Source organism: Pseudomonas sp. BF-B-15 (assembly GCF_019946675.1).
GTDB lineage: Bacteria > Pseudomonadota > Gammaproteobacteria > Pseudomonadales > Pseudomonadaceae > Aquipseudomonas > Aquipseudomonas migulae.
Genome location: NZ_JAGYFZ010000048.1, coordinates 1 through 44,836, shown reverse-complemented (window position 1 = coordinate 44,836; position 44,836 = coordinate 1). Strand labels below are relative to the sequence as shown.

Here is a 44,836-nt window from a genome sequence, read left to right as displayed (position 1 = left end):
ACCCGAAACCGCGCGTCGTGACCCTGACCCAGGCCACCGAAGTCGGCAGCGTCTACACCCCGGAAGAAATCCGCGCCATCAGCGCAACCTGCAAAGAACTCGGGCTGAACCTGCACATGGACGGCGCGCGTTTCTCCAACGCCTGCGCGTTCCTCGGCTGCACACCGGCCGACCTGACCTGGAAGGCTGGTGTTGACGTGCTGTGCTTCGGCGGCACGAAAAACGGCATGGCAGTGGGTGAGGCGATTCTGTTCTTCAACCACAAACTGGCCGAAGACTTCGACTACCGCTGCAAGCAGGCCGGGCAACTGGCCTCGAAAATGCGCTTCCTCTCGGCGCCGTGGGTCGGGATCCTGGAAAACGACGCCTGGCTCAAATACGCCCGCCACGCCAACCATTGTGCGCAACTGCTGGCGGAACTGGTCAGCGATATCCAGGGCGTGGAGCTGATGTTCCCGGTGCAGGCCAACGGCGTGTTCCTGCAACTCTCGGAACCGGCCATCGCCGCACTGACCGCCAAGGGCTGGCGCTTCTACACCTTCATCGGCAACGGCGGCGCCCGCTTCATGTGCTCCTGGGACACCGAGGAAGAACGCGTACGTGAATTGGCAGCGGATATTCGCGAAGTGATGTCCCGCTAACAACACAAACCCCGTAGGAGCCAGCTTGCTGGCGATTGCCGCGACGCGGTGCACCTGACACACCGCCATCGCCGGCAAGCCGGCTCCTACAAATCCCCGCCCTACCTCCCATCCCGCGTACGACACAAACCCTGTAGGAGCCGGCTTGCTGGCGATCCAGACGACGCGGTGCACCTGACACACCGCCATCGCCGGCAAGCCGGCTCCTACAAATTCGCGCCCTGCCTCCCATCCTGCGTACGACACAAACCCTGTAGGAGCCAGCCTGCTGGCGATTGCCGCAACGCGGTATGCCTGACACACCGCCCTCGCCAGCAAGATGCACCACGCATGTTGGTCTACATTGAAGCGCTCAGATAACAATAATCAGGAGCGCACGCATGTCCCTTCAAGGCAAAACCCTGTTCATCACCGGCGCCAGCCGCGGGATTGGTCGTGAGATCGCGCTGCGGGCCGCGCGCGATGGGGCCAACATCGTGATTGCAGCCAAAAGTGCCGAGCCGCACGCCAAATTGCCGGGCACGATTTTCAGTGTCGCAAAGGAAGTCGAAGCCGCCGGCGGCAAGGCGCTGGCGCTGCAGGTAGACGTTCGAGATGAAGTCGCGGTGCGTGAGGCACTGGCCCAGGCCAACGAGCATTTCGGCGGCATCGATGCGCTGGTCAACAACGCCGGCGCGATCAAGCTGACCGGGGTTCAGCACATCGAGCTCAAGCGCTTTGACCTGATGCACCAGATCAACACCCGCGCCGTATTGCTGTGCAGCCAGGCAGCCCTGCCTTACCTGAAGAAAAGCAGCGGTCATATCCTCAACTTGTCACCACCACTGAACCTGGCAACCAAGTGGTTCGCCCAATACAGCCCGTACACCGTGACCAAATACGGCATGAGCATGCTCACGTTGGGCATGAGCGAGGAATTCAAGAATTACGGGATCAGTGTCAACTCGCTGTGGCCGCAGACGATGATCGCCACCGCCGCCATCGAATTTCAGCTAGGTTCGCGTGAATCCTTCAAACATGCGCGCACGCCGGAAATCATGGCGGATGCTGCTCACGCCATCCTGGACAGCAGCGGTCGCAGCATCACCGGTCGGCTGCTGATTGATGAGGAAATTCTGCGGGAGCACGGCGTAACCGAATTCGATCATTACCGCTTTGAGCCCGGCACCAACGACAAGCTGATGCCAGACCTATTCGTCGACTGAAAAACACCGCACCTGTGGGAGCGAGACCGGCTTGCCGGCGATAGCGGCAGACCAGCCAACATTGATGTTGAATGTACCGCAGCCATCGCGAGCAGGCTCGCTCCCACAGGTTGCGCGGCGTGTATCAATACTCGATGCGAACGTCGCCCTTCGGCACGCTGCAGCACGACAGGATGAACCCTTCGGCTTCGTCTTCTTCGGTGATCCCGCCGTTGTGGTCCATCTCCACTTCGCCGCCAAGCTTGAGCACCTTGCAGGTGCCGCAAATGCCCATGCCGCAAGCTTTCGGAATCATCAGGCCGACCTTGGCGGCAGCCGCATGCACGGTCTCGCCCGGTGCCACGCGGATGCTCTTGCCCGAGGCGGTGAATTCCACCTCATGCAAATCAGCCGCATCGATTTCCGGCGCGTCAGCGGCCTGCTCGGCATTCTCCACGGCATCGGCGATCGCCTCTGGCGGCGTGGCGCCGAACGATTCCTCGTGGTAGTGCTTCATATTGAAGCCGGCGTTTTCCAGCAGGCGCTTGACCGCGTTCATGTAAGGCGTCGGGCCGCAGCAGAACACTTCGCGTTCAAGGAAGTCCGGGACCATCAGTTCCAGCATCTTGTGGTTCAGATAACCGCGATAACCGGCCCATGGCTCACCGAAACCATGTTTTTCACAGATCAGGTGCAGGCTGAAATTTTCGATCCGCGCCGCCATGTGTTCCAGCTCGCGGTGATAAATGATGTCTTTCGGCGAGCGGGCGCTGTGGATAAACGCCATGTCGACATTGCCGTTGGTATCGAAGAACCAGCGGGCCATGGACATGCACGGCGTGATGCCCACGCCGCCACTGAGGTACAGCACTTTCGGGTTCGGGAAGTCGATCGCGTTAAACAGCCCGACCGGGCCGTGCACCGCCAGCTCATAGCCTTCATGCAGGGTGTCGTGCAGCCAGTTCGAAACCTTGCCGCCCGGCACGCGCTTGATCGTGACCGAAAAGCTGTACGGCACCGAGGGCGAACTGGAAATGGTGTACGAACGCATGATCTGCTGGCCATCGATTTCCAGCTCCAGGGTGACGAATTGCCCCGGCTTGAAGAAGAACATGATCGGCTGGTCGGCCATAAAGCAGAAGGTGCGCACATCCCAGGTTTCCTGGATGACTTTGACGCAACGGACGATGTGTCGGCCATTGGCCCAGGTCTGGGTGGTTACCGGATTCAGGAAGCTGTTGGACATGCTGTTCTCCACCGCCGATGGTCGGCCTTATGTTGACGATTCTGCGTATAGCGCAGACCACCCATTTACCTATCTGCGACATTCACATACTTATCGCGACCAGCCCCCAACTGCCGGGGGTTACGCGTCGGGAACAGATTGGGCCATGTCGCCCATGGATAAGGTTCCGGGCAACGCCGGCCCCACACTCGCCCCATACCAAGACATAACCTTTACACCTTGCGTAGCAACCCTGATCAGCCACTTTCGCGGCCACGCAGATGGCCTTGAGGATATACACGATGGACGTCACCGCAAAAATCAGCCTGGGCGATCCGCTGGAACCCGCACGCAAGGCCACCGCGCAGATGCTGCAAGAGCGCGAGCGCACCTTCTCGCTGCCGCAGCCGTTTTACTCTGACGAGCGGCTGTTTGATATCGACATGCAGGAGATCTTCCAGAAAGAGTGGTTGATCGCCGGCATGACCTGCGAAATCCCGACCAAGGGCAACTACCTGACCCTGCAAGTCGGCAAGAACCCGATCATCGTGATTCGCGGCGCCGAAGGCGTGGTTCACGCCTTCCACAACGTCTGCCGTCACCGCGGCTCACGGCTGTGCACCAGTGAAAAAGGCAAAGTCGCCAAGCTGGTCTGCCACTACCACCAGTGGACCTACGAGCTGGACGGCCGCCTGCTGTTCGCCGGCACCGAGATGGGCGCCGATTTCGACATGAAGCAGTACGGCCTCAAACCGGTGAACGTGAAGACCGCCGGCGGCTATATCTTCATCAGCCTGTCGGAGAATCCGCCGGCCATCGATGACTTCCTGTCGACGCTGAACCATTACATGGAACCGTACGACATGGAAAACACCAAGGTGGCGGTGCAAACCACCTTGATGGAAAAGGCCAACTGGAAACTGGTGCTGGAAAACAACCGCGAGTGCTACCACTGCAACGCGTCGCACCCGGAACTGCTGAAAACCCTGCTGGAATGGGACGACGTTACCGACCCGCGCGCCGACCAGGCGTTCAAGGACCACGTCGCCGCTTCCGCCGCTGCCTGGGAAGCCGAGAAGATCCCTTACGCCCACGCCAGCTTCGGCCTGCGTAACCGCATCGTGCGCATGCCGCTGCTCAAAGGCACCGTGTCGATGACCATGGACGGCAAACAGGGTTGCGCCAAACTCATGGGCCGCATCAAGAACCCGGACCTGGGCTCGATGCGCATCCTGCACCTGCCGCACTCGTGGAACCACTGCATGGGCGACCACATCATCGTCTTCACCGTGTGGCCGATCAGCGCGCAGGAAACCATGGTCACCACCAAGTGGATCGTGCACAAGGATGCCGTCGAAGGCGTCGACTACGACGTGGAGCGCATGCGCCAGGTCTGGGATGCCACCAACGACCAGGACCGTCGCCTGGCTGAAGAAAACCAGCGCGGCATCAACTCCTCGGCTTACCAGCCTGGGCCTTACTCCAAGACCTATGAGTTTGGTGTGGTGAATTTTGTGGATTGGTACAGCGAGCGTCTGCTGAACAACCTCGGCGCTGAGCCTGCGCCTTACCTCAAAGGGGTTCCGGTTCAGGGTTAAAGATCAAAAGCATCGCGAGCAGGCTCGCTCCCACAGGGGATCTTTGGCGCACCGAAGATCAAATGTAGGAGCAAGCTTGCTCGCGATGGCGCCATCCCTCGCAACACATCCCCTTCTGACTCTCCGCGACATTAGAACTGTACGAAATATGATCTATTCCGTTCAGCGCTATGCCGTTCGTGGCTTCCAGCCTTCCGCAAACAAGTTATCCACACCTCCACCCACAGCTAATGGGGACAAGTGTGCGACGCCCCCTAACTTTCTCCACAGAAACCGAAGAAAATCCGTGACTTATCCAGACCAAGGGTTTTGAACAGCGATTGGTTGTTTTTTGATCTGACACCTGAAAGCCACGCAGTACGTGGCCTACAGCGGATGGCGAACACCTTATCCACAGAAGCGCCAACAGACTTTGGGGGCAACTTCGCCGCCTCTGTGGAAAACCGCCGAAAGCCGCGATAAATCAGGGTTTGCGCGAGGCTCGCCCCTCCAAACCGGCAAATTGATCACTTTTTAATCATGCAGCTAACAGGCCCGGTTTACATGGCCTGTAGCGGACAGCGAACATCTTATCCACAGAAGCGCCAACAGAGTTTGGGGGCAAGTATTGGCGAACGAACAGACTTATCCTCTGGAAAAAGCCCGAAAAAACCGCAACTTAGGCTGGTTGTTTTTTGTACGAAGGCTTGCAGGGCTTTATTTGTATGGCGTGTAGCGATGGGCGAACACGTTATCCACAGAAGCGCTAACAGGGATTGTGGGTAACCGTGATCAAACCCTGTTGAAACAGGACAAGCCTGAAGCAATATCCAGATTCAACTCGTAATCATTGAATGCACGCCACCCGAGCAAAATCGACGGCACGTACTGCCCAAGCAGCATCGACGGCGGGATCGTAAAGTCCGGGTAGTACTTGTAGGCGATCAGACGCGTACGCCCGGACAAGCTCAACTCGCCCTTGAAGATTTGGTGGTGCGGCTTATCGATGACATGAACAGGTGAAGTGCCGGGCGAGGCCGATGTCAGGTAATCCACATTGCCGGTGTCGATAATCGCCACGGTCGCACGCCGATCCAGCCGCGCAGCAAGGGTCAATCGTTGATTGATGTCGATACGGACGAAGGTGACCGGCGAATCGCATCGTGTGGGCGCCGCAGCGTTGATCTCCAGCGTCTTTTTCGTAATGTTCAATCGTCCCAGCTTACCGATCAGGTCGAGCCCCAATAAGTTATCCCGATCACTGACAAACACCAGGACGTTCCTGAACTCGCTTGCACCGATCTTCAGGGACTCAAGGATTCCGAGCTTGGCCGCCAGGTCCCGCTCGCCGTAGAAGGTGCTGTAGCCGTAATCAGAGTCGCTCAGCAGCTTGATGCCCATCTGCTTCGCGGTTTCGCTGTTGACCCGGGTTTGCGGGGCGCCCGTATCAAGAATGAACCGCGCCGAAACACCGTTGGCGGCTCTTACATCGAGGTACGGCAGCACCTCATTCGTCTCGTGGCCATCGTTTGGGGAAGGATGAATCGGCAGCACTTCGCGTCGCGGTGATCTTGTCAGCGAGAAATCGGCGATCTGCCGCAAGGTCGCGATTGATTCACGGCCGAACATGGAGAACAACTGTTGGAGTTCAGGGTCATTGGCGATGGCTTGAGCATGGCGCCGCTTGATTGCCAGGTAGTAGTCGGGCAGCTGATTGGCGGCCTTGGTCTCGAACATTCTGGCGAGAACGGTGACTGAACAATTGAGGTTTTTATCAGGCGCCAACACCTGATCGCAGTGTTGCTTCATTTGCGCCAGGGAGGCATGCCGCCCCTGCGCAGAGTCGATCCATTGATAGAAATCCGGATCGCCCTGGCGGGTTTCAGCGGCCGCAGCCATCACAACCAGCATCACGCCACAGATCAGACATGTCTCACGCCGACTGACCGTGTTCATCGGCAACCCATTCCTGAAAACGAGTTTTATGAATCAGCGCTGCTGCCGCCTCGGGCCGCTCATTAAGAAATGTAGCTCACTAGGGCCATTGCATGAGGTAAGCGTCGCCGGTCACCCGAATCATCGGGTGTGGCGTGATCTGGCAGGTATCGACGATGCGGAAACCATGCCGCTCATAGAACCGACGGGCGCCGGTGTTGACGGCGTAGTCGATCAGGCTCAAGCCCTTGAGCCCCAACTGGCGGGCGCGTTCGTGAGCGTGGGCGAGGAACTGTTTGCCAAGACCCTGGTTGCGCCAGCCTTCATGCAGCGCGAGGCTGGAGATGTAGAGCGTGTCGGGGATTTCCATGTCGGCATACGGCGCCAGCACCGGATCGGTGGTGGGCTCGGCCAGTGGATCGTGGCGCATCACATAGCTGTGCATCATGCCGATGACGTGGCCGTCGGCCTCGGCGATGAGGCAGTTCTGGTAGGAGAAATCCACGTCGTCACGGGCGTAACGCAGGGCGCCGACGTCCAACAGGTCCTGGCCGGGTTCGGCGAGTTGGCTCCAGATGTAATCCGAAGCGCCCTCTGAGGAAATCTGGAACAAACGGGCAATTTCCCGCGCGTCGCTGCGCAAGGCCGAACGAAATTTGACGGTCATTAAACTTTCCCCCTGTGGGAGCGAGCCTGCTCGCGATAGCGGTGTATCAGCTGAATAGATGTCAACTGATACACCACCATCGCGAGCAGGCTCACTCCTACATTAGTTCTGTGCAGATTCGCGGTTAGCGGACCACGCCTTCTTCGATCAGCAATTTGAGAATCGCTTCGGCACCCGCTTGCGCCGTGACGCCTTTGAGCACCTGCCCGCCGCCGCCACTGGCTTTGGCTGTCGCCGCTTTCATCCGGTCCGCGCCGCTTTTGGCCTTGATCACCTTCAAGCGTTTAGGCCGAGGCTTGGCCGGTTGCAGCGTCGATACGGCCAGCAACTCATCATCGATCACTTCGACTTCATCCGCCTGCAACACACCACGCCGGGCCGGGCCGTACGCGCTCTGACGAGGCTTCGGCGCCGCGTTATCCACAGTCGCCAGGAACGGCAGCCGCACCTTCAAACGACGGCGCTGACCACGGGGCAACGCTTGAAGGACAAGCGCCGAACTGCCATCGATGGATTCAACCTGAGCCAGCCCGACCACCAGCGGCCAGCCGAGGTTTTCCGCCAGCAGGAACGGCAGCATGCCCGAGCCTTCGCCGGTTTCTGCCTGGCTGCCAGTCAGCACGACTTGTGCTCCGGCATCACGCAAATAGGCGGTCAACGCCGGCAAGGCATCCGCGCCGGATGGTTGTTCCAGCACGTGCAGTTGTTCCAGGCCCATGCCCAGATAGGCGCGCAGTGCAGGCTCCGCGACGTCGCCGGCATGCAGCACTTGCAAGTTATCCCCAGCCAGTTGCAGACCCAGTTCCACCGCCCGCGCATCCTGCTCCGCGCGACGTGGCCGGCCGGAGGTCGGGTGGGCGCCGATGGACACCAGGCTGATGATTTTCGTGCTCATAACCCTTTCCTTCCCTTAAGCCGCATCGCGCTTGGCGTCGTCGCGATAAGCCGCTATCGCATCGATCAAGGCTTGAAGAATCTCGGCACTCTCGCCGATCACCGACAGGTCGGCCCGTTTGATCATGTCGCAACCTGGGTCGAGGTTGATCGCCACCACCTTGTCGCAGGCACCGATGCCTTGCAGGTGCTGGATCGCCCCGGAAATCCCCACCGCCACGTAGACCCTCGCAGTGACCCACGTGCCGGACGCGCCGACCTGACGATCACGGGCCATGAAGCCATCGTCCACCGCCACACGGGATGCGCCTTCGGTGGCGCCGAGCGCTTCGGCAGTCCTGTGGAAAAGTCCCCAGTCCTTGACGCCGTTGCCGCCGGAGAAGATGAACTCTGCTTCGGCCATCGGAATGGCTGCCGGGTCCACGGCCACAGCGCCCAGATCCTCGATCCGCGACAAGCTGCGCGCCACGGTTGTGGATAACTCCACCGGCAAGGCTTCATGACGGGTTTCGCTGACCGGCTCGGCGCATTCAGCGGCGGCCAGAATCAAGCGTGCGACCGGACGCGCAAGGTCTTGCAACCCGGCGCCAGCGCGGCCGATGCATTCCTGATCCTTGACCTGCCAGACCCGCGTGGCCGGGCGTTCGCCCAGTGCAGCGGCAAAGCGCCGACCGAGTTCGCCGCCACCGCTGCGGCTGTCCGGCAGCAGCCAGTGACGGGGGCTGAACTGGTTATCCACAGCCCGCAGGCCCTGGACACGTTGCTCCGGTGCATAACCACTGAATTCGTCGCCTTCAAGTACCAGCAAACGATCGACGCCGGTGGTGGCAAAGGCGTTTTCCTTGTGTTCGCCGAAGACCACGGCCAACACCGCGCCGTCCTTGCCGGCCAGCTGGTGGGCCAGGCCGAGCAAATCCTTGTCGTGGCTGCTCAAGCGGCCACCGACCATGTCCGGCACCACGCTGATGTAAAACGCAGGTGCTGGCACTTGATGCAGCGGCAATTGCACTTCAACAGCGGCCGAGCGTTTGGTCGCCCCGCCCTGCTGCGCGCCGCTGCGGTCGATGCGCTTGATGCCGTTGGGACCGATAAAACCGATGCCATGCGGGTTCTTGCGAATGATGCCGTTCGGCCCCATCCAGCTGTGTTGCGCCGGCTGCATGGCCGCGTGCAGCGGGTGCAGGCGGTTACGGGCAATCCATTCGGCGCGGGGGTCGCGGCGGATAATGTCGCTCATCAGTGGGCCTCCGCAGGTTCACGTTGGGCCGGTGTGGACGGTTTGCTTGGCGCTGCGTCTTCAAGCAATGCGTCCGCCACCAGCTCGGCGATGTCCTTGATCAACGGACGTGGTTCGACCACGCCTTCGAGCATCGCGGTGCATTGTGGACAACCCACGGCCACCAGTTCGGCGCCGGTTTCGCGGATGTCTTCCATGCGCATGTCGGGGATCCGCTGCTTGCCCGGAATGTCGGTGATCGGCGCGCCGCCACCGCCGCCGCAGCAGCGTGAACGGAAACCGGAGCGTTGCATCTCTTTCACTTCAATCCCGAGGGCGCGCAGCACTTCTCGCGGCGCCTCGTATTCGCCGTTGTAGCGACCGAGGTAGCACGGGTCGTGATAGGTCACGCTGCTGCCTTTGTGCTGGCCGAGATTGAGCGCGCCGGCGTCGATGATTTCGGCCATGTAGGTGCTGTGGTGCTGCACCAGGTAGTTGCCGTCGAAGGCGCCGTATTCGTTTTTCAGCACGTGGAAGCTGTGCGGGTCGCAGGTGACGATGCGGTTGAAACTGTACTTGGCCAGGGTCTGGATGTTGCGCTTGGCCAGCAACTGGAAGGTCGCTTCGTCGCCTAGACGTCGGGCTACGTCACCGCTGTCGCGTTCTTCGAGGCCGAGTACCGCGAAGTCGACCTTGGCCGCTTTCAGCACTTTGACGAAGGCACGCAGGGTGCGCTGGTTGCGCATGTCGAAGGCGCCGTCGCCGACCCAGAACAACACGTCGGTGGATTTTTTCTCGCTGAGCAGATTGAGGTTCAAATCCGCCGCCCAGTTCATCCGCCCACCCGGTGCGAAACCGCCAGGGTTGTCGGTGGCAATCAGGTTTTCCAGGACTTCGGCGCCCTTGTTCGGGGTCGCGCCTTTTTCCAGGGTCAGATGGCGACGCATGTCGACGATGGCATCGACGTGCTCGATCATCATCGGGCATTCCTCGACGCAGGCACGGCAGGTGGTGCAGGACCACAGGGTTTCGGCGTCCACCAGACCGTTGACGATCGGTTGATGCGGGTTGCCCGCGTGTTCGCCGATGGCTTTGCCCGGATAGGGGCTGCCGGCGAACTTGGCATCGGTGCCGCCGGCAAGGCCGACGACCATGTCCTGAATCAGCTTTTTCGGGTTCAGCGGCTGGCCGGCGGCGAACGCCGGGCACGCGGCTTCACATTTACCGCACTGCACACAGGCATCGAAACCGAGCAGTTGGTTCCAGGTGAAATCCTTGGGTTTTTCCACGCCCAGCGGTGCGCTTGGATCGTTCAGGTCGAGCGGTTTCAAACCGGTGGAACGACCACCGCCAAAACGCTCGGCGCGACGGTGCCAGGCCAGGTGCAGGGCACCGGCGAAGGCGTGCTTCATCGGCCCGCCCCAGGTCATGCCGAAGAACAACTCGCTGACGCCCCACAGCACGCCGATCCCGAGGATCGCTGCCACCACCCAACCGCCAAAATTCTCCGGAAGGATGCCGGCGACCGGCAGAGTCAACAGGAAGAAGCTCGCCGAGAACGCCAGCAAGCTTTTCGGCAGGCGCATCCACGGCCCTTTGGACAGGCGAGCCGGCGGGTTGCGACGACGCAGGTACACAAAGATCGCACCGACGAACATCACCACTGTCATCAACAACAGCGCGTAACCGAGGATGCGGTTATGCAAGCCGAAACCGTGCACCAGAATCGCCAGCACGATGGACGCCACCGCACCACCGGCCGTGGCCACGTGGGTGTTGGCGATGTATTTGTCCCGCGCGACAACATGGTGCAAATCGACCATGTAGCGCTTGGGCATGGCGAACAGGCCACCGATCAGGTCGACCTTGGAGGCTCGGCCCCGGCGCCACATAGCCACCCGCCGCAACGCGCCGAGGACAGCAAGGCCCAGGGCAGCGAACAACAGGATTGGAAGAAGGGTGTTCAACATGGTGGAGCTCCCAAAGACCGCAGGGTCTTGCAGGCCAAACTACCTGGATGCCTTGCCCGATTCCTGTAGGAGCGAGGCTTGCCCGCGAAAGCGATGGGTCAGCCGACAACAATGTTGAATGTCAGGACGCCTTCGCGGGCAAGCCTCGCTCCTACAGGGTTATCCACAAGCTCTTAGAAATCCTTGCACAGCCGCAGCGCGTCGTAGATCGCCGCGTGCACGTTACGCTGGGCCACGCAGTCGCCGATGCGGAACAGCAGGTAGCCGTCACCGCTCTGCTCAAGGCATGGCTGCGGCTTGATCGCGAACAAGGCTTCGACGTCGATCTGGCCTTTGTTACGCGAACCGTCCTTCAGCGCGTAGTAGATTTCTTCGTCCGGGCGCACGCCGTTTTCCACGACCACCTGGTCGACCACCCGCTCCTCTTTGGCGCCGGTGTATTCGTTTTCCAGCACCGCCACCAGCTTGTCGCCTTCGCGGTAGACCTTCTCCAGCATCATGTCCCCGGTCATGATCACTTCTTTCGGGTACATGCTGCGGTAGTAAGTCGGGAACGATGTACCGCCAATCGCGACGCCCGGCTTGATGTCGTCGGTGACGATCTCGACCTGGCTGCCCTTGTCGGCGAGGAAGTCGGCGGTCGACATCCCGGTGAACTCGCAAATAGTGTCGTAGACCAGCACGTTCTTGCCCGGCGCGACCTTGCCGTCGAGCACGTCCCAGCTGCTGACCACCAGGCCTTCAGCCGCGCCCCAGTGTTCGTTCTGCTCCAGGAACGGATGGCCGCCGACAGCCAGCACCACCACATCCGGACGCAGGTCCATGATGGTCGGTGCATCAGCCGCAGTGCCCAGGCGCAGGTCAACTTTCAACCGTGCCAGTTCCAGCTGATACCAGCGGGTGATACCGGCGATCTGGTCACGCTGCGGCGCTTTCGACGCCGTGGTGATCTGCCCGCCAATGAATTCCTTTTTCTCGAACAGGGTCACGTCGTGGCCACGTTCGGCGGCCACTCGGGCGGCTTCCATCCCCGCTGGACCGGCACCGACCACCACCACCTTGCGTTTCACGCCGGTGGTTTTTTCGATGATGTGCGGCAGGCCCATGTATTCACGGGAGGTCGCCGCGTTCTGGATGCACAACACATCCAGGCCTTGATACTGACGGTCGATGCAGTAGTTCGCGCCGACGCATTGTTTGATCTGGTCGATCTGACCCATCTTGATCTTGGCGATCAGGTGCGGGTCAGCGATGTGCGCGCGAGTCATGCCGACCATGTCGACGTAACCGCCCTCCAGAATACGGGTCGCCTGGTTCGGGTCCTTGATGTTCTGTGCGTGCAGCACCGGAACCTTGACCACTTCCTTGATGCCGGCCGCCAGGTGCAGGAACGGCTCCGGCGGGTAACTCATGTTCGGAATCACGTTGGCCAGGGTGTTGTGGGTGTCGCAACCCGAACCCACGACGCCGAGGAAATCGAGCATGCCGGTGTCGTCGTAATACTTGGCAATCTGCTTCATGTCCTCGTGGGACAGGCCGTCCGGGTGGAATTCGTCACCACAGATACGCATGCCCACGCAGAAATCATCACCGACTTCGGCGCGCACGGCTTTCAACACTTCCAGACCGAATTTCATGCGGCCTTCGAAGCTGCCGCCCCATTCGTCTGTACGCTTGTTGACCCGCGGGCTCCAGAACTGGTCGATCATGTGCTGGTGCACGGCAGACAGCTCGACACCGTCCAGGCCACCGGCCTTGGCGCGGCGGGCCGCTTGGGCGTAGTTGCCGATCACCCGCCAGATTTCTTCCGGCTCGATGGTTTTGCAGGTGGCGCGGTGCACCGGTTCACGGATGCCGGACGGCGACATCAGCGTCGGCCAGTTGAAACCGTCCCAGCGCGAACGCCGGCCCATGTGGGTAATCTGAATCATGATCTTGGCGCCGTGCTTGTGCATGGCGTCGGCCAGATTCTGGAAGTGCGGAATAATGCGGTCGGTGGACAGGTTCACCGAACTCCACCACTCCTGCGGGCTGTCGATAGCCACCACGGACGAACCGCCGCAAATCGCCAGGCCGATCCCGCCCTTGGCTTTCTCTTCGTAATACTTGACGTACCGATCGGTGGTCATGCCGCCGTCGGTCGCGTAGACCTCGGCATGCGCGGTGCTGAGCACGCGGTTACGGATGGTCAGTTTGCCGATCTGGATCGGCTGGAACATTGCTTCGAAAGCCATGGCGGGTTCCTCGACTTACAACGGCTTGACGGTGAACAAACCGTCGTCGTGGCCTTCTTCGGAGCCACCGTAGACTTGTTCGGCAACGGTGCGAATCTTGCTGCCGCGGGCTTGCAGAATCTGGTCCATGGCACCGGCAAACCAGCCAGTGAACATGTAGTCGACCTTGCGCCCGACCTTGCCGTACACGTAGACGAAAGCGGAGTGTTCAAGCTTGACGCTGGCGGTGCCTTTGTCGAGGTCGATGTCCTGGATCTTGAACAGGCCCCAGCCGCGTTGCGACAGGCGCTTCATGTAGTGCTCGAACACCGCGACGCCTTCCAGGCCGTGGCATTCAGCTTCTTTTTCACACCAGTGCCAGGCGGACTTGTAGCCGGCCTTGTAGAGAATTTCGGCGTAGGCGTCGGCGCCCAGCACTTCCTCGATGCCCATGTGGTTGTTGACGAAGAAATGACGCGGTACGTACAGCATCGGCAGGGCGTCGGAGGTCCAGACACCGGTTTCGCTGTCGACTTCGATAGGCAATTGCGGGGCGATCTTGGCCATGGAAACTTAACTCCAGAAAAATTTTGGTGTTGCCCCCGGCACGGATGGCCGGGGGAAAGAATTCAGAGGTGCGGCGGCTTATTCGCCCCAGACATCTTTCAAGACGTTGACCCAGTTCTCGCCCATGATCTTGCGGACCACGCGCTCGGAATGGCCGCGCTTGAGCAGGGTTTCGGTCAGGTTCGGGAACTCGCCGACGGTGCGGATGCCCAGCGGGTTGATGATCTTGCCGAAGCTGGTCAGACGGCGGGCGTAGCCCTTGTCATGGGTCAGGTATTCGAAGAAGTCCTGGCCATGGCCCTGGGTGAAGTCGGTGCCGATGCCGATGGCGTCTTCGCCGACGATGTTCATGGTGTATTCGATGGCTTCGGCGTAGTCGTCGATGGTCGAATCGATGCCCTTGGCGAGGAACGGCGCGAACATGGTCACGCCGACGAAACCGCCGTGGTCGGCGATAAACTTCAGTTCTTCATCGGATTTGTTGCGCGGGTGAATTTTCAGACCCGACGGCAGGCAATGGGAGTAGCAGACCGGTTTCTTCGATTCGAGGATGACTTCTTCGGAAGTCTTGGAACCGACGTGGGACAGGTCGCACATGACCCCGACGCGGTTCATCTCGGCAACGATTTCGCGACCGAAGCCCGACAGGCCGCCATCACGCTCGTAGCAACCGGTACCGACCAGGTTCTGGGTGTTGTAGCACATCTGCACGATACCGACGCCGAGCTGCTTGAACACCTCGACATAGCCGATCTGGTCTTCGAAGGCGTGAGCATTCTGGAAGCCGAACAGGATGCCGGTCTTGCCCTGCTCCTTGGCTTTACGGATGTCGGCGGTGGTGCGAACCGGAATCACCAGGTCGCTGTTTTCGCGGATCAGCTTCTGGCTGGCGGCGATGTTGTTGACGGTGGCCTGAAAGCCCTCCCACACCGACACGGTGCAGTTGGCCGCGGTCAGACCGCCCTTGCGCATGTCTTCAAACAGCTCGCGGTTCCACTTGGCAATAATCAGCCCGTCGATAACGATGCTGTCGGCGTGCAATTCGGCTGGGCTCATCAGGCTGTCCCCTATTAGCGATTCATGCGCCGAATCGTGTGCCGGCGCTTTGGGGCCAGCATATGCCTGAGTACCGGTGCAGCCGGGTGCAAAAACGACAGGGGGTTTGCCGAAAGCGTCAATCTGCGACAAAGGGTCGTCGTTGAACGTCGCGGGCCACCTGTTCAAGGACTTGCGCATGGGCCAGAATTCGCCGCATTACGGAATTTGGGCCAAAAAAGGGGCTGAGGCGCAATGAAATCGATCTTACTGGCAATGGCACTGATAGCGACCGGCGTACAGGCGGCTGAAGAGTCCGACATCAACCCCTGCGATGCGGTCGAAAACGAAGTCCAGACCCTGGAATGCTCGGTCTACAGCCGAACCACCGCCGAAGACCTGCTCAAAGACAACTACCAGAGCCTGACCGAGCGCATGCAAACGCTCTACGGCAAGAACCCGACGCAACTGGCCGACATCAACGCCAAACTCAAGACCGCCCAGCAGCAATGGCTGAAAACCCGGGATGCGGATTGCACAGTTGAAGCGTTTCCGGCGACCAGCGGCAGCAAGGCGTTCACTATTGCGCAGAACGATTGCGTGGCGCGGATGAGTGATGAGCGGTCGGAGTTTTTGGAGTCGATTGGGCAGGAGTGATTAAGAGCTGAGCTTATTGTTTCTACACCCTGCCAACGCGAGCGGTAAGCTGCACACCATAATTTGGTAGAGGGATTCAAATGAAAATCTGCGGCATCGAAATCAAAGGCAGCGAAGCGATCATCGCCGTGGCCTCCCTCGACGATCAGGTACTGAGCCACGTCGCCCTGGCCACCAAGAAAATCGCCCTCGACGATGACGACGAAGCCGCCAACGTCAAAGTCTTTGCCGCTCAGGTGGCGTCGTTTGTCCGTGAGAATTCAATCGACCGGATCGCGATCAAGAAGCGCAGCAAGAAAGGCGAATTCGCCGGTGGGCCGACCACGTTCAAGATCGAGGGCGTTTTTCAGTTGCTGGAGAATTGCGAGGTGATTCTGCTGTCGCCGCAGACGATCAATGCGCAGAACAAGAAGTTTGATTTTGAGCTGCCGGGGACGCTGAACAAGTATCAGCATGAGGCTTACAAAGCCGCCTGTTCGGCACTGATGAAAAAGTAAACGCGACACGACCTGTAGGAGCGAGGCTTGCCCGCGAAGGCGGAGTGTCAACGACGGTGATTTCGATTGAGGCGGCCTCTTCGCGGGCAAGCCTCGCTCCTACAGGATTCGGTTTTTTCCGTTGGTGGTGTCAGGCCTTTTGGGTTTGTCGGCGGTCTTCCCGCGGACACCGCTCAAACTTCGCCCGATAACTGCGGGTGAAGTACGACGGCGATTCAAACCCGCACGCAATGCTCACTTCCAGCACACTCATATCGGTCTGCCGCAGCAACTGCCGCGCCTTCTCCAGTCTTAACCGCAGGTAGAAATTGCTCGGTGTGTCGTTCAGGTGCAACCGAAACAACCGCTCCAGCTGCCGCCGCGTCACCTTGATCGACTCCGCCAGCTCCAGCGTGGTCAGCGGCGGTTCGCTGTGCTGTTCCATCTCGCCGATCACGTGAACGAGCTTCTTGTTGTTGATGCCATAGCGCGTGGCGACTTCCATGCGCTGGTGGTCTTTGCGCGGGCGGATGCGGCCGAGTACGAATTGTTCGCTAACCTGGATCGCCAGTTCCGGGCCGTGGGCCTGGGCGATGAGGTCGAGCATCAGGTCAATGGAGGCGGTGCCGCCAGCGGATGTGATGCGCCGACGGTCGATCTCGAACAGCTCCTGAGTGACGCTGAGCTGTGGATAAGATTCCTTGAACGCGTCGATGGCTTCCCAGTGCAGGGTCAGGCGATGCCCATCAAGTAAGCCGGCCTCGGCGAGAACGAAGCTGCCGGTGTCGATGGCGCCGAGGGTCACGCCTTCGTTGTCCAGTCGGCGCAGCCAGTGTTCCAGAGCTGGCGTGGCGAATTTCAGCGGTTCAAAACCGGCGACCACCAATAAGGTCGCGCCTTTCTTCAGCGGTTCCAGTGCTGCATCGGCGTTGACCGACATGCCGTTGCTGGCCAAAACCGCCCCGCCATCCGCGCTCAGCACGTGCCAGCGATACAGCTCGCCGCGAAAGCGATTGGCGACCCGCAGCGGCTCGATGGCCGAGATGAAACCGATGGCCGAGAAACCCGGCATCAACATGAAGTAGAAATCCTGGGACATGGAGCGCACTCGATTCGCGGGTAGCGTGTGCTGTTGATACGCCACTTGCGAGCGGCATTCAAGAGCACAGGTCGCTGCAGTGCAAGAGCTGGTCGCCGCAGTGCGTTTTCATGGGCGCCTAGCTGCGTAACTTGGCATCACCGGCGCACAAAGACGACCGGACCCACAATAACGAACTGCCGAGGAAACCTGAGATGAAACGACTGATCAGCAGCTGTGTTCTTGCACTCAGCGGTACCGCTTTCCTGAGCGCCAGCGTCATGGCCGCCGAACCTGCATCGTGCCAGAACGTGCGCATGGGCGTCGTGAACTGGACCGATGTAATCGCCACCAGCGCCATGACCCAGGTCCTGCTCGACGGCCTCGGCTACAACACCAAACAAACCAGCGCGTCCCAGCAAATCATTTTCGCCGGGATCCGCGACCAGCGCCTGGACCTGTTCCTGGGCTACTGGAACCCGCTGATGACTCAAACCATCACGCCGTTCGTCGATGGCAAGCAGGTCAAAGTGCTTGAGGCGCCCAGCCTGAAAGACGCCCGCGCCACCCTCGCGGTTCCGACTTACCTCGCCGACAAGGGCCTGAAAACCTTCGCCGACATCGCCAAATTCGAGAAAGAGCTGGGCGGCAAGATCTACGGCATCGAGCCAGGCTCGGGCGCCAACACGCAGATCAAAGAGATGATCGCCAAGAACCAGTTCGGTCTCGGCAAATTCCAGCTGGTCGAGTCCAGCGAAGCCGGAATGCTGTCGGCGGTGACCCGGGCGACCAAACGCAACGAAGCCATCGTGTTCTTCGGCTGGGCGCCGCACCCGATGAACGTCAACGTGAAGATGACTTACCTCACCGGCAGCGACGACGCCCTGGGCCCGAACGAAGGCATGGCGACTGTCTGGACCGTCACTTCGCCGACCTACGCCGAGCAATGCCCGAACATCGGCCGCTTACTGAGCAACCTGACCTACACAGCCGAAGACGAGAGCCGGATGATGCAGCCGCTGCTGGATCACAAGGACGCCTTCGAATCGGCCAAGCAATGGCTGAAAGATCACCCGCAAGACAAGCAGCGCTGGCTGGAAGGTGTAACCACCTTCGATGGCAAACCAGCAGCTGAAAACCTGCAACTGACCAGCAAGTAGCTCTTCAGCAAACAGACCCAAACCGAACCACCGATTCGCAGCCCGACCGGGCTGCGAACGGGACCACCACGCCTGCAAGGAACCACCTCATGAACCACGACGTCATCATCACCTGCGCACTTACCGGTGCTGGCGACACGACCAGCAAAAGCCCACACGTGCCGGTCACCCCGAAACAAATCGCTGCTGCCGCCGTGGAAGCCGCCAAGGCCGGCGCCACCGTGGTCCACTGCCATGTTCGCAACCCGCAAACCGGCAAATTCAGCCGTGACGTGGCGCTGTACCGCGAAGTCATGGAGCGCATCCGCGAAGCTGACGTCGACATCATCGTCAACCTCACTGCCGGCATGGGCGGCGACCTGGAAATCGGCGCGGGTGAGAACCCGATGGAGTTCGGCCCGAACACCGATCTGGTCGGCCCGCTGACCCGTCTGGCCCACGTCGAAGAACTGCTGCCGGAAATCTGCACCCTCGATTGCGGCACCCTGAACTTCGGCGACGGCGACACCATTTACGTCTCCACCCCGGCGCAGCTGCGTGCAGGCGCCAAACGCATTCAAGAGCTGGGCGTCAAAGCCGAGCTGGAAATTTTCGACACCGGTCACCTGTGGTTCGCCAAGCAGATGATCAAGGAAGGCCTGCTCGACGACCCGCTGTTCCAGCTGTGCCTGGGCATCCCTTGGGGCGCACCGGCGGACACCACCACCATGAAAGCCATGGTCGACAACCTGCCGGCAAACGCAGTGTGGGCCGGGTTCGGCATCGGTCGCATGCAGATGCCGATGGCGGCGCAAGCGGTGCTGCTGGGCGGCAACGTGCGGGTCGGCCTGGAAGACAACATCTGGCTGGACAAGGGCGTGTTGGCGACCAATGGCCAACTGGTCGAACGCGCCTCGGAAATCCTCAGCCGCCTCGGCGCCCGGGTTCTGACACCGGCTGAGGGCCGGGCAAAAATGGGCCTGACCAAGCGCGGTTAACCACACTCCAACCCTTTTGTAGGAGCCGGCTTGCCGGCGATGAGGCCGGTCCATCCGCCCTATTTTTTTGGCAGGAACACCGCCATCGCCAGCAAGCTGGCTCCTACAGGGTCCACCGAATTTTTTAGGAAGTTGCCATGACCTTCATCACCGAAATCAAAACCTTCGCCGCCCTGGGCAGCGGTGTCATCGGCAGCGGTTGGGTGTCCCGCGCCCTCGCCCACGGCCTTGATGTTGTGGCCTGGGACCCGGCGCCCGGCGCTGAAGCCGCGCTGCGCAAACGCGTCGCCAATGCCTGGGGCGCACTGGAGAAACAAGGCCTGGCACCCGGCGCGTCGCAGGATCGCCTGCGCTTTGTCGCAACCATCGAAGAGTGTGTTCGCGATGCCGATTTCATCCAGGAAAGCGCCCCTGAACGCCTGGAGCTGAAGCTGGAACTGCACAGCAAAATCAGCGCCGCAGCCAAGCCCAATGCCCTGATCGGTTCCAGCACCTCGGGCCTGTTGCCGAGCGAGTTCTACGAGAGCTCGACCCACCCGGAACGCTGCGTCGTCGGTCACCCGTTCAACCCGGTTTACCTGCTGCCATTGGTGGAAGTGGTCGGAGGCAAGAACACGGCCCCCGAAGCCGTACAAGCGGCCATGAAAGTCTACGAATCCTTGGGCATGCGCCCGCTGCACGTGCGCAAGGAAGTGCCGGGATTCATCGCCGACCGTTTGCTCGAAGCGCTGTGGCGTGAGGCCCTGCACTTGGTCAACGACGGTGTGGCGACCACCGGTGAAATCGACGATGCGATTCGCTTTGGTGCAGGTCTGCGCTGGTCGTTCATGGGCACGTTTTTGACCTACACCCTGGCGGGTGGCGACGCTGGCATGCGCCATTTCATGGCACAGTTCGGTCCGGCGTTGCAGTTGCCGTGGACGTATCTGCCAGCACCGGAGCTGACCGACAAGCTGATTGATGATGTGGTGGACGGCACCAGCGATCAGTTGGGCAAACACAGCATTTCGGCGCTGGAGCGCTATCGTGATGACTGCCTGCTGGCGGTGCTGGAGGCGGTGAAGACCACCAAAGAGAAGCATGGGATGGCGTTCGCCGACTAAACCCCGCCGCCACTTGTAGGAGCGAGGCTTGCCCGCGAAGAGGCCGGTACATCCGACGGATCTCTTGTGGCAGGAATACCGCCTTCGCGGGCAAGCCGTGCTCCTACAGGTTTCACCCATTTTCGGATATGACGACATGCCCGCACTGACCACTTACCAAACCAAAATCATCCCCGACTGGGTCGACTACAACGGCCACCTGCGCGACGCGTTTTACCTGCTGATTTTCAGCTACGCCACCGACGCGCTGATGGACCGGCTGGGCATGGACAGCAACAACCGCGAAGCCAGCGGCAATTCGCTGTTCACCCTCGAACTGCACCTCAATTACCTGCATGAAGTGAAGCTCGACGCCGACGTAGAAGTGCACACCCAGATCATCGCTCACGACAGTAAACGCCTGCACCTCTATCACAGCCTGCACCTGGTCGGTGACGACAAAGAGCTGGCGGGCAACGAGCAGATGTTGCTGCACGTCGACCTTGCCGGCCCCCGCTCCGCGCCGTTCAGCGAAGACACGCTGGGCAAGCTGCAAGCCATCGTTGCGCAACAAACCGACCTGCCCACCCCTGACTACATTGGCCGAGTGATCGCTTTACCCCCAAAAAAATAACAAGGAGATCGCCATGAACACCGCCGCCGCTTTTGCTGACTTTCGTACTTATCCGTTGATCAGCGCGCTCAGTGGCGTGCAGGCCCTGGCGGATCGCGTTCTCGTGAAATGGGCCGATGACCGTGTCAGCCCCTTCCATCATCAATGGTTGCGTGACAACTGCCCTTGCCCGCAGTGCGTCTACACGGTGACCCGTGAGCAGGTGCTGGAAATCGTCGACGTTGCGCAAGACCTGATGCCCGCAGAGACAAGCGTCGACCCTGAAGGTTGCCTCTGCATCCAGTGGCAGGACGGTCACCTCAGCCGCTTCGATCCGGGCTGGTTGCGGGCCCACGCCTATGACGACGAGTCCCGCGCCGAACGCCGCGCCGGCAAGCCAAAATCCCGTCTGTGGAAAAGCGACTTGTCGCTGCCGGTGTTCGATTATCAAGCGCTGATGGACGACAACGACGCCTTGTTGCAATGGCTGTTGGCGGTACGCGATATCGGCCTGACGCAAGTGCGCGGCGTGCCCACCGAACCCGGTTCGTTGAAGCTGATCGCCCAGCGGATTTCCTTCATCCGCGAGAGCAATTTCGGCGTGCTGTTCAACGTGCAATCCAAGGCCGATGCCGACAGTAACGCCTACACCGCTTTCAACCTGCCGTTGCACAGCGACTTGCCGACCCGGGAGTTGCAACCGGGGCTGCAATTTCTGCATTGCCTGGTCAATGACGCCGACGGAGGCGAGAGCATTTTCGTCGACGGTTTTGCCATCGCCCAAGCACTGCGCGAGGAAGATCCCGAATCGTTCAAGGCCCTGTGCGAAATCCCCGTGGAGTTTCGCAACAAGGACCGTCACAGCGACTATCGCTGCCTCGCACCGGTCATCGCTCTGGATGCGCTGGGGCAGGTGTCTGAAATTCGTATGGCGAACTTTTTGCGCGGGCCGTTTGATGCCTCGATCGAGGACATGCCCAAGTTATACCGCGCTTATCGCCGCTTTATTGCCATGACTCGCGAGCCTCGTTTCAGGCTGATGCAACGGCTCAAGCCCGGGGAGTTGTGGTGCTTCGATAACCGTCGCACGCTGCATGCGCGCAATGCGTTTGATCCCGCCAGTGGTGCCCGGCATTTCCAGGGGTGCTATGTCGATCGGGATGAGTTGTTGTCGCGGATCCTCGTGCTACAACGCTAGACCGCGTCATCGTTTTTCGCGGGCAAGCCTCGCTCCTACAGAGTTAGCGCTGCTTCTGTAGGAGCGAGGCTTGCCCGCGAAGGCGCCAGCACAGACACCCCCTATTCCCCGGATGCACAGGCAAAAAAAACCCCGATCAAGCCGTGACAGGATCGGGGCAGAGGTGGGTACTGTTGAGGAGCCGTTGCGCGAGGGTGACCAAACCTTCGTGAAGCCAGCTGAATCCAGTGTGCCCACTCCTATCCTTCGCGAGTTAGCCGAAAACGACCTGTTCATAGGTATTGCGGCCATTGCGACAAATCGTCCTTGCCGACGCCAACGGCCCCTACGAGAATCGAACCACGACACCGTTCCCTGAAGAAGGATTGCGTCATGATGCACGCCGATTTGATTGACCAGGAAGACCTGTTGGGCCAGCTGAAATCGTTGGGCTTTCAAGTACCGAACGGCTCCACCGCCGAGCAGGCTTGCGAATGCGCGGTGAGAGGATTGAACAACGAACGGGCGACCGTGCTGCGCACCATGGTCAAGCAGATGTACACCAGCAGCGCGACCATCCTGCCGGCAGTGCGTCAGGCTATCGACAAGCAGCTGCTGCCGGCATTGGCTGAATACCAACAAAGCCATCGCGCCTGACACTTCGGCGGTTTGCTAGAGTGGTGGCTTCCTGACCACCACGAGCGATCGCTGATGTTCCGAATCCAACACTGCCAGTCCGGCGAACAAGCGGGCTGGCTGCCTTTGCGCCAGGCACTCTGGCCTGATGCTTCGGAACAGGAGCATCGGGACGAAATCGCCGAACAGCTGCGCCAGCCGCAACGCTATATCAACTTCGTCGCTTACGACGCCGGGGAGCAACCCGTCGGCCTGGCCGAAGCCTCATTGCGCCACGACTACGTCAATGGCACCGACAGCTCGCCGGTGGTGTTCCTGGAAGGTATCTACGTGGTGCCGCAGCAGCGCCGCCATGGAGTGGCCGCACGACTGATCGAACACGTGGCGCAATGGGGACGGGAACGCGGTTGTGTGGAAATGGCCTCGGACACCGACGTCGATAACCTGCCGAGCCAGGAGACGCACAAAGCGCTCGGTTTCGAGGAAACCGAGCGCGTCGTGTTTTTCAGGCGTCAGCTCTGATCAGAGCCTTACGCTGGCGAAGGTCGACTCGTTGCGCGCCTGACTCAATGCCGACAACGGCCCGGACAACGGAGACAGCACCAACGCTTGCGGCAGCGGCATCATCGCCACCTGTTGCGTGGTGTTGGAGCCTACGCGTTCGTCACGCGGCGGAATGCCGAAGTATTCGCGGTAGCACTTGGAGAAGTGCGGCGTGGACACGAAACCGCACACCGACGCCACTTCGATGATCGACATCGGCGTTTGCTTGAGCAACTGCCGGGCACGGATCAGGCGCAGTTTAAGGTAGTAACGCGACGGCGAGCAGTGCAGGTATTTCTGGAACAACCGCTCGAGTTGCCGACGTGACACGGCGACGTACACCGCCAGTTCGTCGAGGTCGATCGGCTCTTCGAGGTTGGCTTCCATCAGCGCGACGATTTCCTGCAACTTCGGCTGGTTGGTGCCGAGCATGTGCTTGAGCGGCACGCGCTGGTGATCCTGTTCGTTGCGGATGCGCTCGTAGACGAACATCTCCGAAATCGCGGCGGACAGTTCACGCCCGTGATCACGGCTGATCAGGTGCAGCATCATGTCCAGCGGCGCGGTGCCGCCGGAGCTGGTGAAACGGTTACGGTCGAGGGTGAACAGGCGGGTACTCATCGCCACGCGCGGGAAAGCTTCCTGCATCGAGGCCAGACATTCCCAGTGCACGCTGCAATCAAAACCGTCCAGCAGGCCGGCGCACGCCAGGGCCCAGCTGCCGGTGCAGACCGCACCCAGACGCTTGGATTGACGTGCCTGGCTTTGCAGCCATGAGACGTGTTCACGAGTTACCGTGCGCTGAATACCGATACCGCCGCAGACAATGATGGTGTCCATGGAAGGTGCTTTGTGCATGGAGGCGTCGGGGGTGATCTGCAGACCGTCACTGGCCCAGACCTGACCACCATCGACGGTGAGCGTGGTCCAGCGATACAGCTCGCGACCGGACAATTGGTTGGCCATGCGCAGGGGTTCTACGGCGGAGGCCAGAGAAATAAGCGTGAAATTGTCCAGCAGCAGAAAGCCGATGGATTGAGGCGCACGGTTCTGGGGTTGAGCCCCGGAGTTGAACGTCGTCATCGCGGTATCTCCTCACACAAAGCAGGTGATGGCCTCAGGCGGAGGCTCTTGTTATTGCCATCGTTCTCGCGTGGGAGACGGGCTTTGTAATGACAGAGCAATTGCCATGCCTAAAATTGAATACGCGTTCAATAACTCCTGAAAACGACGTCGCAGCCTGTCTATATAAGCCGCGTCACGAGTAGGGGTTATAAGTGGCATTCACAGGGGTAAGCGCTCTGCCGCGTTGCGTGTGAGCAAATCGGTAGCACTTGTGGGAACAGGCCTGCGACGACTTCGGAAAGAGTGTCACCGCAGGCACAGGGGACGGACGGTCAGGGCCGGTTTGGATCCCTGACGTGTTGCAATGCGCTTATCTGTAAGCGACGCGCCAAAACGTGGCGCGTTTTCAATACGGTGTTCACTTAGCGCGCAGTTTTGACTGGTCTGACGTCTTCGCGGGCAAGCCTCGCTCCTACAAGAGCACCGCACGATCCCTGTAGGAGCGAAGCTTGCTCGCGAATGGGATCGCCTCGGTCTCAGCACTCAACCGCGCTAACCGCCAACCCGCCCCGCGATGTCTCTTTATATTTGTCATGCATATCCGCACCGGTATCTCGCATGGTGCGGATCACCCGGTCCAGCGAAATAAAGTGCTGGCCGTCACCACGCAACGCCATCTGCGCCGCGTTGATCGCTTTCACTGCAGCAATCGCGTTGCGTTCGATGCACGGCACCTGCACCAACCCGCCGACCGGGTCGCAGGTCAGGCCGAGGTTGTGTTCCAGGCCGATTTCCGCCGCGTTGCACAGCTGCTCCGGCGTGGCGCCGAGAATCTCCGCCAACCCGGCCGCCGCCATCGCGCAAGCCGATCCGACTTCGCCCTGGCAACCGACTTCCGCGCCGGAGATGGAGGCGTTCTTCTTGCACAGAATCCCCACCGCTGCGGCACCGAGGAAATAGTCGACCACGTTGGCGTCCGTCACCACCTCGCTGAACTTCATGAAGTAGTGCAACACCGCCGGAATGATCCCCGCCGCGCCATTGGTCGGCGCCGTGACCATGCGCCCGCCGGCCGCGTTTTCTTCGTTGACCGCGAGGGCGAACAGGTTGACCCATTCCATCGCGCTCAGGGTCGAGCCAATGACGTTGGGCTTGTTCAATTCTTGCAGGCTGCGGTGCAATTTGGCCGCGCGACGGCGCACATTCAGGCCGCCGGGCAGGATGCCTTCGTGCTTGAGGCCTTGCTCGACGCAATCCTGCATGGCCCGCCAGAGTTTCATCAGGCCGGCGCGGATTTCGTCTTCGCTGCGCCAGACCTTCTCGTTGGCCATCATCAATTCGGCCACGCGCAGGTTGTGCTTCTGGCAGAGGCTGAGCAGCTCGGCGGCGCTGGAGAAATCGTACGGCAACACCGTGCGATCCAGATCCACCACACCGCTGGAAGCTTGTGCTTCATCGACGACAAAGCCACCGCCGACGGAATAGTAGGTGTCGCGATGCAGCTCACCGTCATCGCCTTCGGCGACCAGGGTCATGGCGTTCGGATGGAACGGCAGGTTTTCGTCGATCAGGCGCATGTCCCGGGCCCAGATGAACGGCACCGGCAAGCGGCCATCCAGCAACAGGGTGTGGGTTTCGCGCAGGGTTTCAATGCGGATGCCGATTTGCGACGGATCGATCGCGTCCGGCCATTCGCCCATCAGGCCCATGATCACCGCGTTGTCGCTGCCGTGCCCAATGCCGGTGGCCGACAACGAACCATAAAGCTGTACCTCGACACGCCGCACTTGCTCCAAAAGCCCCTGTTCACGCAAACCTTGCACGAACAGCGCCGCGGCGCGCATCGGCCCCACGGTGTGCGAACTGGAAGGGCCGATGCCGATTTTGAACAGGTCGAAAACGCTGATAGCCATTACTGCCGAACTCCTGGATATGCCAACTCCAGGCGCAAAAGCGCCCGGTGACGGAGCTGCTACGCTCAAGCTGCAATCCGCCGGTATGACTGCATCATCAGGCTTTTACCGTGTCGCTCGACGTCCAGTACCGACGCACTCTTGTCCACCAGCGCCGTGTGCGTTTTACGCTGCTTTTTCGCCGTTTTTTTGCGGCTCAGGTGGGCAAACGGGGCTGAAAAAATCTGTAAACGACGTCACCGACACTGGATGCGACCATCCCTGTACTGGATACGACGCACCCTGTAGGCGTCAGATTTTCACTGGTACATGATCGTATCGACTCGATTGCAAGGCGCCGTGGTAGAGCTGTCTCCAAAACGCCATCCAACCGCAACCTATAAGTGCGGTGGTCCACAGTCGGAACACTGCCAAAAAAAACACCAAGGAGTCCATCCATGAAAGGTTCCCCGTCGTTGTTGTTGGCCGCCATGCTGAGTCTGCCGTTACTGGCTCAAGCCGCAGAACCCGCTCAGTGCAGTACCGTAAACTTCTCCGATGTCGGCTGGACTGACATTACTGTCACCACCGCCACCACCAGCGTCGTGCTCGATGCCCTGGGCTACAAAACCAAAACCACAATGATTTCCGTGCCGGTGACCTACAAGTCGCTGGCCGACGGCAAGAACATGGACGTATTCCTGGGTAACTGGATGCCGACCATGGAAAACGACATCAAGGCCTACCGCGACGCCGGCACCGTGGACACCCTGCGTGCCAACCTCGAAAACGCAAAATACACACTCGCCGTCCCGGAAGAGTTGTATAACAAAGGTCTGAAAGATTTCGCCGACATCGCCAAGTTCAAGAAAGAACTCGACGGCAAGATCTATGGCATCGAACCGGGTAACGACGGCAACCGTCTGATCCAGAGCATGATCGACAAAGACGCCTTCGGCTTGAAAGCCGCCGGTTTCAAGGTGGTCGAATCCAGCGAAGCCGGCATGCTCTCGCAAGTCGATCGCGCCCAGCGCCGCAACACCGCCGTGGTGTTCCTGGGCTGGGAACCGCACCCGATGAACACACGATTCAAGATGAAGTACCTGACTGGCGGCGACGAGTTCTTCGGCCCCAACTTCGGTCAGGCGACCATCTTCACCAATACCCGCAAGGGTTATGCCCAGGAATGCAGCAACGTTGGACAGTTGCTGAAAAACCTGGTGTTCACCCTCGACATGGAAAGCACGCTGATGGGCAACGTCCTGGACGACAAAATGAAGCCTGACGCGGCCGCCAAGGCCTGGCTGAAGAAGAATCCACAGGTGCTCGATACCTGGCTCGCTGGCGTGACCACCATTGACGGTAAACCAGGCCTGGAGGCCGTTAAAGCCAAGCTCGCGCAGTAATCGCTTACGCCGGGCGGGCTCGCCCGCCCGGGCTGTTTATTTCCTTGCATGCGGACGTTCACTACCATGCTGATTGATCAGAAAATACCTCTAGGCCAGTACATCGCGGGCTTCGTTGAATGGTTGACGCAACACGGCGCCAACACCTTCGACGCAATCGCCGTGTCACTGGAAACGATGATCCACGGCGTGACTTTTGCGCTGACCTGGTTCAACCCGCTGGCATTGATCGGCCTCATCGCGCTACTGGCACACTTTATTCAACGAAAATGGGGGCTGACTGCTTTCGTCATCGCTTCCTTCCTGCTGATCCTCAATCTGGGGTACTGGCAGGAAACCATGGAAACCCTAGCCCAGGTGTTGTTCGCCACCCTGGTCTGCGTGGTCATCGGCGTGCCGCTGGGCATCGTCGCCGCGCACAAACCGATGTTCTACACCCTGATGCGTCCGGTGCTCGATCTGATGCAGACCGTACCGACCTTCGTTTACCTCATTCCTACCCTGACCCTCTTCGGTCTGGGTGTGGTCCCGGGTCTGATCTCCACGGTGGTGTTCGCGATTGCCGCGCCTATCCGCCTGACTTACCTGGGTATTCGCGATGTCCCGGAAGAATTGATGGACGCAGGCAAAGCCTTTGGCTGCTCGCGACGTCAGCTGCTCTCACGGATTGAATTGCCCCACGCCATGCCAAGCATCGCGGCCGGTATCACCCAGTGCATCATGCTGTCGTTGTCGATGGTGGTGATTGCGGCACTGGTGGGCGCCGACGGCCTGGGCAAACCCGTGGTCAACGCACTGAACACTGCTGATATCGCCCTGGGCTTCGAAGCAGGCCTGGCGATCGTATTGCTGGCGATCATGCTCGACCGTATCTGCAAACAACCCGACGCTAAAGTAGGGGGTGACGCATGAGCATTATTCGCTTCGAAGACGTCGACGTGATCTTCACCAAAGATCCGCGCGAAGCCTTGAAACTTCTCGACCAGGGCATGACCCGTAACGAGATCCTGAAAAAGACCGGGCAGATCGTCGGCGTCGAAAAGGCCAGCCTGGATATCGAGAAAGGCGAAATCTGCGTGCTGATGGGCCTGTCCGGCTCCGGCAAATCCAGCCTGCTGCGTTGCATCAACGGCCTCAACACCGTGAGCCGTGGCAAGCTGTTCGTCGAGCATGAAGGCAAGCAGATCGACATCGCTTCCTGCACCCCGGCGGAACTGAAAATGATGCGCACCAAGCGCATTGCGATGGTGTTCCAGAAGTTCGCCCTGATGCCATGGCTGACGGTGCGCGAGAACATCAGTTTCGGTCTGGAAATGCAGGGTCGGCCGGAGAAGGAACGCAAACGACTGGTCGATGAAAAACTTGAGCTGGTGGGCCTGACCCAATGGCGCAACAAGAAACCCAACGAGCTTTCCGGCGGTATGCAACAACGTGTGGGCCTGGCCCGAGCGCTGGCGATGGACGCCGACATTCTGCTGATGGACGAACCGTTTTCGGCCCTCGACCCATTGATCCGCCAAGGCCTGCAGGACGAACTGCTGGAGCTGCAAAGCAAGCTGAACAAAACCATCGTCTTCGTGAGCCACGACCTCGATGAAGCACTGAAGCTGGGCAGCCGTATCGCGATCATGAAAGACGGTCGGATCGTCCAGTACAGCAAGCCGGAAGAAATCGTTCTCAACCCGGCGGACGACTATGTGCGGACCTTTGTCGCCCACACCAATCCGCTGAACGTTTTGTGCGGTCGCAGCCTGATGCGCACCCTGGACAACTGCAAGCGCATCAACGGGTCGGTCTGCCTGGATCCGGGTGGCGATTCGTGGCTGGACCTGGCGGAAGGCAACACCATCAAAGGCGCACGCCAGAACGGTGCGAGCCTGGACCTGCAGAACTGGATCCCAGGGCAAGCAGTGGAAGGCCTGGGCCGTCGCCCAACGCTGGTGGACTCCAACATCGGCATGCGCGATGCGCTGCAGATTCGTTATCACACCGGCAACAAACTGGTGCTGCACGACAACAACAAAGTGGTCGGGATTCTCGGCGACAGCGAGCTGTATCACGCACTGCTCGGCAAGAACCTGGGGTAAGGCAACACACACAAAAACGCCGCGACAGGATCGCGGCGTTTTTGTTTGTGGATATCGGGTGATGCAGTGTTGAAGTTGAAGCCCCCATCGCCAGCAGGCTGGCTCCCACATTGAAATGCATTCTCTTGTGGGAGCCAGCCTGCTGGCGATAAAGGCGACGCGGTGCTTCAGACTGAAACACCGCGTCACTTACAACTTATTAGCTATAAACCCGGCCAAGGAGCTGCCGATGGCTTTCAAACTGATCGAGCACGTCACGAGTGATCTGATCCTGAGTGAAGCCCATCAAGTCGTAGTCCTGGCTGCCATTGTGCAGGTACACCTCGGCGCGGTAGTAACGGGCGCGAGGTTCATCGGCACTTTCAGCCGACACCGTGTCGCTCGCCGCTGCCAGATAGCCGTCCAGGCTCACTTCGTAGACAAAAGGGTTGCCCTCTTCCATCTCGATGCGCACGCCCATGCAACGCTTGGATTTGCCCAGCAACGTTTGCACGTCCAGGCCTTTACCACGCAATTGCACCACGGCCTCTTCCAGCGCAGGGCTGACTTGCTTGTCCATGAAACGCTGAACGATCGACTGGTTCGGCTGCAGGTCCAACTGAGTCAGACGCTCGCTGAAACCACGACGACCGCGCGCCGCCAACTCCGCTTGCTCCTGTTCGATCTGCACGTCCTGGCGCATGGCCTTGTGCAAGCCGAACATGAAGAACACCAGCACCACCGAGAACGGCAGACCGGCCAGCACCACCATGGTTTGCATGGCTTCGAAGTTACCGGCGAACAGCAGGCCGATGGTCACCAGGGTGATCACAACGGACCAGAAGATCCGCAGCCAGTGCGGCGCATCTTCGTCGACGTTGCCGCCCTTGCACGAAAGGTTGGCCATCATCACCGCGCCGGAATCCGCCGGGGTCAGGAACAACACGAAACCGACGAAAATCGACACGCCGATCACCACTTTCGACGCCGGGTAATGCTCAAGCAACTGGTAGATCGCCATGGATGGCTGTTGCAGCGCCGTCTTCCCGAGCTCCACCGCCCCGTGGTTCATCACCAGGTCCAGGGCCGAGTTACCGAAGATCGACAGCCACGCCAGGGTGAAACCCAACGGAATCAGCAGCACGCCGGCCACCAGTTCACGCACGGTACGACCACGGGAAATACGCGCGATGAACATGCCCACGAATGGGGCCCAGGAAATCCACCAGGCCCAGTAGAACAGGGTCCACAGGCCCAACCAACGGTCGGACTTCTCACTGTCGCCTTCGTACACATAGAGGTCGAAGGTCTTCAGCACCACGCCGTTCAGGTAGTCACCGACGTTTTGCACGAAACCGTTAAGCAGGTGCAAGGTCGGGCCGAACAGCAGCACGAAAATCAGCAAGCCGCTGAACAGCACGATGTTCAGGTTGGACAGACGACGGATGCCGTTTTCCACGCCGGACACGGCGGCGATGGTCGCCACGGTGCTCATCACGATGATCACGATCAACAGGTTGGTGTTGCTGTGTTCCATGCCGAACAGGTTTTCAAGGCCCGACGACACTTGCAGCGAACCAATCCCCAGGTTCGTCACCAGACCCAACAGGGTCACGAACATGCCGAAGCCGTCCACCGCGTGACCGGCCGCGCCCTTGACCCAACGCTCACCGACCAGCGGATACAGCGCCGAACGCAACGCCAGCGGCTGGTTATGACGGTAGGCAAAGTACGCCACGGCCAGGCCGACCAAGGCGTAAATCGCCCAGCCGTGCAGGCCCCAGTGCAGGAAGGTCAGCTGTACCGCCTGACGCGCGGCCAGGTTGCTGGCCGAAACGCCTTCCGGCGGGTTGAAGTAGTGGTCCAGCGGCTCGGACGCACCGAAGTACAACAGCGAGATGCCGATACCCGAGGAGAACAGCATCCCCGCCCAGGCGCCGTAGCTAAAGTCCGGGGTATCGTCCTTGCTGCCCAGTTTGAGCTTGCCGTAGGACGAAAACGCCAGGCCGACCACAAATACCAGGTAAGCGGCGATCACCACCATGTAGTACCAGCCAAAGCTGCGGGACAGCCACGCCTGGGCGATACCGAGCAATCTGCCAGCCTCTTGCGGGGCGATGATCAGAATGGCGGTCAACAGCAGAATCAGCGCGGTAGAGGTGTAGAACACCCAACCGTTGACCGTCACCTTCTCGGGCGGGGTCTTTATTAGAGAGGCAGAACTCATGGCACAGATGCTCCAGGCAGTGCGAGAGAAGAACACAAGGCAGCGCGTTACCCGACCAATCGGTTAGTTGGCAGCCGACCGGCGGGTGATATAAAGACAACCCGAAAAAAGCCCGAAGCCCTTAAGCACCAGTGCGTAGGGGTTTCGAGCCGTTTTGGATGTCGGGTTATCGCCATTTACACGTAGGAAAAACCTGTAAGCAGCGACGATTTGTCGCAGATCTTATTCTTTGTTGATTGAACGTTCAATCAAAACAAAATAGACTGGCCCTCAATCCGATAGACGTTTTGCGTCTGCCGGAAGGCCTAAGGAGATGTGCAAGATGCCCAAGGTCGGTATGCAACCCATCCGCCGCCAGCAATTGATCGAAGCCACCTTGCTGGCCGTCGATCAGGTCGGAATGGGGGACGCCAGCATTGCGCTGATCGCCCGTTTGGCCGGTGTCTCGAACGGCATCATCAGTCACTATTTTCAGGACAAGAACGGCCTGATCGCTGCCACGGCGCAGTACCTGATGAGTGTCCTCAGCGAGAACGTCACCGCGCGCCGTCAGGCGCTGACAGATGCCAGCCCGCGGGCGCATCTGCAGGTGATCATCGAAGGCAACTTCGACGCCAGCCAGGTCAATGGCCCGGCAATGAAAACCTGGCTGGCCTTCTGGGCCACCAGCATGCACCACCCGTCTTTGCACAGGTTGCAGCGGATCAACGATCACCGTCTGTATTCCAACCTGTGCTGCCAGTTCCGCCGCGTATTGCCGCTCGATGATGCGCGCAGTGCAGCCCGGGGCTTGGCAGCGTTGATTGACGGTTTGTGGTTGCGCGGCGCGCTGTCGGGAGATGCTTTCGACACGGAACAGGCGCACCGGATCGCTTACGAATACATGGATTTCCAACTGGCCAAGCAGGTGAGTTAGAGCACACATAAAACGCTCAACCCCTGAACCGCCACTGACCAGCGTGTCAGCGCTACACGGCACGCCCAGTGGTCAACGCCAACCACTTATGCACTTGCGAGGACACTATGGCCCGTTTCGAACTGCAAAAACTCTACATCGATGGCGGTTACTCCGACGCCAGCAGCGACGCCACTTTCGAAGCCATCAACCCGGCTAACGGTGAAGTCCTCGCAAAAGTACAGCGTGCGACCAAGGAAGACGTTGAGCGCGCTGTAGTCAGCGCCGAAAAGGGCCAGAAAATCTGGGCTGCAATGACTGCCATGGAGCGTTCGCGCATCCTGCGTCGCGCCGTTGACATCCTGCGCGAGCGCAACGATGAACTGGCCGCCCTGGAAACCCTGGACACCGGCAAGTCGTTCTCCGAAACCAAGTATGTCGACATCGTTACCGGCGCCGACGTGCTGGAATACTACGCAGGCCTGGTCCCAGCCATCGAAGGCGAGCAGATCCCGCTGCGCACCACTTCTTTCGTTTACACCCGTCGCGAGCCGCTGGGCGTCGTGGCCGGTATCGGCGCGTGGAACTACCCGATCCAGATCGCCCTGTGGAAATCCGCTCCTGCCCTGGCGGCCGGTAACGCGATGATCTTCAAGCCAAGCGAAGTCACTTCCCTGACCACGCTGAAACTGGCCGAGATCTACACCGAGGCAGGCCTGCCAGCCGGCGTGTTCAACGTATTGACCGGCAGCGGCCGTGAAGTCGGCACCTGGTTGACCGAGCACCCGCGCATCGAAAAAATCTCCTTCACCGGCGGCACCGACACCGGCAAGAAGGTCATGGCCAGCGCTTCCGCTTCGTCGTTGAAAGACGTGACCATGGAACTGGGCGGCAAATCCCCGCTGATCATTTTCGACGACGCCGACCTCGATCGCGCCGCCGACACCGCGATGATGGCCAACTTCTACAGCTCCGGCCAGGTCTGCACCAACGGCACTCGCGTGTTCGTACCGAGCCACCTGAAAGCCGCTTTCGAAGCCAAGATCGTTGAGCGCGTTGCGCGCATCCGCGTCGGCAATCCGGAAGACGAAAACACCAACTTCGGCCCGCTGGTCAGCTTCGCCCACATGGAAAGCGTGCTGGGCTACATCGCCAAAGGCAAAGAAGAAGGCGCTCGCGTGCTGTGCGGCGGCGGCCGTCTGACCGACGGCGAATTCGCCAAAGGCGCGTTCGTGGCACCGACCGTGTTCACCGATTGCACCGACGAGATGACCATCGTTCGCGAAGAAATCTTCGGCCCGGTGATGGCGATCCTGACTTACGAAACCGAAGAAGAAGTGATCCGTCGTGCCAACGACACCGACTTCGGCCTGGCCGCGGGCGTCGTCACCAAGGACCTGAACCGCGCTCACCGCGTGATTCATCAACTGGAAGCCGGTATCTGCTGGATCAACGCCTGGGGCGAGTCCGACGCGAAGATGCCGGTCGGCGGCTACAAGCAATCCGGTGTGGGTCGTGAAAACGGCATCAGCTCGCTGAACAACTTCACACGCATCAAATCGGTACAGGTTGAGCTGGGCGATTACGCCTCGGTGTTCTAAGGCGATATCCGCTTCGCCTGCGAGGCCGTCATCGCCAGCAGGCTGGCTCCCACAGGAGTACGCATTCCAATGTGGGAGCCAGCCTGCTGGCGATCGAGTGCGCAGCACTCGCCAGACCTGACCATATTTAAAGAGGGTGCATTCAATGTCCCAAGAATTCGATTACATCATCATCGGTGCCGGCTCGGCCGGTAACACCCTGGCGACCCGTCTGACTGAAGACGAAGGCGTCACCGTCCTGCTGCTCGAAGCAGGCGGCCCGGATTACCGGATGGATTTCCGCACGCAAATGCCAGCGGCCTTGGCGTTCCCGCTGCAAGGTCGTCGCTACAACTGGGCGTACGAAACCGATCCAGAGCCACACATGGACGGTCGCCGGATGGAATGCGGTCGCGGCAAGGGCCTGGGTGGTTCTTCGCTGATCAACGGCATGTGCTACATCCGCGGCAACGCGATGGACTACGACAACTGGGCCAAACTGCCAGGTCTGGAAGACTGGGACTACCTGAACTGCCTGCCGTACTTCCGCAAGGCCGAAACCCGCGACATCGGCCCGAACGACTACCACGGTGGCGAAGGCCCGGTCAGCGTGACCACGCCGAAAGCCGGCAACAACCCGCTGTTCCACGCCATGGTTGAAGCCGGTGTGCAAGCTGGCTACCCGCGCACCGAAGACCTGAACGGTTACCAGCAGGAAGGCTTCGGCCCGATGGACCGCACCGTAACGCCGAAGGGCCGTCGCGCCAGCACCGCTCGCGGTTACCTGGACGTCGCCAAGAAGCGCTCGACCCTGACTATCGTCACTCACGCCCTGACCGACAAGATCCTGTTCGAAGGCAAGCGTGCCGTCGGCGTGCGTTACCTGATCGGCGCCGCTGAAGAGCGCGTTGAAGTCCGCGCCCGCAAAGAAGTGCTGCTGTGCTCCGGCGCCATCGCTTCGCCGCAGATTCTGCAACGTTCCGGCGTCGGCCCGGCCGAACTGCTGAACAAGCTCGACATCCCGGTGGTCCACGACCTGCCAGGCGTCGGCGAAAACCTGCAGGATCACCTCGAGCTGTACCTGCAATACGCCTGCACCCAGCCGGTTTCGCTGTACCCGTCGCTGCTCTTGCACAACCAGCCGGCCATCGGCGCCGAGTGGCTGTTCAACGGCACCGGCATCGGCGCCAGCAACCAGTTCGAAGCCGGCGGTTTCATCCGCACCCGTCCGGAATTCGAATGGCCGAACATCCAGTACCACTTCCTGCCGGTCGCGATTAACTACAACGGCAGCAACGGTGTGAAAGAGCACGGTTTCCAGGCGCACATGGGTTCCATGCGTTCGCCGAGCCGTGGTCGCATCCAGGCCAAGTCCAAGGATCCGCGCGAGTACCCGAGCATCCTGTTCAACTACATGGCCACCGAGCAGGACTGGCAGGAATTCCGCGACGGCATCCGCCTGACCCGTGAAATCATGCAACAGCCTGCACTGGACGCTTTCCGTGGCCGCGAAATCAGCCCGGGCATTGAAGTGCAAACCGATGAGCAGCTCGACAAGTTCATCCGCGAACACGCCGAAACCGCGTTCCACCCGTCCTGCTCGTGCAAGATGGGCACCGACGAGATGGCTGTGGTCGATGGCGAAGGCCGTGTGCACGGCATGCAAGGTCTGCGCGTGGTCGATGCCTCGATCATGCCGATCATCACCACCGGCAACCTGAACGCACCGACGATCATGATCGCCGAGAAAATCGCCGACAAGATCCGTGGTCGCAAGCCATTGCCGCGCAGCACTGCCAGCTACTACGTGGCCGGTGATGCACCGGTGAAAGGCAAGCCTGTGCGTGATGTGAGCGCGACAGCACGCTGATAGCCGCTCTGCAAAACCGCAAACCGCCACCTCTTCGGAGGCTGGCGGTTTTTTATTGCCTTGAATAATCCACCCACCCTGTCCAGCCCGCAACAAAACTCGCAACACTTATAGGGGACTTCAAACTTAATAGTTGCATTAAGATCAGCGCCAAACAAAAAACTGATTATCAAGGATGATAATGAATACCCACTATGCAAACCCAACTGTATCAGCCAGCTTATTCCGACAAACAATAGCAAAAGAAACAACAATCACTCTGAACTTCAACTATCTCAGCGGCATGATCGAAGCGTGGTGGATGAAAAATCACGACCTGAGTATTCATGAGCTGAAAATCCAGCTGATCAATATCTTTGCAACTTACCTCCACCCGGAAGATGCCTACTATTTCGATAAATTAGGGCAAGCGCACGACGGCGTGGCCGCCGTGTGCATCAAGAACATCTTCCACCTCGATTCACCCAGGCTGGCCCTGACGGTGCATGAAGCGCTCGCCGATTTGTTCCATCTGGTTGACATCAAATACGACTATGAAGAACACAAAGCCTTATATCTTAAACCGGCAGCAGAAAAATATCGGGAATGGGGAAATGGCTATGGAGATATCACACCGCATTCCGACGACTTGTATGAAAACCTCAGCGTGGACTTCCTGGCATTAACAGTTTGCCGAGACACTACTCATACGCCGACGGCTTATTATTTTCCCGCAGACTTGCTCTGCGACCTTGATAACGAAGACATTGAAACACTGCTTGGCATGCAAGCCAGGTTTATTTCAGGCAAAAACGTCAAGGGTTCGAAAGAGCGAATTCGCAATGTCGTTGAATACGACGACCACTACGGCTACCGGTTCTCTCTGGACTTCCGGATCGACCCGCACAACGGTGAGCGGATGCGAGCGGTCAACGGCGGCCAACATGTCCTCGACAAGATAAGAGCCCAGTTGCCCACCGCCAGGCACAGTGTCTCGACAGCCGAGACCGGAACCTTCCTGATCGTGGCCAACCATAAGATCCTGCACGCACGCCCCATGCTGAACATGAGTGAAGATGCAGTGCGCACCCAGGCCGCCACTTCAACACTGGCCACCACACCTCGCCTGCTGTTTCGCAGCAAAGGCCCCAGGAAGCAGTATTACGCGCTGAATGCATCCGACTGTCCGCGGGAAACTTGCTGATGGTTGCTGGAAAACCGCCTTGTCATTCGTCAGCCAAGGTCTTCCAGGAAGGCGCACGGGATGCGATCAGCTTCGGTGTCGCCTTCCTGTTTCTGTATTTGTCGATCGGGATGGTAGGCGCCGCACAGTCGTTAACCCTGGGGCAGACCCTGGCAACAACCTTGTTGATATTTTCTACGCCGCTACAGTTTTTGCTTCTGCAAAACTACAACGATGGCTGGCTGTTGATTCCGGTCATTCTGGCGCTCAACGTGCGATTCCTGCTGCTCTCGGCCGCGCTGGCGCCGTACCTGAAGCACGTTTCAACAAGCAACATACTGCCCTCGCTGATCCTGATAACGCCGTCGATATTCACGGCCTGCATGACCCGCTTCAAACAACGAACCGATCACCCCTTCACTTACATGCTCGGCGTGGGCTTGCCGATATTTGCCGTGTCGATTGTGTGTACCTGCATCGGCTTCATCGCCGGTGCCGGGTTGGCGTCGCCGGTGACCACGGCCGTGATGATGATGCTGTTGCCGCTTCAGTTCACGGCACTGGCCGGCAAACACTGGCCGCATTACGCCGAAGTGTCCAGCTACTGGCTGGGCTTCATCGGCGCGCCAGTGCTGGTGCTGTTCTTCAAGGATTACAGCTTGCTCATCACACCGTTTTTGATCGGTGGCGTGACCGTGCTGATTGAAAACGCCTGGACCGAACAAGGAGCGCGCAACCAATGACACTTTGGTTTTTGATCGGCTTTGCCGCCGTCAGCGCACTGGCGTTTCGCGCCCTGCCCTTTGCCTTTAAAAACACGACGGCGCTGACGCGCACCCACGGTTCGTTTTATCGGTTTATCAACTACAGCGCACAAGCCATGCTGGGGGTCATCATTTATGACACGGCCTTCAACAAACAGGATGCGCCGAGCCTGATGCAACAGTTTGAAAGCCTGGATGCGCTGAAGCTGATCCTGCTGCTGGGGACCTTCATTGTGGTCGCCAAAACCAGAAAAATACTTCCCGCTTTCCTGGCCAGCCTGATGATTTATCTGACGGCGGTCGTCTATCTCTATGGCGGGCAGTAAGCCCCGCCCCCTCTCACCACCGTAACCCATGCCATCGCGAGCAGATCACGACACGGTCTGCCCGCGAGCCTCGGCCTTCACGCTGATTAAATATTTCCTACGCAGCTCTGCGCTTGATACTACCCCCACGCAGGCCTAATCTAGCGCCACGCAAACGTTTCACCCCCCTTCGCAACACCGCTGCATCGCCACTCCAGACCAAGGAGGTTCCCGAATGTTCGATTTCCACCCCCAGCTCAAGCAGCGCTTTGCTGCCTTGCGCACGGGCGCTGAATTCTTTTCTCTGCGATACGTGCGCGAGTCCGGCCAGTACCTGTCGGTGCGCAAGAACGTTGCCGAACCTCCGAGCCTGAGCCGTGACGAAGGCGCGATGCTGACCGTTCGCGTCAACGGCGTTGAAGCCTACGCCGCGACCAACGACCTGTCGCCGCAAGGCCTGCAATCGGCGCTGGACCGAGCCGAGCAACAAGCTCGCCTGCTCAAGCCTCACGCGTTGCTCGACCTGCGTGAGCAAGCCGTTTCCAGCGACCGCGCCGACTATTTTTCGCCGAACCTCGACCAGCCCTTCCCGTCCCTGAGCGATTGCTACCAACTGCTCGGCGCCGAATCCGCGGCAGTGCCCAAGGACGAGCGACTGGTGAACTGGCAGGTCAGCATCGGCATCACCCATGTCGAGCAGATCTACCTCAACAGCGCCGGCGCCGAACTGCGCCAGGCCCAGCGTTTTGTCTATCCTGGCCTGGATGTCACGGCCTACGACGGCAACGACAGCCAGACCCGCAGCCTCGGCCGCGAGAACTTCGGTCAGCAGGGCAGCGCTGATGTCATCAGCCGTTGCGGCCTGATCGGCGCAGGGCCAAAAGTTGCCGATCAAGCATTGCAATTGCTGCTCGCGCCGAACACGCCACAAGGCCCGCGCGACCTGCTGCTGATGCCTGATCAGATGATGCTGCAGATCCACGAATCCATCGGTCACCCGCTGGAACTCGATCGCATCCTCGGTGACGAGCGCAATTACGCCGGCACCAGTTTCGTCAAGGCCGAAGACTTCGGCCATTTGCAGTACGGTTCGAAACTGCTGAACGTCACCTTCGACCCGGACATTCCCGAGCAGCTCGCCAGCTACGGTCATGACGACGACGGCACTGCCGCGAGCAAGCAATTCCTGATCAAGCAGGGCTTGCTCCTGCGTCCATTGGGCGGTGCACTTTCGCAGTTCCGCGCCGGCATGGACGGCGTTGCCAACAGCCGTGCCTGCGGCTGGAATCGCCCACCGATCGACCGCATGGCCAACCTCAATATCGAGCCCGGCGATCAGCCGCTGGAACAACTGATCGGCAACATCGAGCACGGTATTTTGATGAGCACCAACCGTTCCTGGTCCATCGACGATGCGCGCAACAAGTTCCAGTTTGGCTGCGAATGGGGCCAGTTGATCGAAAACGGCGAACTCAAAGGCGTGGTGAAAAACCCGAACTACCGGGCGATTTCCGCGCAGTTCTGGAAGAGCCTCAGCGCCGTTGGCGACGCCAGCACCTTCAAGGTTCTGGGCACGCCGAACTGCGGCAAAGGCGAACCGAATCAGGTGATCCGTGTCGGCCATGCATCACCGGCCTGCGTGTTCAGCAACGTGGATGTATTTGGGGGAGACGCCTGATGAGCACTTCAAAAAGTCAGGCTGATTCGTTCAAAGCCTTGGTCAACGGGTTGCGCGAGGCGATTCGCGAACCGGAGCAATTCACCCTCAGCTACGCCGCCGAGTCGTCGGCCTTCGTGCGTTTCAATCATGCCAAGGTGCGGCAGGCCGGGCAGGTGCAACAGGCGAGCGTCGGTCTCAAGCTGATCAACGGCGGACGCCACGCTGACCTCGACATCACGCTGTCGGGCGATGCGCACGTTGACGCCCAGCGTCTGGCCGAAGGCCTGCAACAGTTGCGCGACACCCTGCCGCTGCTGCCGCAGGATCCGTACTTGCTGCTCAACTACACCGGCTGGCAAAGCAAGAATGTGCAGGAGCATCCGCTGCCGGACACCGAGCAGGTGGTCGCCGAAATCACCCGGGCCGCCGAGGGGCTGGATCTGGTGGGTTTCTATGCCGCCGGCCCAATCAGTCGCGGCTTCGCCAGTTCCTCAGGCGCGTTCGGCTGGCATCAGGCCAACAGCTTCAACTTCGACTTCAGCCTGTTTCATGCAAACGGCCAGGCGGTGAAAGCCAGCTACGCCGGGCATGACTGGAACAGCGAAGGGTTTGCCCGGCGCTTCCAGCAGGCGCGTGAGCAGCTTGAGTTTCTGGGGCGGCCACTGCGGACTTTGGCACCGGGTCAGTATCGCGCTTACCTGGCGCCGGCCGCGCTGGAAGAAATCATGGGCATGTTGTCCTGGGGTGGCTTTTCGGCGCAGTCGATTGCCAGCAAGAGCAGTCCGTTGCAGAAACTCTACGCGGGCGATCATTCGTTCAGTCCGCTGGTGTCCCTTGACGAGCAAGTCAGCGGTTCGTTGAGCCCGGCATTTTCTGGCGAAGGTTATCCACGCAGTGACCTGAAACTGATCGTCGAAGGCAAGGCCGGCGCGCAATTGGTCGGCTCACGCAGCGCCGCCGAATACGGCCTGACGGCCAACGGCGCCAGCGGCGGTGAATCGCCGACCGCGCTGAACATGGCGCCAGGCGCGCTTGCCGATGCTGAGATCCTCAAGCAACTGGGCACGGGCTTGTACATCAGCAACCTCTGGTACCTGAATTACTCGGACCAACCGATGGCACGCATGACCGGCATGACGCGGTTTGCGACGTTCTGGGTCGAGAATGGCGAGATACAGGCGCCGGTCAGCACCATGCGTTTTGATGACAGTGCATACAGTTTGCTGGGTTCGCAGCTGGAAGCGCTGACCGAAGAGCGCGAGTTGTTGCTGTCGGCGAGCACTTACAGCCAGCGGGCCACGGCATCGGCGCTGTTGCCGGGCGCGCTGATCAGCAAACTGACCTTGACCCTCTAAAAGCTTCGCGGGCAAGCCTCGCTCCTACAAGAACAGCGAAACCCTGTAGGAGCGAGGCTTGCCCGCGAAGAAGCCGCCACGGTTAATCAGATTCACACTGACAAGAGGTCCCATGCCCAACCGCCCGCCTCTCGACGCTGTCACCGCCCGCTGGTTGCCGTGGGTCGTCGCCATTGCCTTCTTCATGCAGTCCCTCGACGGGACCATCCTCAACACCGCCCTGCCGGCCATGGCCCGCGATCTGGCGGAAGACCCGCTGCGCATGCAGGGCGTGATCATCGCCTACATGCTCACCGTCGCGTTGCTGATCCCCGCCTCAGGCTGGATCGCCGACCGCTTCGGCACCAAGAAAATCTTCTTCGGTGCGATCCTGCTGTTCAGCTTCGGCTCGTTGCTCTGCGCCTTGTCGAGCAGCCTGAGCATGCTGATCGGCGCCCGGGTGATTCAGGGCCTGGGTGGTGCGCTGATGCTGCCGGTCGGTCGGCTGGTCGTACTGCGGGCCTACCCGCGCTCGGAACTGGTGCGGATCATGGGTTTCATCACCATTCCCGGCCTGCTCGGCCCGTTGATCGGCCCGACCATGGGCGGCTGGATGGTGGAATACCTGACGTGGCACTGGATCTTCCTGATCAACCTGCCGGTCGGCGTCGTCGGTTGCTACGCCGTATGGAAATTCATCCCCGACCTGCGCGGCACTGAACGCACGCGGTTCGACAGCCTCGGCTTTTTGCTGTTTGGCGCAGCGATGGTGCTGATCACCATTGCCATGGAAGGCCTCGGCGAACTGCACCTGCCGCACCTGCGCGTGATGTTGCTGCTGTTCGGCGGCATGGCGTGCCTGGCGGCGTACTGGTTGCGGGCCGGGCACATCGACAATCCGCTGTTCGCGCCGTCGCTGTTCAAGACCCGCACGTTCGCCGTCGGCATCCTCGGCAACCTGTTCGCCCGTCTCGGCAGCGGCGCACTGCCCTTCCTCGTGCCGTTGCTGCTGCAAGTGGCCCTGGGCTACTCGCCGTCGCAGGCGGGGATGAGCATGCTGCCGCTGGCAGCGGCGGCGATGGTCGCCAAGTCGGTGGCGCGGCCACTGATCGAGCGCCTGGGTTATCGCATTGTGCTGACCGGCAACACCCTGGCGCTGGGGCTGATGCTGGCAAGCATGGGCCTGGTCAGCGAGCAGACGCCGTACTGGCTGCTGCTGGGCATGCTGGCGATTCTCGGCGCGATCAACTCGTTGCAGTTCACCGCGATGAACACCGTGACCCTGATCGACCTCGACGACGCCAGCGCCAGCAGCGGCAACAGCCTGCTGTCGGTGGTCGCGCAATTGTCCCTGAGCCTGGGCGTTGCATGCGCCGGTGCGCTGCTTGGCGGGTTCACGGCAGAGATCGGAAACGACGGCGTGGACACGGTGCTGGGCGCGTTCCAACTCACGTTTGTGACCGTCGGAATCATGGCGATGCTGGCCGCGACGATCTTCTCGCAGCTGTCGAGAGAAGACGGACGGCGCGTCAAGCGTCCGGAAGAACACATCGAACCTTAGGGCCAATGGCCATGGGACTGGTACACTGCGCGACATTTTGTTTTGCAGGCCAGTCCCGTGACCACCATCGCCACCGCTTTTAATACTTTGCCGCTGTCCGCCGCCATGCTGGCTAACCTCGACTCCCTCGGTTATGCCCAGATGACGCCGATCCAGGCGCAAAGCTTGCCGGTGATCCTCAAGGGGATGGACCTGATCGCCCAGGCCAAGACCGGCAGCGGCAAGACCGCAGCCTTCGGTATCGGCCTGCTGAACCCGATCAATCCGCGCTTCTTCGGCTGCCAGGCGCTGGTCATTTGCCCAACGCGTGAACTGGCTGACCAGGTTGCCAAGGAAATCCGTCGCCTGGCCCGCGCCGAAGACAACATCAAGGTCCTGACCTTGTGCGGCGGCGTGTCGTTCGGTCCGCAGATCGGCTCGCTGGAGCACGGCGCGCACATCATCGTCGGCACTCCGGGCCGTATCCAGCAGCACCTGCGCAAAGGTTCGCTGGTGCTTCATGGCCTGAACACGCTGATCCTCGATGAAGCCGACCGCATGCTCGACATGGGTTTCTACGATTCCATCGAAGAAATCATCGCCCAATGCCCGGAGCGTCGTCAGACCCTGCTGTTCTCCGCCACGTACCCGGTGGGCATCAAGCAGTTGGCGTCGAAGTTCATGCGCAACCCGCAGCAAGTGAAGGCCGAGGCGTTCCACGACGACACGCAGATCGAGCAGCGCTTCTACGAGATCTCTCCGGAAGAGCGCATGGACGCCGTGGTCAAGGTCCTCGCGCATCACCGCCCGGCCTCTTGCGTGGCCTTCTGCTTCACCAAGCAGCAGGTTCAGGAAACCGTCGATCACTTGACCGCCAAAGGCATCTCCGCTGTCGGCCTGCACGGCGATCTGGAACAACGTGATCGTGACCAGGTGCTGACGATGTTTGCCAACCGCAGTACTTCGGTACTGGTTGCCACCGACGTCGCCGCCCGCGGCCTGGACATCGATGCGCTGGACATGGTGATCAACGTCGAACTGGCCCGTGATTCGGAAATCCACATTCACCGCGTTGGCCGTACTGGCCGCGCCGGTGAAAAAGGCATCGCGATCAGCCTGGTCGCCCCGTCCGAAGCGCACCGCGCCCAGGCCATCGAGCAACTGCAGAAGTCGCCGTTGAGCTGGGATCAGCTGGACAACCTCAAGTCCCAGGGCGGTGGTCCGTTGCTGCCGCAAATGAGCACGCTGGTCATCGGCGCTGGCCGTAAAGACAAAGTGCGTCCGGGCGATATTCTGGGTGCATTGACTGGCGATGCCGGGATTCCGGGCGCGCAGGTTGGCAAGATCGCGATTTTCGACTTCCAGGCGTTCGTTGCCGTGGAACGCGCAGTTGCCAAGCAGGCAGTGCAACGCCTGAACGACGGCAAGATCAAAGGCCGCTCGCTGCGCGTGCGTATCTTGTAAGAACAACGCACATCCCCCTGTGGGAGCGAGCCTGCTCGCGATAGCGGAGTATCAGATGACATTTAGTTGTCTGACACCCCGCT

The 44,836-nt window shown here is 60.1% G+C and carries 38 protein-coding genes; 25 read left to right on the top strand and 13 right to left on the bottom strand.

Translation table 11 applies throughout. The annotated features are described in order from the left end of the window. Positions 1-641, top strand: a 641-nt coding sequence (locus KGA97_RS16855) for a threonine aldolase family protein (protein ID WP_263293533.1), incomplete at its 5' end; no start/stop codon positions are given. Between the two features lie 380 nt (positions 642-1,021). After that, on the top strand, positions 1,022-1,846 hold the full coding sequence (locus KGA97_RS16850; protein ID WP_207284839.1) for an SDR family oxidoreductase: 825 nt from the start codon (positions 1,022-1,024) through the stop codon (positions 1,844-1,846). A gap of 124 nt (positions 1,847-1,970) precedes the next feature. Here KGA97_RS16850 and gbcB read toward each other — a convergent pair whose 3' ends face one another. Then, complete coding sequence (gene gbcB, locus KGA97_RS16845) at positions 1,971-3,071, bottom strand: glycine-betaine demethylase subunit GbcB (protein WP_192227594.1); 1,101 nt, start codon at positions 3,069-3,071, stop codon at positions 1,971-1,973. A gap of 281 nt (positions 3,072-3,352) precedes the next feature. Here gbcB and gbcA point away from each other — a divergent pair, with 281 nt between their 5' ends. Then, entirely contained in the window at positions 3,353-4,648 is a 1,296-nt protein-coding gene (gene gbcA, locus KGA97_RS16840) for a glycine-betaine demethylase subunit GbcA (protein WP_008044830.1), read from the top strand. A 771-nt stretch (positions 4,649-5,419) separates the two neighbouring features. On the opposite strand, the gene KGA97_RS16835 is transcribed toward gbcA, so the two are convergent. The 8 genes from KGA97_RS16835 to KGA97_RS16800 all read right to left on the bottom strand — a co-directional run bounded on the left by KGA97_RS16835 (position 5,420) and on the right by KGA97_RS16800 (position 15,145). Next, positions 5,420-6,583, bottom strand: coding sequence for a retropepsin-like aspartic protease (locus KGA97_RS16835; RefSeq protein WP_223481128.1), 1,164 nt, complete (start codon positions 6,581-6,583; stop codon positions 5,420-5,422). A gap of 79 nt (positions 6,584-6,662) precedes the next feature. Continuing rightward, entirely contained in the window at positions 6,663-7,229 is a 567-nt protein-coding gene (locus KGA97_RS16830; RefSeq protein WP_223434078.1) for a GNAT family N-acetyltransferase, read from the bottom strand. A 124-nt stretch (positions 7,230-7,353) separates the two neighbouring features. Next, positions 7,354-8,124, bottom strand: a complete 771-nt coding sequence (locus KGA97_RS16825; RefSeq protein WP_008044824.1) for an electron transfer flavoprotein subunit beta — start codon at positions 8,122-8,124, stop codon at positions 7,354-7,356. Between the two features lie 15 nt (positions 8,125-8,139). Beyond that, the gene (locus KGA97_RS16820) at positions 8,140-9,360 is read right to left on the bottom strand and encodes an electron transfer flavoprotein subunit alpha/FixB family protein (RefSeq protein WP_223481127.1); all 1,221 of its coding nucleotides are present in this window, start codon (positions 9,358-9,360) and stop codon (positions 8,140-8,142) included. Beyond that, on the bottom strand, positions 9,360-11,309 hold the full coding sequence (dgcB, locus tag KGA97_RS16815; RefSeq protein WP_192227589.1) for a dimethylglycine demethylation protein DgcB: 1,950 nt from the start codon (positions 11,307-11,309) through the stop codon (positions 9,360-9,362). The genes KGA97_RS16820 and dgcB overlap by 1 nt, the downstream gene beginning before the upstream one ends. Positions 11,310-11,482: 173 nt before the next feature. Beyond that, positions 11,483-13,543 carry a dimethylglycine demethylation protein DgcA gene (gene dgcA / locus KGA97_RS16810; protein ID WP_008033247.1) on the bottom strand — a complete coding sequence of 687 codons (2,061 nt, stop codon included), beginning with the start codon at positions 13,541-13,543 and terminating at the stop codon, positions 11,483-11,485. A gap of 15 nt (positions 13,544-13,558) precedes the next feature. Continuing rightward, positions 13,559-14,089, bottom strand: a complete 531-nt coding sequence (locus tag KGA97_RS16805; RefSeq protein ID WP_008033249.1) for a DUF5943 domain-containing protein — start codon at positions 14,087-14,089, stop codon at positions 13,559-13,561. Positions 14,090-14,167: 78 nt separating this feature from the next. After that, on the bottom strand, positions 14,168-15,145 hold the full coding sequence (locus tag KGA97_RS16800) for a dipeptidase (RefSeq protein ID WP_008033250.1): 978 nt from the start codon (positions 15,143-15,145) through the stop codon (positions 14,168-14,170). 234 nt (positions 15,146-15,379) lie between these two features. On the opposite strand from KGA97_RS16800, the gene KGA97_RS16795 reads away from it, so the two are divergent. Further along, entirely contained in the window at positions 15,380-15,781 is a 402-nt protein-coding gene (locus tag KGA97_RS16795; protein WP_008044811.1) for a lysozyme inhibitor LprI family protein, read from the top strand. 80 nt (positions 15,782-15,861) lie between these two features. Beyond that, positions 15,862-16,278 carry a DUF3010 family protein gene (locus KGA97_RS16790; protein ID WP_223481126.1) on the top strand — a complete coding sequence of 139 codons (417 nt, stop codon included), beginning with the start codon at positions 15,862-15,864 and terminating at the stop codon, positions 16,276-16,278. 130 nt (positions 16,279-16,408) lie between these two features. Here KGA97_RS16790 and KGA97_RS16785 read toward each other — a convergent pair whose 3' ends face one another. Continuing rightward, positions 16,409-17,356 (bottom strand): GlxA family transcriptional regulator, encoded by a 948-nt coding sequence (locus KGA97_RS16785; RefSeq protein WP_223481125.1) that lies wholly within the window; start codon positions 17,354-17,356, stop codon positions 16,409-16,411. A gap of 194 nt (positions 17,357-17,550) precedes the next feature. On the opposite strand from KGA97_RS16785, the gene KGA97_RS16780 reads away from it, so the two are divergent. From KGA97_RS16780 to aac(6'), 7 genes are all read left to right on the top strand, one after another. Further along, positions 17,551-18,495, top strand: coding sequence for a choline ABC transporter substrate-binding protein (locus tag KGA97_RS16780; RefSeq protein ID WP_008033257.1), 945 nt, complete (start codon positions 17,551-17,553; stop codon positions 18,493-18,495). 89 nt (positions 18,496-18,584) lie between these two features. Then, the gene (locus KGA97_RS16775) at positions 18,585-19,472 is read left to right on the top strand and encodes a 3-keto-5-aminohexanoate cleavage protein (RefSeq protein WP_008033258.1); all 888 of its coding nucleotides are present in this window, start codon (positions 18,585-18,587) and stop codon (positions 19,470-19,472) included. Positions 19,473-19,609: 137 nt separating this feature from the next. Further along, complete coding sequence (locus KGA97_RS16770) at positions 19,610-20,575, top strand: L-carnitine dehydrogenase (RefSeq protein ID WP_008044808.1); 966 nt, start codon at positions 19,610-19,612, stop codon at positions 20,573-20,575. Positions 20,576-20,711: 136 nt separating this feature from the next. Further along, the gene (locus KGA97_RS16765) at positions 20,712-21,188 is read left to right on the top strand and encodes a thioesterase family protein (RefSeq protein ID WP_207284845.1); all 477 of its coding nucleotides are present in this window, start codon (positions 20,712-20,714) and stop codon (positions 21,186-21,188) included. Between the two features lie 13 nt (positions 21,189-21,201). Beyond that, the gene (locus tag KGA97_RS16760) at positions 21,202-22,365 is read left to right on the top strand and encodes a gamma-butyrobetaine dioxygenase (RefSeq protein ID WP_223481124.1); all 1,164 of its coding nucleotides are present in this window, start codon (positions 21,202-21,204) and stop codon (positions 22,363-22,365) included. A gap of 372 nt (positions 22,366-22,737) precedes the next feature. Further along, entirely contained in the window at positions 22,738-23,001 is a 264-nt protein-coding gene (locus KGA97_RS16755) for a hypothetical protein (RefSeq protein WP_008033263.1), read from the top strand. Between the two features lie 54 nt (positions 23,002-23,055). Beyond that, positions 23,056-23,502 carry an aminoglycoside 6'-N-acetyltransferase gene (aac(6'), locus tag KGA97_RS16750; RefSeq protein WP_192227583.1) on the top strand — a complete coding sequence of 149 codons (447 nt, stop codon included), beginning with the start codon at positions 23,056-23,058 and terminating at the stop codon, positions 23,500-23,502. On the opposite strand, the gene KGA97_RS16745 is transcribed toward aac(6'), so the two are convergent. Then, positions 23,503-24,606, bottom strand: a complete 1,104-nt coding sequence (locus KGA97_RS16745) for a GlxA family transcriptional regulator (protein WP_008033265.1) — start codon at positions 24,604-24,606, stop codon at positions 23,503-23,505. It abuts the gene before it with no gap. A 518-nt stretch (positions 24,607-25,124) separates the two neighbouring features. After that, entirely contained in the window at positions 25,125-26,501 is a 1,377-nt protein-coding gene (locus KGA97_RS16740) for an L-serine ammonia-lyase (RefSeq protein ID WP_192416756.1), read from the bottom strand. Between the two features lie 437 nt (positions 26,502-26,938). Between KGA97_RS16740 and KGA97_RS16735 the strand changes: the two genes are divergently transcribed. The 3 genes from KGA97_RS16735 (at position 26,939) to choV (ending at position 29,973) form a co-directional block, all read left to right on the top strand. Further along, positions 26,939-27,886, top strand: coding sequence for a choline ABC transporter substrate-binding protein (locus KGA97_RS16735; protein WP_008033267.1), 948 nt, complete (start codon positions 26,939-26,941; stop codon positions 27,884-27,886). Between the two features lie 66 nt (positions 27,887-27,952). Then, positions 27,953-28,798, top strand: coding sequence for a choline ABC transporter permease subunit (choW, locus tag KGA97_RS16730; protein ID WP_008033268.1), 846 nt, complete (start codon positions 27,953-27,955; stop codon positions 28,796-28,798). Beyond that, on the top strand, positions 28,795-29,973 hold the full coding sequence (gene choV, locus KGA97_RS16725; RefSeq protein ID WP_008044794.1) for a choline ABC transporter ATP-binding protein: 1,179 nt from the start codon (positions 28,795-28,797) through the stop codon (positions 29,971-29,973). The genes choW and choV overlap by 4 nt, the downstream gene beginning before the upstream one ends. A gap of 199 nt (positions 29,974-30,172) precedes the next feature. Here choV and KGA97_RS16720 read toward each other — a convergent pair whose 3' ends face one another. Beyond that, positions 30,173-32,122, bottom strand: coding sequence for a BCCT family transporter (locus KGA97_RS16720; protein ID WP_223413660.1), 1,950 nt, complete (start codon positions 32,120-32,122; stop codon positions 30,173-30,175). A gap of 379 nt (positions 32,123-32,501) precedes the next feature. Between KGA97_RS16720 and betI the strand changes: the two genes are divergently transcribed. From betI to dbpA, 10 genes are all read left to right on the top strand, one after another. Next, the gene (gene betI, locus KGA97_RS16715; protein ID WP_008033272.1) at positions 32,502-33,095 is read left to right on the top strand and encodes a transcriptional regulator BetI; all 594 of its coding nucleotides are present in this window, start codon (positions 32,502-32,504) and stop codon (positions 33,093-33,095) included. Positions 33,096-33,202: 107 nt separating this feature from the next. Next, positions 33,203-34,675 (top strand): betaine-aldehyde dehydrogenase, encoded by a 1,473-nt coding sequence (betB, locus tag KGA97_RS16710; protein ID WP_008044788.1) that lies wholly within the window; start codon positions 33,203-33,205, stop codon positions 34,673-34,675. Between the two features lie 145 nt (positions 34,676-34,820). Further along, a complete protein-coding gene (betA, locus tag KGA97_RS16705; protein ID WP_192227581.1) occupies positions 34,821-36,524 on the top strand; it encodes a choline dehydrogenase in 1,704 nt (567 codons plus the stop codon). 181 nt (positions 36,525-36,705) lie between these two features. Beyond that, a complete protein-coding gene (locus tag KGA97_RS16700; RefSeq protein ID WP_192227580.1) occupies positions 36,706-37,707 on the top strand; it encodes a hypothetical protein in 1,002 nt (333 codons plus the stop codon). After that, positions 37,707-38,429 carry an AzlC family ABC transporter permease gene (locus KGA97_RS16695; RefSeq protein WP_223481123.1) on the top strand — a complete coding sequence of 241 codons (723 nt, stop codon included), beginning with the start codon at positions 37,707-37,709 and terminating at the stop codon, positions 38,427-38,429. Before KGA97_RS16700 ends, KGA97_RS16695 begins: the two co-directional genes overlap by 1 nt. 11 nt (positions 38,430-38,440) lie before the next feature. After that, positions 38,441-38,776, top strand: coding sequence for an AzlD domain-containing protein (locus tag KGA97_RS16690; RefSeq protein ID WP_259331664.1), 336 nt, complete (start codon positions 38,441-38,443; stop codon positions 38,774-38,776). Positions 38,777-38,990: 214 nt separating this feature from the next. Beyond that, complete coding sequence (locus tag KGA97_RS16685) at positions 38,991-40,433, top strand: TldD/PmbA family protein (protein ID WP_008033276.1); 1,443 nt, start codon at positions 38,991-38,993, stop codon at positions 40,431-40,433. Next, positions 40,433-41,770, top strand: a complete 1,338-nt coding sequence (locus KGA97_RS16680) for a TldD/PmbA family protein (protein WP_223481121.1) — start codon at positions 40,433-40,435, stop codon at positions 41,768-41,770. Before KGA97_RS16685 ends, KGA97_RS16680 begins: the two co-directional genes overlap by 1 nt. A gap of 112 nt (positions 41,771-41,882) precedes the next feature. Continuing rightward, on the top strand, positions 41,883-43,310 hold the full coding sequence (gene mdtD, locus KGA97_RS16675; protein WP_223413605.1) for a multidrug transporter subunit MdtD: 1,428 nt from the start codon (positions 41,883-41,885) through the stop codon (positions 43,308-43,310). 105 nt (positions 43,311-43,415) lie between these two features. Next, positions 43,416-44,753: an ATP-dependent RNA helicase DbpA gene (gene dbpA / locus KGA97_RS16670; protein WP_230427581.1), complete on the top strand. Its 1,338-nt coding sequence runs from the start codon at positions 43,416-43,418 to the stop codon at positions 44,751-44,753. Positions 44,754-44,836: the final 83 nt, after the last annotated feature.

Bases quoted from the DNA above. Each gene is read 5' to 3' on its own strand.
- KGA97_RS16850 (WP_207284839.1), top strand. From the start codon at position 1,022: ATGTCCCTTCAAGGCAAAACCCTGTTCATCACCGGCGCCAGCCGCGGG.
- gbcB (WP_192227594.1), bottom strand. From the start codon at position 3,071: ATGTCCAACAGCTTCCTGAATCCGGTAACCACCCAGACCTGGGCCAAT.
- gbcA (WP_008044830.1), top strand. From the start codon at position 3,353: ATGGACGTCACCGCAAAAATCAGCCTGGGCGATCCGCTGGAACCCGCA.
- KGA97_RS16835 (WP_223481128.1), bottom strand. From the start codon at position 6,583: ATGAACACGGTCAGTCGGCGTGAGACATGTCTGATCTGTGGCGTGATG.
- KGA97_RS16830 (WP_223434078.1), bottom strand. From the start codon at position 7,229: ATGACCGTCAAATTTCGTTCGGCCTTGCGCAGCGACGCGCGGGAAATT.
- KGA97_RS16825 (WP_008044824.1), bottom strand. From the start codon at position 8,124: ATGAGCACGAAAATCATCAGCCTGGTGTCCATCGGCGCCCACCCGACC.
- KGA97_RS16820 (WP_223481127.1), bottom strand. From the start codon at position 9,360: ATGAGCGACATTATCCGCCGCGACCCCCGCGCCGAATGGATTGCCCGT.
- dgcB (WP_192227589.1), bottom strand. From the start codon at position 11,309: ATGTTGAACACCCTTCTTCCAATCCTGTTGTTCGCTGCCCTGGGCCTT.
- dgcA (WP_008033247.1), bottom strand. From the start codon at position 13,543: ATGGCTTTCGAAGCAATGTTCCAGCCGATCCAGATCGGCAAACTGACC.
- KGA97_RS16805 (WP_008033249.1), bottom strand. From the start codon at position 14,089: ATGGCCAAGATCGCCCCGCAATTGCCTATCGAAGTCGACAGCGAAACC.
- KGA97_RS16800 (WP_008033250.1), bottom strand. From the start codon at position 15,145: ATGAGCCCAGCCGAATTGCACGCCGACAGCATCGTTATCGACGGGCTG.
- KGA97_RS16795 (WP_008044811.1), top strand. From the start codon at position 15,380: ATGAAATCGATCTTACTGGCAATGGCACTGATAGCGACCGGCGTACAG.
- KGA97_RS16790 (WP_223481126.1), top strand. From the start codon at position 15,862: ATGAAAATCTGCGGCATCGAAATCAAAGGCAGCGAAGCGATCATCGCC.
- KGA97_RS16785 (WP_223481125.1), bottom strand. From the start codon at position 17,356: ATGTCCCAGGATTTCTACTTCATGTTGATGCCGGGTTTCTCGGCCATC.
- KGA97_RS16780 (WP_008033257.1), top strand. From the start codon at position 17,551: ATGAAACGACTGATCAGCAGCTGTGTTCTTGCACTCAGCGGTACCGCT.
- KGA97_RS16775 (WP_008033258.1), top strand. From the start codon at position 18,585: ATGAACCACGACGTCATCATCACCTGCGCACTTACCGGTGCTGGCGAC.
- KGA97_RS16770 (WP_008044808.1), top strand. From the start codon at position 19,610: ATGACCTTCATCACCGAAATCAAAACCTTCGCCGCCCTGGGCAGCGGT.
- KGA97_RS16765 (WP_207284845.1), top strand. From the start codon at position 20,712: ATGCCCGCACTGACCACTTACCAAACCAAAATCATCCCCGACTGGGTC.
- KGA97_RS16760 (WP_223481124.1), top strand. From the start codon at position 21,202: ATGAACACCGCCGCCGCTTTTGCTGACTTTCGTACTTATCCGTTGATC.
- KGA97_RS16755 (WP_008033263.1), top strand. From the start codon at position 22,738: ATGATGCACGCCGATTTGATTGACCAGGAAGACCTGTTGGGCCAGCTG.
- KGA97_RS16745 (WP_008033265.1), bottom strand. From the start codon at position 24,606: ATGACGACGTTCAACTCCGGGGCTCAACCCCAGAACCGTGCGCCTCAA.
- KGA97_RS16740 (WP_192416756.1), bottom strand. From the start codon at position 26,501: ATGGCTATCAGCGTTTTCGACCTGTTCAAAATCGGCATCGGCCCTTCC.
- KGA97_RS16735 (WP_008033267.1), top strand. From the start codon at position 26,939: ATGAAAGGTTCCCCGTCGTTGTTGTTGGCCGCCATGCTGAGTCTGCCG.
- choW (WP_008033268.1), top strand. From the start codon at position 27,953: ATGCTGATTGATCAGAAAATACCTCTAGGCCAGTACATCGCGGGCTTC.
- choV (WP_008044794.1), top strand. From the start codon at position 28,795: ATGAGCATTATTCGCTTCGAAGACGTCGACGTGATCTTCACCAAAGAT.
- betI (WP_008033272.1), top strand. From the start codon at position 32,502: ATGCCCAAGGTCGGTATGCAACCCATCCGCCGCCAGCAATTGATCGAA.
- betB (WP_008044788.1), top strand. From the start codon at position 33,203: ATGGCCCGTTTCGAACTGCAAAAACTCTACATCGATGGCGGTTACTCC.
- betA (WP_192227581.1), top strand. From the start codon at position 34,821: ATGTCCCAAGAATTCGATTACATCATCATCGGTGCCGGCTCGGCCGGT.
- KGA97_RS16700 (WP_192227580.1), top strand. From the start codon at position 36,706: ATGAATACCCACTATGCAAACCCAACTGTATCAGCCAGCTTATTCCGA.
- KGA97_RS16695 (WP_223481123.1), top strand. From the start codon at position 37,707: ATGGTTGCTGGAAAACCGCCTTGTCATTCGTCAGCCAAGGTCTTCCAG.
- KGA97_RS16685 (WP_008033276.1), top strand. From the start codon at position 38,991: ATGTTCGATTTCCACCCCCAGCTCAAGCAGCGCTTTGCTGCCTTGCGC.
- KGA97_RS16680 (WP_223481121.1), top strand. From the start codon at position 40,433: ATGAGCACTTCAAAAAGTCAGGCTGATTCGTTCAAAGCCTTGGTCAAC.
- mdtD (WP_223413605.1), top strand. From the start codon at position 41,883: ATGCCCAACCGCCCGCCTCTCGACGCTGTCACCGCCCGCTGGTTGCCG.
- dbpA (WP_230427581.1), top strand. From the start codon at position 43,416: ATGCTGGCTAACCTCGACTCCCTCGGTTATGCCCAGATGACGCCGATC.